Below are 56,531 nucleotides of genomic sequence, written 5' to 3'. Positions count from 1 at the left end.
TGCCGGGTCCGGAACCAGGCCCTGGCGCGGAACGGCCGGTTACGGGTCGTCGTCGACAGCCCGCTGCTGCTGCGCACGCTGCGGATCCTGGGGCTGGAAGGGCCGCTCGGGGTGATGCCCGGCCCGGACCGGATTCCGGCGCAGGCGGTGGAGACCTCGGGCTGACCGGTCGCGGACGGGTCCGGCCCGTCGGCCCGCCCGGTGTGCGGGGGCGGGCCGGTCCGTCCGGGCATTCGGTCCCGCGTCCGCCTGCCTCCGCGCCAGCGGTCAAGCTCTGCGTCAGCGGTCAAGTTCGGAAACAACGTCCATCTCGAACACCGGTGTTCTCCTCCGGCACGGGCATGCCGGCCACCGCGGCCAGCCACACGTCCGCGATCACCGGTGACCAGCGCGCGGCCCGACAGCCCGCTGAGGTAGTTGTTGCCAAGACGTACATCCGCAGGTTGTTGACCCCTGCCCCGTCTCGGCAAGGTTCGCGCTGGCCAGCTCTTGAGCGACCTCAGCACCTCCGAACGCCGCCGCGTGGAGGGCTCGGCGCCCGGCAGCGGGAACGCCTGCTCAAACTCTTTTCGCAGCAGGACTGACCGGCTGCGGCCCCTCGGCGCATGTCCAAGCGGCGTGGCGGTGATCACCAGGAGGGAAATCCAGCATGTGGCCTACGCCCGATGTGCACCGATGCGGTGGAACGCACCGATCCGGTGCGGAGCGCCTCCACGCGGTGCGATGAAGTGGAGTGGGCCCGGGCTGAGGCGGCGCGTTTCTCCTTGACCTGAGCTGAGGTCAAGGAGAAACGCGCCAGGCGGTCGGGCGGCCCCACGCCCGTCGATGCCGTCCACTCTCAAGCGGTGGGCTCCATCGCGCTTTCTCCCCCTGTCGTTTGCTCGAGAACGTGGTGACAAGTGGGAACGTCTGTTACTGGACCGCCATGCCCACACTGGCGGTCAGACCGTCGACGGCCGCCTGTCCCCCGGACGTTACCGGGGCGTGCACGGACACCACCGCCGGCAACGAACCACAGCGCGGGCACGGACATGCAGTTTCCCACCCACGCCGACAAGGAGGGCCGGTCGCCCAGAAAGCACACTCCGCACAGCACCGACAATGCGACCCCGGTCACAGCACTCGGATTCCCTCGGTGTCCTTCGGGAGAGTCGGCAGGTCGAGGGTCTCGCACAGGACGCGGGCCCGCATCGGGTCGCCGCAACGCTGGAGGAGGGGCGCTATCTGCTTCGGCCGGATGGAGTGGACGACACGTACGACTGATCACGTGCACGCTCGCAGGCAGTCGGCCTGCCTGCGAGCGTGCACGTGGACAGCTGGCTGACGGCGCACCGGCCACGACACGGTCAGGCGGGAACGCCGTCAGTCATGTCACCAGCGGGTGATACCCATCACCCGCGCCGCGTCGTGGACGGCCTCCCAGTGGTACAACGACATGCCCGACCGCTTGATCGGAACGTTACGGTCTTCGCTGCGGAACTCGTCCCGCGAGCAGGACAGGATTTGGATGCCGTACCAGACCGGTACGGCACGAACGCCGTGGGCGACATGGGACTTGGCCGCGTTGTAGCTGCCGGCTTTTGCCAGGATGCTCCGGGCCTTGTTGTACCTCGCGGCGGAGACCGTGGACGGGTTCGCCGCCACGCGAGGCGCGGGTGCGGCGGCGGACTTGGGAACGCCGTAACAACGCGGCGTCGGATCCCCGGCGGGGGCGGCGACAGCAGAGGGGGCAGCGGCGGCTGAGGGGACGGCGACGGCTGGGGGGACGGCTACTGCGAGGGCTGCGGCCGCCAATGCAGCGGCCAGCGTGGTGCGGAGAGCAAGTTTCATGGCTGTGAGTCCTCATACTGGGGGATGGTGATACGAGTTCGATGACGGGCCACTGGCTACCCGTTCGCGATCATCAAGTCGTCTGACTTCGCGGAACGGTTTGAACCTGTCGAGCGCACCAGGCGGCGCTGGCCATCGCCTCTGCTCCCGGCTCGCAGGCGCCGAGCAACATCGGGGGCACGACGGCGGCGGCAGCTGCGGCCCGCAGCCTTCGGGGTGTACGCATGGATCTCCTGGTCTTCGATCTCGCATGGAGTCAGCCGGTCACGCTGACGGCCCCATTGCGCACCATGCCCTAGGGGCATGGTCAAGCGGTGTTCGTTCCCCGGCGGTGTCGTCCTGCGAAAGCAGTTCGTGCACGCGTCGCAGGACGTCGAGCTGAGTCTCGTTGTAGAACTCGGCCAGCGCCTGCACGACAACCGACTGAGTGATCGCCCCTTCCCGCCGGGAGGACGCTTCCAGGTCACCCAGGAATGGGTGGTCCTTCTGCTGGTTGCGGGCTTTCGGCGCGAGGCGCACAGCGAGCTGCCGCCGCACGTCATCGGGCGTGTCTGCGGGGAGGGACTCAAACCGTGCACCGACGTCGCTGCGAGGTGCCGAGAGCTGCTCCTTGAGAGCGGACATCGCCGCGGGGGTGACGAAGCTGGAGTACGCCAGCAGGAGGGAGCGCTGCGACTCCGGCAGATCGTCGGCGAGCGCGTTGAAGTCCGCGGGCAATTCACCTTATGCCGAGGAGACGACGACGATGGGACAGCAAGCGTCGCCGAATTGGTGGCGACCGTCAGCAAGAGCGCGAACAGCCACGCGCGAGGAGTGCCAATGAGTCAGAAAAAGGGCGGAAAGTCGGATCCGGCTGCGCATAAGGAGCAGCCTGTAGCAATCCTTTCGGAGGAGCTGTTCGTCGTTCACACGAAGAAGCAACTCGATCCCAAGGCGGCCTCGGCGGTGGCTGCGGGGCTGATTTACGTGATGTTGGAGATCTTGGATGGCGCTTATGACCTCCGGCTGGAGGCGGACGCCGGCGAGGCGGGTGACAAGGAGATCCAGCCTCGCCAGGTGGAAGACGCGATCCGAGCGGACAACGACTTGCGCCGCTTGCTGTCCGTCTGGTGCTCGAGAGGGCACCGGCTGCCCGGGCCGAGCCTCGGCCTGTGAAGCAGCCCGTGGCGAGCACTTCGGACGGTGCCCTTGAGGGCGCCGTCGTCCGAATGATGAGCGCGCTCAGCCCGGATGGATCCGTCACTGTCAGCGCGTCGGCCAAGAGTGTCCTCGCCGACCTGCTCACCCTTCTCATCGAACAACTGATGGACGCCGCCGACGTCATCTGCGCAAGGATCAGCAGCAACGTCATCCACGCTGAAGATGTCCGCGCGGCTGTCCAGGTGATGCTGACCGGCGAACTGCGTCGGCTTGCCGACCGGGAGGTCAGCAACGCGATCGCCAAGTACGGGGCGCCACGCTGATGACCCTCGGGAGGAAGTGGTACCCGTGATGCCGTGTGCGGCTTCCCCGCCCCGGCTGGGCGCGTCAGTTGAGGCCACCGAGATCCGCGCGGCCTGCCGTCGTGCTTGCGGAAGCCTCGTCAGTCCCGGGCGTCCAGACGGTGCCTGGGAGGGGGAGATCGTGGGGAGCACCACGGCCCTGTCCCTGTGCGTCATCGTCCGGCCGGTGGTGGGACGGCCGGTGGATGAGGTTTTGCGGCGGGCCGTCTTGCGGCATCCCCGTACCGCGATGCCGGGAGGCGGATGCGGCCTGGATGCGCAGGTCGCACCGTCGCTGTACCCGACGGTTCTCGCGTACCTGGCACTGCGTCTGCTGGGCCTGCCGCCGGGCCAGCAGATGTGGAACAGGCCACGCAGTAACTCTGCGGAAGCCGGGCGGCGCGCGTGCGCGGTTCCCGACCGCGGGGAGCTGTGGCTGGGGCCCTGCTCGGCCTGCGGCGCTACGGGACGGTGGCTTCTGTCCCGCCTGAGCGGTTCTGCGCGCAGGTCAGGGCGCTCGGACAGATGCCGGACTCCGGGCTCCGTCGGCACCAACAGGTTGTCGAACGCGCGGAGTTCCGGGCCGAGGACGCAGAGGAGCCGTCCTAGCTGTGGACCGACGTCGATCACTTGGTCCGCGCTGTCGACCAGCTGACCGTGGAGAGCCGACAGATACGCGGTGCACTGTCACAGTGCAGCTCTTCCGTTCGACTGCCGCCAACCCTGCCCAGCCGGATCGGGTTCCGTGTGCCGTACGCGAGGAGCCCAGCTCTCGAACCGCGAGCGTCGAGGACGCAACGAGGGCAGGCGTTCGGGCGTCGAGGTCGAAGGTCTGCGGCTTTGCAGGCCACGGGCAATTCCGCCGCCGCACGCTGCCGCCGTTCCTGAGCGAGGACGTTGCGGTCGCCGGCCCCCTTTGGTGTCCGCAACCCCGGTCACGGCCTTCACTGCCGAATCGTCATCAGCGGAGACGGAGCAAGCCCGGCGTCGCTGAGCCGGCAGGACCCGGGGACTCATCCACGACGCAAGGCGGATCGATGATCTACTCGTCGTGACTGGGTGGAGGGGGCTTCGCTGGTGGCCCCGGTAGTGGAGGTGGTGATGTCGGTGGGGCGGGGCTTGCGGGTCGCGGTGCTGGGTGGTGGCGTGGCGGGGCTGACGGCGGCGATGGAGCTGGCGGAGCGCGGCTTCGAAGTGACGGTGGTGGAGCCCGCCGGGTGGGGTGGCAAGGCTCGCAGTGCGTGGGTGGCGGGGACCGGTCGCGGCGGGCGGCTGGATCTGCCCAGTGAGCACGGGTTCCGGTTCTTCCCCGGGTTCTACCGGAGCCTGCCGGACACTCTGCGCCGTATCCCTGTCGACGGAAACACCGCAGGGGTGGCGGGGAATCTGCGGGAGGCGACACAGATGCTCTCCGCACGCTCGGGCCGGGTGGGTGAGCGGGTCACGGATGTGTCCGCGGCAGCGAGTACGCGCACTCCGATGGAGTTCCTGCGTGCGGTCGGGCTGGAGACGGGCGGCAGGGGGTTGACGAGCGAGGAACTGCTGTACTTCGCGAACCGGATGCTCGTCTACATGACGAGCAGTGACGAGCGGCGGCTGGGCCAGTGGGAGTCGACCTCCTGGTGGGAGTTCGCCGCGGCCGACGGTGCCTCCGAGGAGTACGTCAAGGCGTGCGTGGTGGGGGCGACCCGCACGGTGGTCGCGGCACGGGCCGAGGTCTGCAGTGCGCATACGGTCGGTGGGTTCCTGGAGGCTTTCAGTTTCGGGTTCCTCGGCCGGGGTGAGGAACTGCAGCCGGCGGACCGGGTGCTCAACGGGCCCACCAGCACAGCCTGGATCGACCCGTGGATCCGTCATCTGGCGTCCCTGGGGGTGCGGCTGGATCTCGGGTGGGGTGTCGAGCGGCTGGCCGTGAGCGGTCGCCGTGTCACCGGGGTCAGCCTGCGCGGTCCGGCCGGCCGGCGGCGGGAGCTGGAGGCTGACTGGTACGTCTGCGCCTTGCCGGTCCATCGCATCGGCGCGCTGCTGGACCGCGGACTGGCGGAGGCCGACGCCGAGCTGAAGAGCACGACGGGTCTGCACACGGACTGGATGGTCGGCATGCAGTTCTACCTGACGCAGCCGGTGCCGGTCACCCACGGCCATGTCCTGTTCCTGGACTCGCCCTGGGCGCTCACCTCGATCAGCCAGGCCCAGTTCTGGGACGGCGACTTCGCGGCCACCTATGGCGACGGAACGGTGGCCGACTGCCTGTCGGTGGACATCTCCTCCTGGGACACTCCGGGCATCCTGTACGGCAAGCCGGCCCGTGAGTGCAGCCGGGCGCAGATCGCGGCCGAGGTCTGGGCGCAGCTGTGCGACGGGCTCAACGGTGCTGGCCGGATGCGGCTGCACGAGGGGTTGCTGCACTCGTGGGAGCTGGATCCGGCGGTGCGGAATCTGGACGGGCCGGGGCGGGCCGTGAACGATGAACCGCTACTGATCAACACCACGGGTTCGTGGGCGGCGCGCCCGCGGGCGGTGACGGCGGCGGCGAATCTGTTCATGGCCGGGGACTACGTGCGCTCGCCGGTGAACCTGGCGACGATGGAAGGCGCGAACCAGGCCGCCCGCCTCGCCGTGAACGCCCTGCTGGAGACGGCCGGCGACACCGGGGGGCCCGCGGCCGTGCACGCCCTGCACCAGCCCGGGGAACTGCGCAGGCTCAAGGAGGTGGACGCCGAGCTGTTCGCGCAGGGGCGCGCTCACCTCATGGACGGGCCGCCTCCCTGGGCGGTCAGTGGACGCGTCTGATCACGGCGGTGCACAGCGCTTCGAGGTCTTCGAGAGCTGAGGGCACGGTGGTGAGGCGGTGCAGCCGGTCGCGTGCGGCTGTCGCATGCTGGGCGGCGCGGTCGCTGGTCCAGCGCCTGCCTCCCGCCTCCTCGACCAGGCGGGCGAGGTCGGCAGTGTCGCCGCCGGGCTGCGAGTAGAGGCGGGCGAGTTCGTCGCCGGCCGGGGTCCGGGAGGTCAGCGCGGCCACCACGGGCACCGACATCTTGCGGTTCTTCAGGTCGTTGAAGACGGGCTTTCCGGTCACCGCGGGGTCGCCCCAGACACCGAGCAGGTCGTCCACGAGCTGGAAGGCCATGCCGAGGTCGTGTCCGGCCTCCGCCCACTGGGCGCAGACGGACCGGTCGGCGCCTCCGTAGAGGGCACCCAGGCGGCAAGCGCAGGCGAACAGCGAGGCGGTCTTGCCCGAGACCATCTCCAGACACTCCGCCAGGGTCACCTCGCTCCGGCCTTCGAAGACCAGGTCCAGGCTCTCGCCGACCGCCAGTTGGATCAGCACGTCCACCAGTGCGGCCGACGCCTCACGAGCCACCGGGCCATCCATCTCGTCCGGCCCGTCCGTCTGCGACAACACGTCGAACGCGGTCAGCATCATCGCGTCCGCGGACCGGGCCGCGGACGACGGACCGAAAACCTGCCACGCGGCCGCACGGTGGCGCCGCACCGTGTCACCGTCCAGGACGTCGTCGTAGAGAAGTGACAGGTTGTGCACCATCTCCACCGCCGCGGCCGCCGGCACCGCCCGCCGGTCCACACCTCCCACCGCACGCGCACACGCCAGAGTCAGGGCAGCACGAACGTACTTGCCGCCATGCCGTGCGCCCTCCCTCGACCAGCCGAACTGATAGGCAGCCACCTCCGCAGCGGGCCCCTGAAGCGACCCCACCCACCGCCGCAGCTGCCCCTCGCAAGCATCGCCCGCGCTCCGCAGCACCTCATCGACCGCGCCCACCGTCAAACCCCCCTCGTCAGCTCCACACGAAACCATGCGCCTCCCCGTTCGGCCGCCTCGCCCCCTCCGGTACACGTCGTGGCGTTCATGTTCCCGGAGCAGTGCGGGGTGCGGGCGGCGATACCGCCGGGCGGCAGCAAGGTGCCGTCGGAGCGGCGGAGGCCTTCGCCGTCATGGCGCAGACCACCGTATTCGGGGCGGTGGGCCAGTGGGTATCGATGATGCTTGTGGAGCGACCCGAAACTTCTGTTACCCAATGCCCGGAATGTCCACCTAGGCTCGTCCCTGGTACGTGATCAAGTCGATCGCCGGCAAGGACTGAGGAGTGCGGAGCATGACTGAGAACACGCTGCAGGGCAAGGTCGCCGTCATCGGCGGTGGCGAGAAGAACCTGGGCGGCCTGATCAGCAGGACGTTCGCGGAGGCCGGGGCGAAGGTGGTGGTGCACTATCACACCTCCGAGAGCGACGCCGAGCAGACGGTGAAGGCCATCCAGGAGGCCGGAGGACAGGCCGTCTCCGTCCAGGGGGACCTGACGAAGGTCGCCGACGTGCGGCGGCTCTTCGACACGGCGGTGGACACCTACGGCGGCGCCGACATCGCGGTCAACACCACCGGGATGGTGCTGCGCAAGCCGATCCTGGAGACCACCGAGGAAGAGTACGACCGCATGTTCGGCATCAACGCGAAGGCGGCGTACTTCTTCATCCAGGAGGCCGGGCGCCGACTGAACGACCACGGCAGGATCATCAGTCTTGGCACGTCGCTGTTGGCGGCCTTCACCGACGGCTACTCCACCTACGCCGGCGGCAAGGCGCCGCTGGAGCACTTCACCCGGGCGGCGGCCAAGGAGTTCGCGGACCGCGGGATCTCCGTGAACACGGTGGCTCCGGGGCCCATGGACACGCCCTTCTTCTACCCGCAGGAGACTCCCGAGCGGGTGGAGTTCCACAAGTCGCAGGCCATGGGCAACCAGCTCACCCGCATCGAGGACATCGTCCCGATCATCAGGTTCCTGGCCACCGAAGGATGGTGGTTCACCGGTCAGACGATGTTCCCCAACGGCGGCTACACCACCCGCTGACCCTTATGGTCACGCAGAGGGTGCACCGGCGGCGGGCTCCCGGCACGGTCCGGCCCCGCCCTGCGTGCAGCACCAGGTGGTACTGCTGACCGCACAGACGGCATGGCCCGTCCTCCGGCCCGGTTCACGGCGGCCGGTGGGCGGGCCATGCCGGTGGTTCCCGGGGAGGCGTACAGCACGAACACCGATGTCCTCCAGATCCTCGATCGCGATCAGCGCGCACCGATGCGGCTGCCGTTCTGTCTGCGGCGTCCCGGTCCGGCGGGCAGTACGGTGCCGACCGGTGACACCCCCATGCGTGCAAGACGGAAGACGTGATGATCGACCGTTGCTGCGGGCGGGACCCGGGCGAGGGACACCGGGACCCTGCGCCTCCCTCTTCGCCGCGCCGACCGCACCTGGCACAGACCTGGAGCGGTCCTTGACGACTCCGGCCACCATGGCCCCCATGACGGCCAGCGACCCCACCCCCATCATCGAGCCGAGAGGCGTTGAGGTGCGACTGGACCTGAACAAACTCGACCATCTGATCGCCGTCGCCGAGGAAGGCAGCCTCACCCGCGCCGCCGCCCGCCTCCACCTGTCCCAGCAGGCCCTGTCCACCTCCATCCAGGTCCTCGAACGTGAAGTCGGGGTGCCGCTGCTGGAGCGCGGCAGCACCGGTGTCACCGTGCTGCCCGCCGGAGCGGCGCTGCTCGAGGACGCCCGCGTCCTCATCGGTATGACCCGCGCTGCCCTGCATCGCGCCCGCCACATCGGACGCGGCGAGATCCAGACGCTCCGCATCGGCCACACCCCCGCCGTCACCGGCGACGAACTCGTCACCCTGCTCGCACCAGTGACCGACGCCCACCCCGACATCACCCCCGAGATCCACCAGCGCTACCCCTCCGAGCTCACCGACGCCCTCCTCGCCGGCGACCTCGACATCGGCCTGTGCCGCGGCATCACGCCGGCTCACGGTCTGACCCGCACCACCCTTGGCCACCAGCGCCTGCACATCGCCGTCGCCTCCGACCACCCCCTGGCCGCCCGTACCTCCGTGGCACTGTCCGAACTAGCCGGCGAATCCTTCCTGGTCTGGGGCGCACCCGGCCACTCCGGCTACACCGACCTCCTCATCGACCACTGCCGCAACGCCGGCTTCGAACCGAACACCGAGCGCACCACCCGCCAAGGCACACCGCCCGCCACTGCCGTCATCGGCACCCGCCACCTCGCCTTCGTCACCACACCACCGGGTCCCGCAGCAGGCGGCAAAGCGTGCGTCCTCCACCTTGAACCCTCCCTTTACGCGCCACTCCACGCGCTCTACCTCCCCCACGTCACCTGCCCCAGCCGCACCACCTTCCTCACCCACGTGAGCGGGTTCCCCGCGTAGTACCAGGTCCTCGGAACAATTGGGCTGACCACACGCTCACGGAAGATTCAGACCGAGAGGACCACGAAGTCCCGCCAGGCCCCGCACCTGCCAAATCCCGCTGCCGCCAACCGCCCACACTCCTCTGCACCTTCAACCCTCCGCCATCTCGGTGACGCTCCGCGTGGACACGGGCCCTGCGCCCGCGCTCCCGGTCCGGCGGGCACCTCGGCAAGCACCGGAACGGCGGGCAGAGCTTGGTGGAGCCAGCCGCGGGCGACGGCAGTTCCTCTTGCAGGAGTGGAGTTGGTTGTTCCGGACGGGTTGTGGGAGATGGCGAGGCCTCTCATCCCGCCGTCGAAGGTGCGGCCGCAGGGTGGTGGGACGCAGGACACGCCTGATGAGACATTGTTCGCGGCGATTGTGTACGACCGCCGTACGAGCCGTAGGGGACGGCGCAGGGCCGGGCGGTTCTGCTCGGCGGTCAGGCGGGAACGTCGGCCCGGTTCAGGACAGCGGCCATCTCGTTCTCGGGGAGCGCAGGGTTGGCACCCGCGCTGGAGGCCAGTTCAGGGACATGAAGCGCCTCGCGGAGCCGGTGGAGCGGCAGGCGCGGGTCGCCGGCCGCCGCCTGGCGTGTCCAGACCGCGGGGTCATGGCTGAGCCGTTCGATCAGCGTGGGCGTGGCGGCCGGGTCCCGGACAGCCAGCCGTCGGTACTTGCCGTCCGGATGGTCCGCGTAGCGCGCGGCGAGGCCTTCGCGGGGGAAGCGGGGGTGCGTCTCCGCCACCGGGTCCTCGACGCGCCGGCCATGCCGCCTCGCTGATCGATCAGGCCGTACGGGAGACCGCAGCAGCTCTCACTGCCGGAATGGCGCCAAAGGATCTGGAGCGCTGGGTCCGTTTGTCGGCCGATGTCCTGGGCGGGCACTCTCGGCCCGCTGCAACGGGCGGCCGAGAAAGGAACGGTGAACAAGTGTCAGTGCCTAACGCTGTCGGGGATCTTAAGAAGTCCCGTTCTCCAGTGCTCGGTGTCCTCAGGACTCGTAGGGTTCTGGTCATGGTGATGGCGACTGTCCGATGGTGGAGCGACGAAGAGGGGTGGGGGGTGCTCGACTCGCCTGAGACTCCCGGCGGCTGTTTCGGCCACTACTCCGACATCCAGATGACCGGCTTCCGCGCTTTGTCGCTCGGGCAGCAGGTAAACCTCACGTGGGAAGCCCCCGGCTTCAAACAAGACGGTTACGACTACCGAGCGGTGAGCATCGTGCCTCTGTCGGCCTGACCTCCTGCGTCACCTTGAAAATGATCAGCTCGGCCTGCGGGTGGGTGGCGACGCGCCAGGACCGGGGCCGCGGGATGTGCTGCCAGTCGAGGAAGCTCTGGAGGGCTGTCGGACTTCGGGGCCGCTTGGTCGGCGCCGGTGGCAGGCGGAGGTCGATGCATTCGAGGCTGACCGCGATGGCGGTCAGGACGTACTGGACGTGGGCCTTGCCCTCGCTGCGGCGCGACCGCCGCACGGGGAACCGCATCCGCAGCGGACAGCGGGGCCGGGGCAGCCAACGCCACAATGCCGCCGACGATCCCCAAGGGAGCTGTCGACGGCCCGGCCCGCAGGCCGTCGCAGGCCTCCGCCATGAACGTACGGGATGGCTCCGACAGCATGATGCGTGCTCTGCCTCGAAGAACCACACCGCATCTCGGCCGGCCGGCGGGGAGGCCTCGGGACGGGGCGTGAAGAGCTTACGTCCCTGTGCCATGAGCGGGCCGGTGGTCGGGAGCTCCCAGGGCGCGCAGCAGGAAGGGAAGCAGTTCAGCGATCATGGCTTCACCCGCGCGGGCGGGAGCCTCGGGGGCACACGTCTCGGCGGGACGCGGGCGCGGGGTGAGGAAGACCCGGCTGACCATGGCGCCGACCACGAGGTCCGCCAGGACGTGCGGATCGGCCACGGGTGATATTTCGGCACGGTTGACAGCCCGCTCGATCAGTGCATCGGCCCGGTCCCTGACGGGCTGGACGACGGCGTCGTCCAGGACCCGGGCCAGGGCTCGGTTGTGCGCGGACTCGCCGATCAGGACGTGCAGGAGCCTGCCGCCCGGTCCGTCCAGGGTGCGGGCCTTGTCGGTGAGGAGGGCGGTGAGATCGCCGGACAGGGTGCCGGTGTCCTCGCCCGGGCCGAGGTCGTGGGCCCAGCGGACGGCGGTTCCCACGACGAGGTCGTCCTTGGACTTCCAGCGGCGGTAGAGGGTGGCAGTGGAGACTCCGGCGCGTTTGGCGACGGCTGACGTGGTCAGGCCGCCGTAGCCCTTCTCGTACAGGACCTCCAGCGTGGCTTCGAGCAGCGCGCGGTCGAGAGCGGCGTCCCGGGGTCGACCACGGACGGCTCCGGGGGTCCCGGTCGGCCTGGCGGGGGCGCAGGATTCAAGAGGTTCGGTGAGGTCGACGGGTCCGGTGGGATGAAGAGGGGTCGCGTGCCTCGGGCGGCCTGCTCGCCCGGGGCCGCGATCGGCCTGCTGTCCGGACGGCCCCGACGGTTCGGACTGCGCGGACGGCGCGGCGTCGCCGTGACGGGGGTCGCGATCGGCATCGGAGTGGATTGTCACACCGTCATGATATACGAAACGAAAGCTTTTCGTTTCGTATAAGCTGGAATCCATGACCCCCCACAGCGACACCACCACCGCCCACGGAACCGCCCCCCTGGACGCGCCCCGGCTCGTCGACGGGCTGCGTTCCGTCTTCGCGACCGGCCGCACCAAGCCGGTCGCCTGGCGACGCAACCAGCTCGAAGCACTGCGCACCCTCCTCACCGAGAACAGCGACGCACTCCTGGCCGCGCTCCACGCCGACCTCGGCAAGGGCCCCGAGGAGGCGTACCGCACCGAGGTCGGTTTCACCGTGAACGAGATCGACCACACCCTCGCCCACCTCGACGCCTGGCTCGCCCCGCGGCCCGCAGCCCTGCCCGAGCGGCTGCTGCCCGCCGAGGGCAGCGTCGTACGGGAGCCGCTCGGTGTCGTCCTGGTCATCGCGCCCTGGAACTACCCGCTCCAGCTGGCCCTGGCACCGGTGGTCGGCGCGTTGGCCGCAGGCAACTGCGTGGTCGTCAAGCCCAGCGAGCTGGCGCCCGCGACCTCCGCCGAGATCGCACGGCTGCTGCCCCGTCACCTCGACCGCGACGCGGTCGCCGTAGTGGAAGGCGCGGTCCCCGAGACCACCGCCCTCCTGGAGCAGCGCTTCGACCACATCTTCTACACCGGCAACGGCACGGTGGGCCGCATCGTCATGACCGCCGCCGCCAAGCACCTGACCCCGGTCACACTGGAACTCGGCGGCAAGAGCCCGGCACTCGTGGACGAGGGAGTCGACCTCGCGGCGGCCGCCCGGCGGATCGTTTCGGGCAAGTTCCTCAACGCGGGTCAGACCTGCGTCGCCCCCGACTACGTGCTGGCCGTCGGTGACACCGCCCGCGCCCTGGAACCCCACCTCGCCGCAGCCGTCACCGAGTTGTACGGGACGGACCCCGCCGCCCGCACCGAGTACGGACGGATCGTCAACGAACGTCACTTCGACCGGCTCACCGGACTCCTGGACAGCGGACGCACGGTGATCGGCGGCATCCATGACCGTGCGACGCGCTACCTCGCTCCCACCGTGCTCGCCGACGTCCGGGGTGACTCCCCGGTGATGCGGGAGGAGATCTTCGGCCCGGTGCTGCCTGTCGTGCAGGTCCCCGACCTGGACGCGGCGCTGGCGTTCATCAACGGGCGGGACAAGCCGCTCGCGCTGTACGCGTTCACCGACTCGCCGACCACGAAGCAGCGGCTGCTGACCGAGACCTCGTCAGGTGCGCTCACCTTCGGCATCCCGGTCGCGCACCTGACCGCTCCGGAACTCCCCTTCGGCGGCGTGGGCGAGAGCGGAATGGGCCGTTACCACGGCGAGTACTCGATCGACACCTTCAGCCACAGCAAGGCCGTACTGGACAAGCCCCTGCCTGCCACGACCGGCTGACGGGCGGGACGCAGGCCGACACGACCGAGAGCCGCACCTGCGCCGCGCCGGTGCGGCTCAGGCCTGCTCGCCCTGGTCCGGAACCTTTCCGGTCCCGATCGTGCCGTCCAGGCACTGAGGCCGTTTCTCAGCGATCACCTCGCGGCCCAGATCACGGGGACCGCTTCAGTCCCTCCCGGCGTGCCACGCATCACGCTCGGGCCTCGGAGGCGTCCTGTCGTTGCCGTGGTGCGCTGGGGTTGTCGTCATTGCGTGCGGTGGTCGGTACGGGCAAGGCTCGGTGCGGCAGCGCCAGGCTTCGGTACTCCCCGGAGCCATGCCGTACGAAGCCCGGAACGCCCGGCTGAACCCGGCGGCGCTCGTCAGGCCCCAGCGCACCCCGACGGCGTACACCGGCAGAACACTCAGGCCCGGTGCCACGAGGTCCTGAGGGCACCGCTCCAGCCGGCGTCGCCTGATCCGGGCCGCAATGGCCCCTGGGGTGAGGTTCGAGGAAGGGTTGTCCTCGATAAAGGCGTTGACGGCTGACAGAAGGACCTGTCGGCGTGTCTCCGGTGGCCGGTACTCCTGCAGGAACATCTCGGTGAGGAATCCGTTGGCCGGGTCGAGACCGGTGGCGCCGAGCGGGGTGCCAGTGCTTTCGTCCAGGGACGCCGCTTCCTCCGCCGCCGTTTCCCGGTAGTGCGCCAGGATTCTGCTCATGCCGGAGCCGACCGGGAGTACGCGCCGTGGGTGGGGCGGTGGGCGCGTTGGCCCAGCGTGCGGCCCTGGTACCCCCAGGGGGCCAGAGCGGGTCGCGATCCAGGGCGGAGCGGGCGGTTTCCCAGTGGGCCGCAGTCGACGCCGAGACCGGTATTCGTGTCACCCCGGGTCAGGACGCGATGGCGAGCAGACAGGCTTGCGGAATGCTCAGGTCTTGGTGGAGGAGTTCGGCGGGGTGGAGAGTTGGGGGTCGGTGAGGGTGCCGCCGTGCAGAGGTACGGAGGCGTAGACCTCCCATTCGAGAGCGGCAGCCTCGGCCACGGGGCCGCGCCCGGCGAGGGTCTGGTCGAGCAGTGTGAAATCGACCAGGGACATGGGGAGTTGTATGGCCCTCAGGCGGTGGGGGTCGGTACGTCAACAGCCATGGGACGACTTCAGTCAGTGGCCTTGGTGGGGTCCGGAACGCTGTGTCGCGTGAGCGCCCAGAGCGCAAAGGCGAGGCAGCTGATTGCGGCGCCGAGCGCACATACGGCACCCCAGCCGGCCATCGCGTAGAGGGAGGTCGCGGCGATGGCACCGGTGGCGCTGCCGATCGAGTAGAAGACCATGTATCCGCCGATCAACCGACTGCCCGCCTCCGGGCGCAGCGCATAGATCAGGGTCTGGTTGGTGACATGGACCGCCTGCACGGCGAGATCGAGGAGGATCACGCCGACGACCAGGGCCCAGAGCGAGCTGCGGGTGAAGGCCAGGGGCAGCCATGAGGCAGTGAGCAGCGCCAGGGCGGCACCGGTGGTCCGTTGGGAGAGCCCGCGGTCGTTCAGGCGGCCCGCCATGGTCGCTGCCAGGGCACCTACGGCTCCGACCAGGCCCAATGCCCCGATCGCGGTGTGGGAAAGGGAAAGCGGGGGCTCGCTGAGCGGTAGCGCGATGCTGCTCCACAGGGTGCTGAAGGCTGCGAAGATCAGCAGGCCGAGCAGGGCCCTGAGCCGCAGAAGCCGTTCCCGTGCGAACAGGGTGATCGTGGAGCGCAGGAGCTGTCTGTAACGCAGGGATGTCGGCGGGACATCGTTGTGGCGCGGCAGCACTCGGTGCAGGACCAGGGCGAGCAGAGCGGTGAGCGCCGCTGAAGCGAGGTAGACGGAGCGCCAGCCCGCGAGGTCGGCCATGAGGCCGGACGCGGTGCGGGCGAGCAGAATCCCGACGACCACGCCGCTGGTGACCAGGCCGACGACGCGTCCGCGCCGGGCGGGAGGAGCCAGTGACGCCGCGAAGGCCACCAGCGTCTGCGTGACCACCGCGAGAAGTCCCGTCGCGGCCATACCCGCGAGCAGGATCGCGGCGGTGTGGGCGGTGGCGACCGCTGTCAACGCCACCACCAGGAGAAGCAGCTGGGCCACGATGAGCCGTCTGCGGTCGGCCACGTCGCCCAGCGGCACGAGGAAGAAGAGTCCCAGCCCGTATCCGACATGCGTGAGGGTGACGACGCTGCCGACGAGTGCCGGGCTCATGGCGAGGTCGTGGCCCATGGTCACCAGGAGCGGTTGGGCGAAATAGACGTTGGCCACCGCGGTTCCACAGGCGATGGCGAACAGTATGACCACGCCACGGGACAGGACGAGCCTGGAACCACTGCCGTGGGCCGCGGACCGCGGTGTCACAGCCTCACAGTTGCTGAGCATTCAGCACCCCTCCGCACATTTGGTTTCATCTTGCTACCGGTAGCGACCGTAGCTTCCTTTGGTAGCATCTTGCAACCAGCGTGAGAGTGGAGGACGGCATGGTGGCAAGGACGCGCTTCAACGACAGCGACTGTCCCGTCGCGCGGTCAGTGGACGCGATCGGCGACTGGTGGTCTCTCCTGATCGTGCGAGATGCCTTCGACGGGTGCCGTCGCTTCGGGGAGTTCCAGCGCAACCTCGGCGTGGCAAAGAACATCCTCACCGCGCGCCTGCGCGCCCTGGTGGCCGGCGGTGTCCTCGAATCCGTTCCCGCTTCGGACGGCAGTGCCTACAGCGAATACGTACTGACCCCGAAGGGCAAAGCCCTCTTCCCCGTCATCGTGGCATTGCGGCAGTGGGGTGAGCAGAACTTCTTCGCCCCCGGCGAACCGCACTCGCAGATGGTCGACAGCCGACAGGGACACCCCCTTCGCCCCCTGGAAGTCCGGTCGGCGGACGGGCGACTGCTGAACCCCGACGACACCACCGTCCACAAGGTCTCCACCCGGTGATCTGAGCCGGAGGAACGGCGTCGGCTCACCGACCCCTCACATGTCCGTCATTCCGACTCCCGCGGCCGGGTGCACCTGCTGCCCCAGACCCGTCAGCTGCGTGCCCTGCACACCGTCGTGCGTGACCGTGACGCCCGTCGCGAGGACTTCGTCCGGTACGCACGCAGGATCATCCGCCTCCTCCTGGAACACGCCCTGGACCAGCTTCCGTTCGAGGAGCACCAGGTACGCACCCCGGTCGGCGAGAGCTACCCGGGGCTGAGGTTCACACCGAAGCTGTGCGCGGTCCCCGTCATCAGGGCCGGGGAGAGCGGGGAGGCCGAGCTGCGCGAGCTCCACCCCTCCATACGCATCGGCAAGGTGCTCGTCCAGCGCGACAAGCAGACGAAACTGCCGCGGCTGTTCTACCCCCACCTCCCCTCGGACATAGCCGAGCGTCATGTGCTGCTCCTGGAGCCGATGCTCGCCACCGGAAGGTCGGCCAACGCGGCCATCGGGGTGCTGCTGAAAGCGGGCGTGTCCGAGGAGAACATCGTCCTCGTCGACTTCCTCGCTGCGCCCGAAGGCATCCGGACCGTCCACGGAACACACCCCCTCGTCCAGATCGTCACCTCCTCCATCGAGGAACGGCTCAACGAGCACGCGTTCATGATCCCGGGCATCGGGGACTTCGGGGACCGCTACTTCGGCACGCCGGACGCCGGGGCGGTGCGACGAGCACCGTCTGCCATTCGCGGTCAACCGCGGCGGACGGACCGGTGCGCGGTTCCTTTCCGCAGATGCACTCCCCCGCGTCCCTCCGCAGGCACGCGCTCGCCGGTGTGCCTGTTCAGCCGGTGGAGGCGTTCGTCAGGTCGATGACCAGCCGGATGACGACCTCGCCGTCCACGGTGCGGGTTCGCTCACGGATAAGGCGGTTGAGGTGGCGCACTGCGGTTCCGGCGGGAGCACGCGAGTGAGGGGCGGGTCGGCGGTGCGTCGGTCCACAGGGCTTCGGCGGCGGCCAGGAGCTGGGCGTCGGTGGCGGCCGGGGCCAGGGGCCGCCGGTGTTGGCGCGGCGGACGCCCTCGTGTCCGATGAGGGTGATGGAAGGTCACTAACGGGTTGGGCCCCGAGGAATCCGCAGTATCCGCAATGGATGAATGAATACGAGAGTCCGCCAGTGGACCGCCGGTTCGTACACTGCGAGGGTGGAAGACCATACGGCCACCAGGATCGCGGCACGTCCGGCGCCCGCCTTGCGGCGGTACGTCGGCTCGTATGTCGGTTTCGATCTTCGTGGGTTCCCGGCGGGGGTGCACTGCGGTCCGCCGGGACGTGTGCTCACTGCGGTGATCAGTCTGTCCGGCCCCTTGCAGGTGTCGGCGGGCGTCGACGACGGGTCGCCGGTCTCCCGCTTCGGCAGCGTGGCCGGCGGTCTGATGCGCCGGTCCGTCGCGATCCGCCACGACGGACGCCAGAAAGGCGTGAAGGTGTCGCTGACACCGCTCGGAGCCCGGGCCGTCTACGGCGTTCCCGCCGCTGATCTCGCCCACCGGCTGATCCCGCTCGACGAGCTCCTCGGGGCGCTCGGCGTCGAGCTGGTCGACCGGCTCCTCGCGGCGACGACATGGGCCGCGCGGTTCGCCGCGCTGGACGAGTTGCTTCTGCGAGCCGTCGCCCGCAGTGCCGGCGGCGACCGCGTGTCCCAGGTGCGCCCCGAGGTGGCCGAGGCCTGGCGTCGCCTCTTGGCCGCGCGGGGCCGCGTCCAGGTCGGGGCGGTCGCCGCAGAACTGGGCTGGAGCCGCCGGTACCTCACCGAGCGATTTCGCGATGAGGTGGGCCTGTCGCCGAAGACCTTCGCCCGGGTTCTGCGCTTCGAGCACGCTCACGAGCTGGCCACCGCGCACGATCCGCTTCCGTGGGCCGCTGTGGCCACCGTCTCCGGCTACGCCGACCAGGCCCATCTCGTCCGGGACTGGAGCGAGTTCACGGGCCGGTCGCCGACAGCATGGCGTCGAGGCGAAGTCCTGCTCGGGACCGGGTAGTCGCCGACCGGCTGCCCATCGCGCCGGTTTCCGTTCCCTTTCCTTCAAGACCATCCGGTTGCCGTCCTGTGACGATCGTCGGCATGAGACTCGTCAATCACGAACCCCATGCCATCGACCTGCGGACCACCCCCGTGCACCTCGGGCTGGGGTCCAGAGCGAAACCCGTCGAGGGCTTCGCCTGGGACCCTGAGGTGCTCCACGCCTACAGCGCCGCGGTCGCGGCGGACGGCGCCGAGGGCCGGATGGTGACGATCTTCGACGGCGACGGCCCCGGCGACCACTGGGAGCGCCACCCCGCCGGCGACGAACTGGTCGTCTGCCTCAGCGGGTCGGTAACGGTCACCCGCGAGGTGGACGGAGTGCCCGACCGGGTCGCGCTCGGGCCGGGCGAGGCCACCGTCAACCCGGCCGGTACATGGCACGCGGTCGACATGGCGGGGCCGGCGTCCATCCTGACCATCACCGCCGGCCTCGGCACCGACCACCGTCCCCGGTCCGAAGCCCGACCGACCGAGCACGCCGGCACGTCCGGCCCCCGAACAGCGTGACGACCCGTGTCGCGTGCCTCGGCGACAGCCTCACCCGCGCGCAGCTCAGCGTCGACTACCTGGACCTCCTCGAACGACGCCGCCCTCCCGGCGACATACGGCTCGCCCGCTTCGGCGTCAACGGCGACTTCGCGTACAACCTCTCACGGCGCCTCGATGCCGTCCTCGCGGACCCGCCCGACGTGATCACCGTGCTGATCGGGACCAACGACGCCCGAGCGGGCCTCGCGGACTACCCCGTCGAGCGGGCCATGAGGCGCAAACAACTCCCCGAGCGCCCGTCGGCCGACTGGTTCCAGCAGTGCCTGGGAGCCGTCGTCGAACGGCTGCGGACACAGACCGACGCGACGATCGCTCTGCTGTCCCTCCCCGTCCTCGGCCAACAGCTCGACGGAGCCGCGGCGCGGGCGTCACAGGCGTACAGCGGCATGATCGCCGAGGTCGCCACCACCAACAAGGCGGCCTACCTCCCGCTCCACGAACGCCAGACCGAGGAACTACGCCGGGCGGACCCGCCGCCGATCCCCTACCGGGACCCGACGCCGGCGGCGAGCGTCGGCGTCCTCGTCCGGCGCGCCGTGCTGCGCCGCAGCCTCGACACGATCTCGCGGCGCCGAGGTCTCGTGCTCACGACCGATCACATCCACCAGAACAGCCGCGGCGCCGCCCTCGTCGCCGAGGTCATCGACACCTGGCTCACGGCCCGCAGCGCGTAGCCGGTTCCTGCGGCGGCCCCTTTCCTGCGCATTCGGTTCCCATTCTTTCCGGGGCAGGCAACGACGAACGTCCTCGGCTACCACGACGAACCCACCACCCGCCGGCTCAACGAGACCGGCGGGACCTGGAGCCGATACGCCGTTGGGGATCACACACGGTCACCGGCGGGTTGGGTTCCACGGGGAACCGGTGACAGGTGATCACGAGAGTCCGCCAGTGCCAAAGCCCTTGCCCGCCGCGGGCCGGTCTTCCGGCGTGATCTGCCCGAGCGGTGCCGCTGTCCGGCCCTCGGGTGGGTGGTCGGCGTCGTCTCGTCTGCTTCGCTGCCCCGGCCGGGGCGGTCGGGGCAGCGAAGAGCAACGTGCAGGAAGCCCTTTGTCCGCGGTCTCATCGTGGCCGGGTCAAGGAGAAACGTGGCCGTGGTCGGGCAGTAGCAGAGGTGGGCAGGGAGTCAGGTCGGGTTCGCGGTCGGGCCGGCCACCCTGGACGAGGGGGCCCGGTTTGGCCCTTGTGGCCCCGATTCGCCGGTTTCGGCCCGAGGGGAGATTTCTCTGGCCCCTGTCCAGAAGCCGGCGGGCCGAACCTGCCGGGACGTCGCCGGGACCGGCACGGCACCCGTACGTCAGGAGTTCGCCGTGTCGCCGATCGTTCCCTTGTTGCCCTTGTTGCCCTTGTTGCCCTTGCTCCTCGGGCGTTTCTGATGGCTCTTGGACGGTGTCGCGGAGCCAGCGGTGACCGCTGCGACGGTGGGGGTGCCGTTGGGCCTCGACCCCGGTTCGCGACCGGGGGATGTTCACAGCTTTTGGGTTCTGGCACAGATCAAGGTCTGTGCCAGAACCCACGACCCGTGAACAAAGCCAACCATCCACGGATGACGGAGCACCCCTCACCGATACACGGCTGAGCGGTTGCCGTGGGGTGCCTGACACACGGATGAGATCAACCGGAAGCTCCCCGAGTTCAAGATCATGCCCACGCGGAACGGCCCGATGCCGTTCCTCCGTACATGCCCGCCCGGCCTCATGTCCGGCGGGGAACGAACGGGAGTCACACATGCGCAAGTGGATGAGCCGAAGGACGGCCGCCGTCCTGACGACCGGGGCCGTGGCGATCACGACCGTGGTCAACGCCTTGCCGGCACAGGCCATCGTCGGGGGTACCGAGTCCACCCAGCCGTATTCGTTCATGGTCTCGCTTCAGTACGACGCTCCCCGCCCGGACGGACACCGGTGCGGGGCCGTGCTCATCGCTCCGCAGTGGGCGGTGACCGCGGGGCACTGCGCCAACTCCCCCACGGGCGCGAAGGCGGGCGTTCCCCGCGGCTGGAAGGTCCGCGTCGGGTCACTGGACGTCACCAACGGCGGCGAAGTCGCCGAGGTCGACAGGTTCTACCGGCGTCATGCCACCTACGACCCCCCGGGCGAGGACATCGCGCTGCTGCACCTGCGCAACCCGGTGCAGGCCAAGCCCGTGCGGGTGGCCGGGACCACGCCTGCCGTGAAGACGCCCGTCCGCATCCTCGGCTGGGGCCCGTCCTCGGAGGACTGCGAAGACTTCGACGACTCCACGTGCTTTTCCAGCAGGTTGCGCGAGGCCGAGACCGAGGTCGTGCCGGACAGTGAGTGCTGGGACGAGGGCGACGCCACTTCGACCTTGTGCATCGGCCGCCTCACTCCTCCTGTCGGGCCGGGGACGACGGACTCCGGAAGTCCCGCCCTGGTGCGCGCGGGCAGCGAATGGGAACTGTCGGGAGTGGTCACCGGTGCCAGCGCCAAGGGCGCCAACTTCCCCGGTCTGTACGTCGATGTCACGAAGAACTCCGCCTGGATCAACGGCATCGTGAGCGGCACCGACGTACCGCCGTTCGACCCGGTCCCGAACGTGGAGGGCGCGGCCAAGGTGGGCGACTGCCTGGGTTCCGTGGTGCGCACCCCCACCGCGCGTCCCAAGGACCCGGCGCTGGTGCTGACCAACGGGCACTGCGTGCCGAGCGGCCGGCCCGTGCCGGGAAAGGCGCTGGTGGACCGGCCCGCCGATCTGAAGAAGCCGGTCACCATCGCCGACACCACCGGCTACACCCGGACCAGCGCCCGCGCGACCCGGCTGGTGTACGCGACGATGACGGGCACCGACATCGCGCTGTACCGGCTGGACAAGACCTACGCCCAGTTGGCCGCGGAGGGCGCGAAGGTCTTCCGGCTGTCCACCGTCCCGATGCGCAAGGGTGACCGGCTGACCATGGCCCACGGCTTCCACCGTCCGTCGTGCACGGTGGAGGCCGTGGTGCCGCACCTGCGGGAGGACGGCCACCAGCAGGACCGTGCAGTGCGCTACGCCACCGGCGGCACCTGCGTCAGCAGGCCCGGCTACTCCGGCACCGCACTGCTGGCGCCCGACGGGAACACGGTCGTGGGCATCAACAACACCCACAACCGCGACGGCGAGCAGTGCACCGACAACAACCCCTGCGAGGTCGGCCGGGACGGATCCGTGACCGCGGTGAAGGGCCGCGGTTACGGCCAGCAGGTCCATCAGATCGCTGCCTGTCTCACCGGGGGCTCCCGGTTGAAGCTGTCCCGCCCGGGCTGCACGCTGGCCAGTGCCGCATCCCCGTCGTCCACCGCCGCGACCGGCACGGGGCAGCCGTGACCACGGCCTTCGGCCCGGTCGCCGGCGTCCGGGTGGCGCGTCGCTGAAAGCCGGGCCGGCCACATCGTGGTCCACGGCCTCCGGCTGACGTGCAGCGTGAGTATCCCGAGGGCCAGCCGCATCAGCCCTTTGACCTGCGGATTCAGGTTGGCGGAGGCTCAGCGGCATCGGCGGGTCCCGGGCTGACCAGCAGGAGTCGCCTCCCGCATGGCTGCGACGGCATGCAATGGCGGGGACCCCACGTGCCGTAGATCTGCAGCCGTCCGTCACCGGTCTTCTTGGTGCCGGTCCAGCCACACGTCAGCTACTCGCAGCAGTCCTCTCGTCTCCCGAGGGGAAACGCCACGTACGTGGGGCCGAGTAGTTGTGCCGTCTCCACTTGGCCCGGTACGGGTTGGCACGGATCCGGACCGGCGGGCCGGTGGCGGGTGAGGAGGGAGGTCACAGGGCCGGCACGGCCGGGGCAGGCCTGGCGCAGGCGCCGATCCGGTTCGTCTCCCGGTCTCGATGACGGCCGCTCCAGGTCCGTGCCGGGTCTGTCAGGCGTGCGCGGCCGCCTCCAGGGGGCTCAGAGCGGCGGCCCTGCGGGCGGGGACGGCGGCCGCGAGGACGCCGGTCACCAGGGAGAGCAGGCACACCAGGAGCAGTGTTCCCCAGGGCAGGGCCAGGGTGTACTGGTCGATGGCGCCGTTGGCGAGGGAGCCGACCGCCCAGGCGGCGAACAGGCCGCCCGCGAGGCCGAGGAGGGTCCCGAAGCCGGTGACGGTCAGGGCCTCCACGCGGATCATGCGGCGGATGCCGGCGCGGTCCATGCCGAGGGCGCGCAGGGCGCCGATCTCGCGGGTGCGTTCGGCGACCGACATGGCCAGCGTGTTCACGATGCCGAGCGCGCTGATGACGACGCCGATGCCGAGCATGCCGTACATCACGTGCAGCAGGTCGCCCATGGTGCCCGCCGCCTCGCGGACGAGCTGGTCCCGGTCCTGCACCGTGAGCAGGGGGTTGTTGCCCACGGCGGTGCGCAGCCGGGTCTCCGGCACCGCCGCCGGGCTGTCGGTGCGCAGCAGTACGCGCTGGACGGAGCCGGGCAGGAAGCTGTTCGCCGCGACCTCGGCACGGCTGCCGAGCGTGTCGCGGGCGACCGGGTTGTCCTTGTAGACGCCCACGACCCTGTACGCGGTGAACTGCCCCGCGCGGCCCAGCCGGACGTTCAGCAGGCCGCCGGTGGTCACCCCGTGTTCCCGGGCGGTGGAGGTGGAGATGGCGATCCGGCCCGGGGCCAGCTCCTCGGCGGAACCGGAGACGAAGTCGAGCTTCATGGTGTCGCGTACGGCGGCGGGGTCGACGCCGGAGATCCGGCGGACGCCGCTGCCGGTGAACAGGGTCGAGTCGGTGATCGGGTGCGCGGCGCGTACACCGGGGGTGTCGGCCAGCCGTCGTACGGCACCGGGGTCGATGCCCGTCGTGGTGGAGCGGGTGCTGACGACGTAGTCGGCGCCGAGCCCGGCCGCGGCCCGGCGGTCGAGGGCCTGCCCGGTGGAGTGTCCGATGACGGCGAGACCGGTGACGAGGCCGGTGCTGATCAGCAGGGTGGCGGCGGTGGCCGCGGTGCGGCGCGGGTCGCGCAGGGCGTTTTCGCGGGCGAGGCGGCCGGTGACCCCGAGGCGCCCGGTCAGCCGCCCCGTCAGCCGGATCACCGGGGCGGCCAGCAGCGGAGCCAGCATGATCAGGGCGGCGGCGAACAGGCCGCAGCCGGCCATCGCGTCACGCAGGTTCTCCTCCGAGGCGTCCTGGGCGCCGCTGAGGGACACCAGCCAGCCGGCGCCGAGGACGAGGAGGGCGAGGCCCACCGCTCCACGCAGCCGGAACCGCTGTGCCACAGGCGGTTGTTCGGCCGTGCGCATCGCCTCCATGGGCGAGGTCCTGGCGGCCAGGCGGGAGGGCAGCCACGCGGCGAGCACGGTGACGCCGACCCCTGCACCGAGCGCCGCCGCGACCGGGCGCGGGCCGATCACCAGGGGGCCGGTGGGCAGGGCGCTGTCGCCGCCGCCCAGGACGTGGGGCAGCACCGCCGCGATGCCGAGCCCGAGCAGGAAGCCGGCCACCGAGGCCGCCAGACCGACTGCGAGGGCCTCCAGGAGGACGGAGCGCGACACCTGGCGGCGCGAGGCGCCGACCGCCCGGAGCAGCGCGGTCTCGCGGGTGCGCCGTTTCACGAGCATGGTGAAGGTGTTGACGATGAGGAACGAGCCGATGAAGAGCGAGACTCCGGCGAAGACCATCGGCACCTTCTCGTAACCGCGGGTCAGGGTGTCGACGAGGACGGCCTGTTGGGCCGCCTGGGCCTGGCCCGTGGTGGCCTCGGCGCGGTCGGCGGGCAGCATGGCCGTGACCCGGTCGGCGAGTTCGGAGGCGGTGGTGCCGGGCGCGGCGGTCAGGTCGACGCCGGTGTAGTGGCCGGGGGCCGAGAACAGTTGCTGCGCGGTGGTCTTGTCGAAGAGGGCGAGGGTGCCGCCGGCGGTGACGCGGGTGTCGTCGGTGGTGACGATGCCGACCAGCCGCTTGGTCATGACGGGGCCGTCCGTGGCCAGGGTGACCGTGTCGCCGATGCGGAGGCGGCCCGCGGCGGCGGTGCCGCGGTCCACGGCGATCTCGCCGCCGTTGGCGGGGGCGCTGCCCTCGGCCAGCGGGTACCGGCTGTCCTTGCCGTCCCTGCCGGGTATGTACGCGCCGGCCAGGTGGGACCAGGCCCGGTCGGCCCGCAGCGGGCTGCCGTCCGCCGCGTTCAGGACGGCCGAGCCGTCGACCGACGGGCGTGCGGCGGCGACGCCGGGCACCCGGGCCAGTTCCGTGACGAGCGTGTCGTCGAGCACGCCGGCGCGCGGCCTGCCGTCCGTAGCGGGGCCGGGGGCCTTCTCGGTCACGGTGACGTCGATCCCGGCGAAGGTCTTTGACACGGCGGCGCGATGGGCGGCGGCGGTGGAGTCCGCGAAGACGAGGGTGCCGCTGACGAACGCGACGCCCAGGCAGACGGCGAGGACGGTCATGGCCAGCCGGGCCCTGTGGGCCAGAAGGTTGCGCAGGGCTGTTCTCAACATGGGATGTGCGGGCTTTCCGGGAGGTTTTGGGGAGCTCGGGGACGTCCCCGGGCGGTGCGGGACGGGCGGCGGGAGTGCGGCTCAGCCGCCGTGGGAGCGGGAGCCCAGGCTCTTCATCAGGTCGAGGACGCGGTCCGGGGTGGGCCGGGCCAGCTCTTCGACGAGGCGCCCGTCGGAGAGGAACACGACGCGGTCGGCGTAGCCGGCGGCCACGGGGTCGTGGGTGACCATGACCACGGTCTGTCCCAGCTCGCGCACCGAGTGGCGCAGGAAGCCGAGGACCTCGGCGCCGGCGCGTGAGTCGAGGTTCCCGGTGGGCTCGTCGCCGAAGACGATCGCCGGGCGGGAGGCCAGGGCACGGGCGACGGCGACGCGCTGCTGCTGGCCGCCCGACAACTGGGCGGGCCGGTGGCCCAGACGGTCGGAGAGGCCGACCGTGGAGACGACCCGGTCCAGCCACGCCGGGTCCGGGCGGCGTCCGGCGATGTCCATCGGCAGGGTGATGTTCTCCAGCGCGGTCAGCGTCGGCAGCAGGTTGAACGCCTGGAAGACGAACCCGATCCGGTCCCGGCGCAACCGCGTGAGCTCCCGGTCCCCGAGGCCGGCGAGTTCGGTGGTGCCGACGCGCACCGACCCGGACGTGGCGGAGTCGAGTCCGGCGGCGCAGTGCATCAGCGTGGACTTGCCGCAGCCCGACGGACCCATGATCGCGGTGAACTCGCCCTCCCGGAAGGCGATGTCGACCCGGTCCAGGGCGACCACCCGGGTGTCGCCGCTGCCGTAGACCTTCGTCAGGTCGGTGGTGGCGGCCGCGATGCCGGTCGTCGGGTGCGGGGGCAGGAGGTCGGCGGTCATGGGGCTCCTCTTCTCGTACGGAAAGACGCACGTGAAGGGTGTCCGGGAAACGTATCGGGACCTGGTCCGTCGCGTATCGGTGGCCGCTCGGGCGTGCGGCAAGGGCGTAGCGGGCCGGACACGGGAAAGGGCCTCCCCGCGGTCCGCGCGTCGAGAGCGCGGGCAGCAGGAAGGCCCTGAGGGGGTGCCGCCCCTACCGGCGCCCGCTCAGCGCGACGACCCTGCGGGCGAGCGCGCCGACGGCCAGGAGCGTCCCGCCGAGGAACAGCCCGATCGCGCCGAGCACTCCGGCGGGCTGTCCCGTCTCGCCCGCCGCGGTGTTCGCGGTGAGGCCGCCGATGACGAGCAGCAGGGACAGGACGGCGATGAGCGCACCGGTGCCCAGGGCCCCGTAGGACAGGGCGGCGGTGCGGAAGGACGGGTTCATGGTGGCCTCCTCGGGATGGGTCCCGCACCGGGTACGGCATGGGACGTGGTGTCCTTCGAAGGGTGGCGGAGCAACGTATCGGGTCCTGAGCCGCCGTGCATCAGTGCCCGCTCCACCGCGTACCGGCCCCGCGTCCGTTCGTCACGCGGGCAGCCGCAGGGTGGCGACGGCCCCTCCGTCCGGGGCGTTGGCCAGCAGCAGTTCGGCGCCGAGGACCCGGGCCTGGCCGAAGGCGATGGTGAGCCCCAGGCCGTGACCCGAGCCGCGTTCCCGCGCTCCTGTGTGGAAGCGGCGCGGGCCGTGGAGCAGCAGGTCGTCAGGGAAGCCGGGACCGTGGTCACGGACCACGACCGTCGGTCCGTCGACGGTGACCCGGACCGGGCCGCATCCGTGACGGTGGGCGTTGACGACGAGGTTGGCGACGATCCGTTCCAGGCGGCGCGGATCGGTCTCCACCGTCCGCCCGGAGCCGTCGGCGGTCCCTGCGGCCTCCGACAGGTCGCGGACCTCGGTGGCGAGACCGGTGCGGGCCGCCGCCTCGGCGACCACGGCGCCGAGCGGCACCCGGACGCGGACCGGTTCCTCCGCGCCGGCGTCCAGGCGGGAGATCTCCAGGAGGTCCTCGACGAGGTCGCGCAGGTCGCGCACCCTCGCCCGCAGCAGGTCCTCGGTCTCGCCGGGCGGCAGGAGGTCGACGGCGGCGAGCAGTCCTCCGACGGGGGTGCGCAGCTCGTGGGCCACGTCCGCGGTGAACCGGCGCTCGGTGCGCAGCCGCAGCGCGAGGCTGTCGGCCATCCGGTCGACGGTCGCGGCGATGTCCGCGACCTCGTCACGGCCCTTCGTGGGTCCCGTGCGGGCGTCCAGGTCCCCGGTGGAGATCCGCGCCGCGGTCGCGGCGACCCGGCCCAGTCTCCGGGAGAGGAGTCCCGCGCCGTAGACGGCCAGAGGAACGGCGGCCGTGAGCGCGACGAGCGAGGCGACCGCCATGGCCGCGTCGAGGCGCGACAGGTTGGCGCGGTCCGGGTTCAGGTTGATCTGGACGGCGAGGACCGGGCTGCCGGGGCCGCCGGTGCGCTGGGCCCCCCAGACGCTCGGCCCGACGTTGCCCTCGACGTGCCCGTCGTAGAGGCGGTGCCGTCGGTCGTCGGCCGGGGCCCGCAGCGCGGCGGGCAGACCGCCGGGGTCGAGCTCGGCGCCGTCGGTGAGGACGCCGGTGCGGCGGTAGACGTCCATGGCCCCGTACAAGGTGTTCAGCGCCCGCGCCTCCCCCCGGCTGCGGATGTCCTGGGCGGTCCACAGGTGCACCAGGACACCGACCGCCGTCACCACGAGCAGGGCCGTGGCCCCGGCGAGCGCTGCGATCTTCCGCCGCAGCGAGGTGCGGCCCGCCCACGGCCCGCAACGGGGACGCACGATCACCGCTGGAACTTGTACCCGAAGCCCCGGACCGTCTCGATCCGGTCGCGGCCCACCTTCCGGCGCAGCCGCTGCACACACAGGTCCACGACGCGGCTGTCCCCGTCCCAGCCGTACTCCCACACGTCCCGCAGGAGCGTGTGCCGCTCCAGCACGACCCCGGGGTGGGCGGCGAACTCCAGCAGGAGCTTGAGCTCCGTCGGGGTCAGTGCCACCGGCCGGCCGGCGAGGGACACCTCCATTCCGGCGGTGTCGATCCGCAGGTCCCCGAACTCCAGCACGTCCCCCGTGGCCGGCCGGCCCTCGCCCGGCGCCGGACCGCCCGGAGGAGCGGGCGCGTACGTGGCGCGCCGCAGCAGCGAACGCATGCGGGCCACCAGGACGTACGTCTCCACCGGCTTGGCGACGTAGTCGTCCGCCCCGGCCTCCAGCCCGGCGACCACGTCGAGCCCGTCGCCGCGGGCGGACATCATCAGAACCGGCACCAGACTGGTCTCCCGGACCCTGCGGCACAGCCCGATCCCGTCGAGGCCGGGCAGCATCACGTCGAGGATCAGCAGATCGAAGTCCTCCTCGCGGAAGACCTCCAGCCCCGTGAGCCCGTCGGTCGCCGCACGCACCTGGTAGCCGTAGCGCTCCAGGGCGACGGAGAACGACCGGCGCATCAGGTCGTCGTCCTCGACGAGGAGCACGCGGGCGGTCTGCGCGGAGGAGGCGGGCGAGGGCAAGGGGGGCTCCTGTTCGGGCGGTGGTGGACGGGCGGACGGCCCGACGCCCCGCCCCGGCGCGCGGACGACCGTCCCACGACCGAAACGATACGGCAGACAGCGCCCGAATTGCCGCGTTCGCCGACCGGGCCCCGGCCCGGAGGCACACCCGAGTGCCAGCCGATACACAGCGGATACAAACCCCGGCTCCCAGGGGAGGCGGGAGCCCCTCGCTACGGCACGGATCGGGTCCGTGCGGCCAACCCAGCGGTGCGTCTCCCGTGACACCGGCTTCCCAAGGGCCCGGTGAAGCCGACCTGCGGATGTGCCGTGCCGGCAGCGGAGCGGGAGTGACGCGACAGCTGTCGGACACTGCCTCCTCGCCCGGCACCACAACGCCCGGTACTCCTGACCGCCACGTTCGTCCCTTCCGGCTCCTCGCCTCTGTCCAGCACGTCCGCGCCGGGCGGCGCCACGTGCCACGAACTCACCGAACCACGTGGCGCTGCGCCTCGACCAGGACGCGGTCCGGGGCGTGGGTCCCCGCCCCGGTGGTGATGGTGGTCTCCAGTTGCTCGGCGGCTGAGTCGCAGAACGCGATCCGTGCGCGGCGCGGGCCGTGCTGCGGGGCCGTCAGGCGACGGGACGAGGTCCGGGTCCTCGACCGGGCCCGCACCCAGAGCGAGATCGATGCCGAGCGCCACCAGCGGCTCTCCGGCCGCGAACCCGACCTGCTCGGCCACTGGACCTTCGACGGGCCGAGCAGTCCGCCGTGCCCGATCGAGGGCTGCCAGGCAGTGGTCCCGCAGGAGTCGCTGAACCTGTTGGAGGGCCTCACCGTCGAGGTGTTCGTCCGGATCGACCGGACCGGAGCCCCGATGAGCCTGCTCGCCAGGGGGGCCGTCGTCGACGGCGGACAGGCCGGTGTCCCCTACCAGTTGAGTGTGCCGGCCGGCGGGCGGCTGGAGTTCGCGTTCGCCGTAGACCGACGGCAAGGCCGTCGGCTACGCCTCCCACCGGCCGGTGCGGGCCGGCGCCTTCCAGTGGATGGCTGTCGTCCGGGAACGGCACAAGCCCGACGCCACGGCTGCCGGACACCGGGGCACGTCACCGCACTTGGAAACCGACACACCTTTGGTTAGGTTAGCCTCACCTAAGAACGACGGAGAGCGTCTCGGCGGTGCCAACCCTTGGGGGCGGTGTCTCGTCCGGACAGCGTGCGGCCCAGTGCCCGCGACCACCCGCGCGCCAGGCAGTTCGGAGCGCCTTCCGCATCCGATTCCGTCGCCGTTCCCGACCCGAGGCAGAGCCGTGTCCATTGAATTGCCGCCGTCCGCCGCCCCGCGATCGTCCTACCCGGTCGACGTGCTCCCCCCTGCGGTACGGCACCGCCTGCGGGAACTGACGCAGGCTCCCGTGCCGGTTTCCGCCTACGTCTACGACGGGAACGTCGCCGTCGCTCGCGCGCGGGAACTGCGCCGCGCTCTCCCGGACTGGGCCGCCGTCCACTACGCCGTGAAGGCGAACTCCTTCCCCGGGGTCGTCCGCGCGCTGGCCCCGCACGTCGACGGCTTCGAGGTCGCCTCCTGTACGGAGCTCGAACTCGCCGTGTCGGCGAAGCCGGTGGCGCGCGGCGTGCCCGCTCCCGTGGTCGCCGCGGGTCCCGCGAAGTCCGTCCCCGTCCTCACCGCCCTGGTCCGGGCCGAAGTCGAGGCGATCAACGCCGAGAGCCTGCTCGAACTGCACCGGATCAGCCGGATAGCCGTCGCCGAAGGCATCCGCGCCAGGGTGGCGCTCCGCGTCAATCCCGCCACCCTCCCCGTCACCGGGTCGCTCCACATGGGGGGAGTCCCCTCGCAGTTCGGGGTCGCCGAGCCCGACGTGCCGGGTGTGCTCCGCGAGGCCAGGCGGCTGCCCGGCCTGGACCCGGTCGGCTTCCACATCCACGCCGCGTCCAACAACCTCGACGCCGATGCCCATGCGGCGTACCTGCGCTGGTGCGTCGAGTGGAGCCTCAGGACCGCCGTGGACAACGGAATCGACCTGCGCCACATCGACATCGGCGGCGGCATCGGAGTCGCCTTCGAGGGCGAGAAGCCCTTCGACATCGCGCGCTTCGGCGAGCTGGCGGCGGCCGTCGAGGTCCCGACGGGCGTCAGGGTCGTACTGGAGCCCGGCCGCTTCCTGGTCGCCGACTGCGGCTGGTACGCGGCCGAGGTGACGGACGTCAAGGAGTCGTACGGAGAGACGTTCGTGGTGCTGCGCGGCGGCATCAACCACTTCCAGCTGCCGACCTCCTGGGACATCGTCCACAACATGGCGGTGCTGCCCGTGGCGGACTGGCCCGAGGATCTTCCCCGCCCGTGCGCCGAAGAGACACGCGTGACGGTCGTCGGCGAGCTCTGCACCCCGGAGGACACCCTGCTGCGCGACGTCCGGGTGGACCGGGTGCGCGCCGGTGACCTGGTGGTCTTCCCGTACGCAGGGTCCTACGGCTGGGAATTCGCCATGCACGGCTTCCTCGGCCATCCCGTCGCCGAGCGCCATCTGCTCTGAGGCACGCCGGGCCGCACGGGACTCCGGCCCCCGCACCGTCCAGCCGCTCGCCCCTCCTCTTTTCCTTGTTCTCCCCTCCCGTCCCTGGTTCCCCCTGCTCTCCCCTCCCCTCCCTGGAGCCGTACACCATGACCGTGCACCCCGCCGAACGCACCGGCACCGAACCCCTCGACGCCGGTCGCACCGCCGGCCTGGCCGACGCCATTCTGGAACGGCAGCGCGCCCGGGAGTCCTCGGCCCGCACGTATGCCCGGTCGTTCCCCATCGTGCCGGCCCGCGCCCAGGGCATGACCATCGAAGGGGCCGACGGCCGCCGCTATCTCGACTGCCTCTCCGGAGCAGGCACCCTGGCGCTCGGTCACAACCACCCGGTCGTCACGGAGGCCCTCCGGCGGACCCTCGGCAGTGGCGCGCCGCTGCACGTCCTGGACCTGGCCACGCCGGAGAAGGACGCGTTCACCGACGCGCTGTTCGCCACGCTGCCCAGCGGTTTCGCGGACAGGGCCCGCGTCCACTTCTGCGGGCCCGCCGGAACCGACGCGGTGGAAGCCGCGTTCAAACTGATGCAGACCGCCACGGGGCGGCGCGGCCTGGCCGCGTTCACGGGTGCGTACCACGGGATGACCGCGGGGGCCCTGGCCGCTTCCGGCGGTGTCACCACCAAGCAGCCGGTCCCGGGGATCGCCGCGGACGTGACCCGGCTCCCCTACCCGTACTCCTACCGCTGCCCGTTCGGTGTCGGCGGGGAACGCGGCGCCCGGCTGTCCTCGGTCTACACCGAACGCCTGCTGGACGACCCGAACGGCGGGGTCGTCCCGCCCGCCGCGATGATCCTCGAAGCCGTGCAGGGCGAGGGCGGCGCCGTACCGGCTCCCGACGCCTGGCTGCGCGACATGCGCCGCATCACTTCGGAACGCGACATTCCGCTGATCGTCGACGAGGTGCAGACCGGTGTCGGGCGCACGGGCGCCTTCTGGGCCGTGGAGCACAGCGGGATCGTGCCGGACGCGATGGTGATGTCCAAGGCGATCGGCGGCGGCCTGCCCCTGGCGGTACTCGTCTACCACGAGGACTACGACGGCTGGCTGCCCGGCGCGCACACCGGCACCTTCCGCGGCAACACCCTTGCCATGGCGTCCGGTACGGCGACCCTGCGCCACGTCGTCGAGGAGGGCCTGACCGACCGGGCCGCCGTGGTCGGCGCCCGGATGACGGAGCGGCTGAACGCCCTGCGCGGGGCGCTCCCCGCGATCGGTGACGTGCGCGGCCGGGGTCTGATGATCGGCGTCGAGCTGGTCGACCCCGAGGCCGAGCCGGACTCCTGCGGTGCGCGCCCCGCCGCCCCGCAGGTGGCCGTGCAGGTCCGGGCCGCCTGCCTGGAGCGCGGTCTGATCGTGGAACTGGGCGGCCGCTACGACTCGACAGTCCGGCTGCTGCCCCCGCTGGTCATCACCGACGAGGAGGCCGAAGCGGTACTGGACCGCCTCGCCGACGCCATCGCCGCGGTGACGGCCCCTCAGGGCCGGGGCGTGCGGGCATGACAGAGGAGAGTCACGGCCGGGCGACGGCCGACAGGGGGCTCGGCACGGCCCGCGAGCCGCACGACGAGCGGGGAGGGCCCGGGCGGCCGGACCTCGGACGGAGGCATCCGGGACAGCCGGAGCCCGTATCCGCACGCGGCGTCCCGCGCCCCGGGGCGGCTTTCCGGGGCGGCCTCGACGCCGTTCCGCGCACCGCACTGTCCGGTGCCCCAGGAGGGCCCGCCGTCCTGGAGCCGCTGGTGCACACCGTGCTGGAGGCCCTGGCCAAGGGTGCGGCGCGGCGCGGCGGGCCCGTGCCCGCCGGTGCCCCCGGTGAGCTGGCCGCGCGGTTCGCCCGGGAGTTCGCCGAGGCGGAGGGCGACGGTGCGCTGCGGCAACTGACCGAACTCCTGGCGTACGGCAGCGCCGACCCCGCCGACCCGTCCTGCGCCGCGCACCTGCACTGCCCGCCGCTGGCCGTCGCCGTCGCCGCCGACCTCGCGGTGTCCGCCGTCAACCCCTCCCAGGACTCGTGGGACCAGGCGCCGGCCGCGACCGCGGTGGAGACCCTGCTGCTCCAGGAGCTGGCCCAACTCGTCGGGTACGAACCGGCGGAGGCCGCCGGAGTGCTCACCTCGGGCGGCACCGAGTCCAACCTGATGGGCCTGATGCTGGCCCGCGACCGGGTGCTGGGCGGTGCGCTCCGGCGGCAGATCGAGCTGAGCGGCGTACCCGGCGCCGGGCCGCGCCCGCGGATCTTCGCCTCCGCCGCCGCGCACTTCTCCGTGCAGCGCTCGGCCGCCCTGCTCGGGCTCGGGGAGGACGCGGTCGTCTGCGTGCCGGTCGACCGCGAACTGCGCATGAGGCCCGACGCCTTGGCGTCGGCGCTCCGCGACTGCGTCGCGCGCGGTGAGCTGCCGGTGGCCGTCGTCGCCACCGCCGGAACCACGGACACCGGGGCGGTCGATCCGCTGCGCACCTGCGCGGCGCTGGCCGTCGAGTTCGGCGCCTGGCTGCACGTGGACGCCGCGTACGGCGGCGGCGCGCTGCTCTCGGACGAACTGGCACCGCTGGTGCGCGGCATCGCCCTCGCCGACTCCGTGTCCCTGGACTGGCACAAGCTGGGCTGGCAGCCGGTCGCCGCGGGCATCTTCCTCGTCCGGCGGGCGGAGACCTACGCCTCGCTCGCCCGCCGGGCCGTCTACCTCAACCCCCAGGACGACGAGGAGGCGGGCTACCCCAGCCTCCTCGGCCTCTCGCTGCGCACCACCCGCCGCGCCGACGCCTTCAAGATCGCCGTCACCCTGCGCACCCTGGGCCGCGAAGGCCTGGGCCGGCTCGTGGACGCCTGCCACGCGCTGGCAGTGGGCGGCGCGGAGCAGGTGCGGGCCCGTCCCCGGCTGGAGCTGCACTCCGTACCGGTACTGTCCGCCCTCCTCTTCCGCTACCTGCCCGAGGGCGCCGACCCCGCGCACACCGACCGCGTGAACGCGGCACTGCGCCGCCGGCTGCTGCGAGAGGGCCGGGCGGTCGTGGGCCGTACCGAGCTCCCGGGCCGGGGCCCGGGCCGGGTCCGGCTGAAGCTGACGCTGCTCAACCCGCACACCACTCCGGCCGAGGTCGAACGCCTGCTGGACGCGGTCGTCGCGGCCGGGCTCGCGGAGGAGGAGGACCGGTGAACCGGACCGACGACCACCACGTCCGTACGGCGGCCGCCTCGGGCGCGCAGGGCCCCCTCGGCCCCGACCCGCTCGACGATCCCGACGCCCTGCGCGCCGCTGACGCCGCGGCGACGGAGACCCTACTGCGTGCCTACGTACGGGAGACCGGCACCGAGGTGCCGGCCGCCGGGCGGACCCTGCTGCTCGGCCTGCCCGCCAGCCGCCTCACCCTGCGGGTGCCCGTGCGCTACCGGTCGGCCACCGGCTGGCACCGCTTCGGGCCCCCCGCCGTGGTCACCGGCGACGACAGCGAACCACTGCCGGCCGACGCCTCGCTGGTGGCGGCGGCGCTGATCCGGCAGACCACGCTGGGGCGCGGCGTGCTCCCGCACCACGGGGGCGACGCCGTGGCCCGGGTGCTGAACTCCGCCCGCCGCACCGCCGCGCACCTCGTCCACCGGCGCGCCGAGGGCGGCGGGCGGGGGCCGACCCCGTTCCTCGACAGCGAACAGGCGCTGCTCCTGGGCCATCCCTTCCACCCCGCGCCCAAGAGCCGGGAGGAGGCGTCGGACACCGAGCTGGAGGCGTACTCGCCCGAACTGCGCGGCTCCTTCCCCCTGCACTGGTTCGCCGCCCACCCGGACGTCGTCGTGGGCGGCGGCGCGGACGGCCGTCCGCCGGCGGAACTGCTGCGTCCGCTCGCCGCCGGACTCGAGGTGCCCGACGGCATGGTCGCCGTGCCCGCGCACCCGTGGCAGGCCAGGGAGGTGCTGTCCCGGCCGGAGGTCGCCTCCCTGCTCGACGCCGGTCTGCTGCGTCCGCTCGGTGCGGCGGGCCCCGACTGGTACCCCACGTCCTCCGTGCGCACCGTGCACCGGCCGGACGCCGAGGTGATGCTGAAGCTGTCCCTGGGCATGCGGATCACCAACTCCCGGCGCAACAACCTGCGCGGCGAGATGCGTCTGGGCGTACGGGCCGCGCAGTTGCTGGCGGCGGGCCCCGGCCAGTGGCTGCGGGCCGAGCACCCGGAGTTCGGCATCCTGCGCGAGTTCGCCTGGATCTCGGTCGGCGCCGAAGGGCCGGAGACGGGCCTGGAGACCGCGATCCGGGACAACCCCTTCCGGGGCGGCGGCGACGGCGCCCCCGAAGGACTGTGCGTGGCGGGGCTGCTGGCCGAGCGCACCGGCCCCGGCGACGGCACCCCGCCGCGTCACCGCGCCCTGCTGGGCGAGGCCGTCGAGCGCGCCGCGCGCGCCCTCGGCGTCCCCGTGCCCGAGGCGTCCGAGCGGTGGCTCACCCGCTACCTCGACGTCCTGGTCGTCCCCCTGGTCCGCCTCCACGCGAAGTACGGCATCGCGCTGGAGCCGCACCACCAGAACACCCTGGTGGCCCTCGACGCCCACGGGCTGCCCCGCGCCGGCTGGTACCGCGACAGCCAGGGCTACTACCTGGCCGCCTCCCGCGCCGACGCCGTCGAACGGCTTCTGCCCGGCGCCACCGGCGGCGTCGAGCTCGTCTTCGACGACGCCTTCGTCGACGAACGGGTGGCCTACTACCTCGGCATCAACAACCTGCTCGGCCTCGTCGGCGCGTTCGGCGCACTCGGCCTGGCCGACGAGCGCGCCCTCCTCACCACCGTGCGCACCGCCCTGGAGCGGCTGCGCGCCGCCGAGCCCGGCGCCGGGGGCCTGCTCGACCTCCTGCTCGACGCACCCGTACTGCGCTGCAAGGGCAACTACCTGACCTGCGTGGACGGACTCGACGAACTCGTCGGCGACGTCCACACCCAGTCCGTCTACATCGATCTCCCCAACCCCCTCACGGAGGCCCAGCGGTGACCGCTCCCCCGTCTTCCGACGACCGGAACCTGCCCTACGACCTGGTCGGCGTCGGCATCGGCCCGTTCAACCTGTCCCTGGCCGCGCTGGCGGACTCGGTACCCGGCTTCCGCACCCTCTTCCTGGACGCCAGGCCCGCCTTCTCCTGGCACCCGGGCCTGCTGATGGAGGGCACGACGCTCCAGGTGCCGTTCCTCGCGGACCTGGTCACCATGGCCGACCCGACGAGCCCCTGGTCGTACCTGAACTACCTCCGCGCCCACGAGCGGATGTTCAAGTTCTTCTTCTCCGAGCGCTTCCACATCCCGCGCCGGGAGTACGACCACTACTGCCGCTGGGTCGCCGAGCGGCTGCCCTCCTGCCGCTTCGACGCCCGGGTCACCTCCCTGGAATGGGACGAGGGCGCGGACGCGTTCGCCGTCGTGCACCGCTCAGCCGCCGGCGCCGAGACCCGCGTCCTGGCCCGCCAGGTCGTACTCGGCGTGGGCACCGCCCCCGTCGTCCCCGAACCGCTGCGCCCGCTGCTGGCCGACGACCGCACCGGCCGGGTGCTGCACAGCGCCGACTACCGCACCCACCGCGCCCGCCTCGCCGCCGCAGAGGACGTCACGGTCATCGGCTCCGGCCAGTCCGGTGCCGAAGTCGCCCTGGACCTGCTCCGCCACCAGGACGGCGAAGGGCGGGGCGGCCCGCACGTGCGCTGGTTCGCCCGCACCACCGCCTTCGCCCCGATGGAGTACTCCAAGATCGGCCTGGAGCACTTCACCCCGGACTACATCCGCTACTTCCGCGCGCTGCCCGAGGTCACGCGCGAACGGCTGGTGCGCGAGCAGTGGCAGCTCTACAAGGGCGTCAGCGAGGAGACGCTGGGGGAGATCTACGACGAGCTGTACGAGCGCACCATCGGCGGCGGCGAACCCCGCGCCACCCTCCAGCCCGGCGTGGAACTCGTCGCGGCCCGGGCCGACGGCGACGGCTACCTGCTCACCTGCCGCACCCAGCAGCAGGACACGCTCTTCGAGGTGCGCACCTGCGCCGTTGTCTCGGCCACCGGTTACACCGCGTCCCGCCCGCAGTTCCTGGAGCCGATGGGCGACCTCGTCGACTGGGACGACAGGGGCCGCTACCGGATCGACGGCGAGTACCGGGTCGCGCTCGACCCGCGCGTGCGCGGCACGCTCTACGTCCAGAACGCCGAGATGCACACGCACGGCGTCGGCGCTCCCGATCTGACCCTCGGCGCCTGGCGTGCCGCCACCATCCTCAACACCGCCGCCGGACGCGAGATCCTGCCCCTGGCGCCCCGCCAGGCGTTCACCACCTTCGGCGCACCGCGGCCGCCCGTGCCCGCCGGGCCTGTGGAGGTCCCGGACGAGGCGGCCGCCGAGACCCCGGCCGGCACGCCGCGATGACGGTCGCGGGGAAGTCCGCGCCGCCCCCGGGCGGCAGGACGCGCCACGCCAGGACGGTGCTCATCTCCGTCATCGGCCTCCACCTGGTGGCCGAGACGGCACTGACGCCCTTCCTGCCCCAGCTCTTCGCGCGGCTGTACGGCATCGAGGACCCCGGGGCGACCGGACTGTACATCTGGATCTGCCGCGTCGCCGGGCTGGCCGCGCTGCCGCTGTGGGGGCTGGCGGCCCGCCGCTGGCCGCTGCACCGACTGGTGCTCGCCGGGCTCTGCGGGACGGCCGTCCTCGACCTGCTCCTGGGCATGGCGCCCAGCTATGCCGCGTACACGACCCTGTCGACGCTCATCGTGACGACCAACAGCGCGCTGCTGCTGGCCTATCCGGCGTTCATCGCCGAGTACGGCGACGCGTCGCAGGACGGGGAGCGGGCCCGGCTGACCGGCGTCTGCACGCTGGTGGTCGTCTTCCACCTGTCCGTCGTGGTCTCGACGACGGTGGGCGCCGGAGTGCTCGCGCTGCCGGAACCCCGCATCGGCATCTCGGCGTTCGCGGTCCTGGACGCGCTGCTGGCCGTGTTCACGTACCGGATTCTCGGCAGCCGCCGCGACGGGGAGCCCACCGCACCGGCCGCGGCGGCCGCGACGTCCGTCGCCGGCGGGCACGGGCCGCCTGCGCCCGCCGGCGCCGGCCCTTCCGCCCCGGCCGTTCCCGTACCGGCCGCCTCCACCGGGCGAGGGGCGTCGAGTCGCCTGACCCGGTTCACGGTGCTCGCGTACGCGGCGCTGATCGGCGTCGCCTTCGACTTCTCCGTCAACGTCGCCCGGCCGTTCTTCACCGAGTTCTCCGAGGGCCTCGGCAGCGGTCCGGCGGGGTCGGCCGTGCTGTTCTTCCTGCCGAGCGTGTCCGCGCTGGCCGTGCTGCCGCTGGTACGCCGCTGCCACGACCGGTTCGGCGACCGGTTGCTGCCGCTCGCCCTGGCCGCGGCGGCGGCCGGGACGGCCTGGTCGTGGCTGGCCGGTTCCCTGCCGGGACTGGTCGGCGGCAGGCTGCTGTTCGGTGTCGGACTCGGCCTCGGCCACGTGGCGGTCGAGCTGCGGATGTTCCGCGCGACCGGCACCGAGGGGCCCGCGTTCACCGCGGTGGAAACGGTCCGCTCGGCCGGTCTGCTCGCCGCGCCGCTGGCGGCCACCGCCGCCGTCTCCCACGACCTGGCACTGCCGCTCGCCGTGGCGGCCGCGGTGCAGCTCTGCGCCGCCGCCCTGTCGGTACGGCGCTTCGGGAACGCGGCCCCGGAACCGGGGGCGGGGCAACCGGAGCGTACGCCTTCAGGGGCGCCGGCCCCGGGCGCGCCCGCCCCGACGGCGCCCGGCTCGCGTGTGCCCGGCCCGGACGGACACGCTGCGGGCCCGCCCGCCCCGGCGGGGTCCGGCCCGGGGCCGCTCCCTCCCGGGACGCCCGGCTCACGTGCGTCCGCTCCGGGCGGGCGCGACCCGGCCGCGCCCGCCGCCCCCGTGACCGTGCACGACACGGCCCCGGCGCCGCGGGACGAGGCGAAGGCGGCCTCCACGTCCGTGCTGCTGCGGCGGCGCCCCGCTCCCCTCGCCGCCCCGGCCCCGCCCCCGTACTCCGAGGAGAACCACCGATGAACCGCACCACTCGCGACGCCTGGGCCCAGGCGGGCCGGCGGCTGCTCGTCAAGGCCGTGGAGGAGTTCGCCTACGAGGAACTGCTCGTCCCGGCGGCGGACCCGGCGGCCGGCGTCCCCGACGCGTACCGGCTCGACCTCGCCGACGGGGTCCACTGGACGTTCCGGGCGACGCGCGGCACCTTCGGCACCTGGCGGCTGCTGCCCGACACCCTCCAGCGGCACCCGGCACCCGCCGACGGCAGCACCGCAGGCCCCGAGCAGCTGCTGCTCGACGCCCGGCCGGTACTCGGCTGGGACGGCCCCACCACCGCCGAGGTGCTGCGCGAACTCACCGCCACCCGGCGGGCCGAGACCGAGGTCCTCTCCCGCGCCCTGCCCGCCGCCGCACTCGCCGACCTGGACCACCTCGACCTGGAGGCCCACCAGGACGGGCACCCGTGCATGCTGCTCAACAAGGGGCGTCTCGGCTTCTCCGCCTCGGACGCCGCCGCGTACGCCCCCGAGGCCGCCGGTTCCGTGCACCTGCTCTGGGCCGGCGTCCACAGCAGCCTCGCGTCCTACTCCGGGGTGCCCGGCCTCGACGAGGACACCCTGCTGGCCGAGGAGCTCGACGAGGACACCCGCGAGCAGTTCGGGGCCGCGCTCCAGGAGACGTGCGCCGGAACCGGCTTCGAGCCCGCCGACTTCCGGTGGCTGCCGGTGCACCCCTTCCACTGGGACGAAGCCGTGGCGACCCTCTTCGCCCCGTATCTCGCCGACGGCCGGATCGTGCTGCTCGGCGAGGGCCCGGACCGCTACCGGCCGCTCCAGTCCATCCGCACCCTGGCGAACCTCGACCACCCGCACCGCCGCAACGTCAAGGTGCCGCTGCTCATCCGCAACACCCTCGTCTGGCGCGGCCTGTCGACGGGGCCCACCGAAGCCGCCCCCGACGTCAGCGCCTGGCTGCACGCCGTCCGCGACGCCGACCCCTACCTCCGCGACGAGTTGCGCTTCCACCCGCTCGGCGAGGTGGCGGGCGTGGCCGTGCACCACCCGCTGTACGAGGCGGTCGAGGACGCCCCGTACCGCTACCACGAACTCCTCGGCGCGGTGTGGCGCGAGCCGGTCGCGGCGCTGCTGGGCGAGGGCGAACAGGCCCGCACCATGGCCGCCCTGCTCAAGACCGGATCGGACGGCCGCGCCCTGGTGAGCGAACTCGTCGACAGGTCCGGGCTCTCCCCGCACGCCTGGCTGGAGCGCTTCTTCGGCGCCCTGCTGCCCGGCCTGCTGCACAGTCTCTACCGGTACGGCGTGGCCTACTGCCCGCACGGCGAGAACACGGTCGTCCTCTACGACGCCGCCGACACCCCGATCGGCATCGCGGTCAAGGACTTCGCCGAGGACGTCAACCTGCTGCCCGGCAGCCACCCGGAGTACGCCGGGCTCTCCGCGCGCGCCGACGCGCTGCTGCTGCGCTGGCCGGCGGGCGAGCTGGCCCACTCGCTGCTCAGCGCGGTCTTCGCCGGGCACTTCCGGTTCTTCGCCCCGCTGGCCGCCGAACACCTGGACGTGCCCGAGGAGGAGTTCTGGGCGATGGTCCGCGCAGAGATCGGGCGCTACCACGCCCGCTTCCCCGAACTGGCCGACCGGTACGACGACTTCGGCCTGCTGGCCGCCGAGTTCGACCGGGTGGCGCTCAACCGTGAGCAGCTCCTCGGCGGCGGCTTCCACGACCGCGCCGAGAAGGACGAGGGTTTCGATCTGGTCCACGGCACCCTCCGCAACCCCCTTGCCACCCCGACCGCCGCCTCCGGTGCGCCCCGGGCCCCTCAGGAACACCAGGAGCAGATATGACCGACTCGCCGTACGAAGAACTCCGCGTCGCAGCGGACGAGGGACGCGTCGAGGAAGTCGTCGTCAGCGTCCCCGACCTCCAGGGCAGGCTCCAGGGCAGCAGGCTGTCCGTGCCGTACTTCCTGGAGGAGGCCGCCGGGAACGGCTTCGGCGCCTGCGTCTACCTCCTCGCGTCCGACGTCGAGATGGGCACCGGACCCGGTTACGCGATCGACGCCTGGCAGAGCGGTTTCGGCGACTTCGTCCTGCGGCCCGACCCGGCGACGCTGCGCACCCTCCCCTGGGACCCGGGCACCGCGCTCGTCCTCGCCGACGCCGTCTGGCCGGGCGGGACGCCGGTCGAGGTGGCCCCGCGCCACGTCCTGCGCACCCAGCTCGACCGGCTCGCCGAGCGCGGCCTGACCGCCTTCGCGGGCACCGAGCTGGAGTTCCTGGTCTTCCACGAGACGTACCGCCAGGCCTGGGACCGCCGCTACCAGGGCTTGGAGACCGCGACCGCGTACAACGTCGACTACTCCCTCCAGGGCCTGGCCGGGATCGAACCCGTGGTCCGCCGCATCCGCCGGGAGATGGGGCGCGCCGGGCTCCGCATGGAGACCGCGAGGGGCGAGTGCCACGCCGGCCAGTACGAGATCGTCTTCCGCTACGACGAGGCGATGACGACCTGCGACAACCACGTCGTCTTCAAGAACGGCGCGAAGCAGATCGCCGCCCAGGAGGGCGTCGCGCTGACCTTTATGCCCAAGTACGACGAGGGCGAGGGCAACTCCTGCCACATCCACCTCTCGCTGCGCGGCACCGACGGTTCCGCCGTTCTCGCCGACCCGGCGGCGCAGGACGGCATGTCCGAGCTGATGCGCCACTTCGTCGCGGGCCAGCTCGCCTGCCTGGCCGACTTCGCGCTGCTGATGGCGCCGAACATCAACTCCTACAAGCGCCTCCAGCCGGGCGCCTTCGCCCCCACCGGAGTCTCCTGGGGCCGGGACAACCGCACCTGCCCGGTGCGCGTCGTGGGCTCCGGCCACTCCCTGCGGATCGAGCACCGGGTGCCGGGCGGCGACGCCAACCCGTATCTCGCCGTGGCCGCCGCGGTGGCCGCCGGCCTGTACGGCATCGAGCACCGCCTCGAACTCCCGGCGCCGCACACCGCCAACGCGCTGGCCGACCCGTCGGTGCGGAGGCTGCCCCGCACGCTCACCGAGGCGCTGCACCGGTGGGAGAACAGCGAGCTCGCCGCCAAGATCTTCGGCGAGGCCGTCGTCGGTCACTACGCGCAGGCCGCCCGCACCGAACTCGCCGCCTTCGAGACGGCGGTCACCGACTGGGAGCGGGTCCGGGGCTTCGAACGCCTGTAGGGGACGCCCGCGCCGCCGGGCGCCCCCTGCCGGAGTGGTCCGGCCGCCGCACCGGACCACTCCGGCAGGGGTGCGGCGGCCGGGCATCCGGGGGCCCGGCCGGTGGGCAGTCCGAGCGGGCGCGGCCGGACGGCCGCTACGTCTCCCGGCGCGACGGGTCGCCCTCCTGCGCGGTGTCGCCAGCGGGCTCCGCGGAACGTGGGGGCGCGGGTTCTCCCGCGGCGAGGTGGTCCAGTACCTCGGCGAGTTCCCCGCAGGCGTCCTGCACCGATCGCCGGGTGGCGCGCTGCTCGGAGACCATGGCCGACAGCATGAGCGCGGTCAGTGCGGCCGCACCGTTGAACGCCTGGAGTTTGACCATGACCTCGACAGCGGACAGGCCGACGAAAGCACCCTGCTGGGTATTGGCCTCGTACGTCGTGAGCACGGACGCGAACAGGGCACACAGCATGCTCCCCGCCAACTGGAAGCGCAGCGCCACCCAGATCAGCAGGGGGAAGACCAGGAAGAGCACGCTCATCTCCCCCAGTACGGCCAGCGGCACGACGACCAGGGCCACCGCGCTCAGGCACAGCATCTCCTTCCAGCGCCCGAGCCCGGCCGACTTCGTCGCCCCCACCGGCGCCAGCAGGAGCGGAGCGACGAGCAGGACACCCATCGCATCGCCCACCCACCACGCCAGCCACACCGGCCAGAACTCCCCCGTTCCCAGCGCACCGGTTGCCACCTGCGGCACGACACCCGCGGTCGCACTGATGAGCGTGGCGCCGAGCCCCCCGAGGAACGCCAGGGCGAGCCCGTCGCGCACGCGGGGGACGCCGATCCGGAATCCGGCTCTGCGCAGCATGAGGCAGGCGCAGACCGGAGCGAGGGTGTTGCCCGCCACGGTGACGAGCGAGAGCGGCTGAGGCACGGTGAGGGAGGCGATGACGAGGAAGGACCCGACGGCGATTCCGGGCCACACCCACAGGCCGCACACGAGCAGCGCGGCGAGGGCGATACCGGTGGGCGGCCAGATGGGGGTGACCGTCGCCCCTTCGACGGTGAGCCCGCCGAGCAGCCCCAGGCGTCCGGCCCCGAAGTACAGCAGGGCGACGGCCGATGTCGTGAGAACCGTCTTCACGGACAGGCGAAATCGACGAGTCACGCACACAGTAGCCATCAGACACCGCGCCGGCCGTTCCGGCCAGGCGGGCCGGCGGGCGGGTCCGCAGGCCCCGGGGCCGGGTCCGCGGGGCTCGGCGGGCCCCCGGCCTCGCGCGGCCCCCGGGCGATGGACGGGGGCTGCCTCTGTCCGGCGTCGGCCTCGTGGCTGATGATCAGAACCGCGGCATCGTCCTCGTGCCCCACCCTGTCCGCCAACCGCATCACACCGTCCGCGAGGACACGGGCGCCGAGGCCGGCTCCTGCGTTGATCTCGGCGAGCCCCCGCACCCGTCGCAGACCCTCGTCGAGACTGAGCGACGGCCCCTCCACCACTCCGTCCGTCAGCAGCACCACCACGCTCCCCGCGGTGAGCCGATGACAGGTCACCGGATACTCGGCTCCTTCGAGCACGCCCAGCGGGGGCCCGCACTCGCCCTCCTCGGCACCGGACCGGCCGTCGGCCGTGGCCCAGATGTGCGGGATGTGGCCCGCCCGGGCGCATTCCAGCACGCCGGTCGCCGGGTCGAGCCGCAGAAAGGTGCAGGTGGCGAACAGGTCCGCGCCCAGCGAGACCAGGAGATCATTGGTACGGGCGAGCAGCTCCCCGGGATCGTTCGTCACGTGGGCCAGGGCCCGCAGTCCCACCCGGACCTGGCCCATGAAGGCGGCGGCCTCGATGTTGTGCCCCTGGACGTCGCCGATGGACAGGCCGATGCGCCCGTCGGGCATGGTGAAGGCGTCGTACCAGTCGCCCCCGACGTAAAGCCCCTGGTGGGCGGGCACGTAGCCCACCGCGAGGCGGAAGCCGGGAGCCTCCGGCAGTTCCTGGGGAAGCATGCCGCGCTGCAGGGCGACCGCCAGCTCGACCCGTGACCGCTGCACTTTCGCCAGTTCCCGGGCCTGTGCGGTCAGGGCGCCGAGCCTGGTGAGAAGGGCGTCGCCTTCGTCGGCGTCGTGTGCGCGAAACATGCGATCGTCCCGGTTTCGTGAGGGGACCTCACGTCGGTCCAGTGGGCCCACGGTCAGGCGCGCCGGCGGCGTGGCCCTCTGACACAGTCTGCCGGTGGGCGGCCCCGCCCGCACCCCGTCGCCCCCCGGGCGGCAGCGGACCGCCGTCTGCCGGCGGGCGGCGCCCCCGTCGGGGGCGTCACTTCCGTTCACAGGGCGGCGCGGGCAGTGGTGGCCGGAACGTCGATCGGACGACGAACGGACGGTGATCCCGGCAGCTCGGTGCGGGGCGCACGAAAGGAAACCCGGCGCCTCCCGTGAACCGCATGGGTCAGGTGCCGCTCCCGCCCGCACGCTGCCGCCCCGAAAGGCCGCCCGACGTCTCTGGAGACGGACAAGCAGCTCGACCTCGCGATCTCCCTGCCCGTTTCCCGCCTCCGCACCCCGCCGGACACGTCCTCGCGGAGCCGCGGTGAGCCTCGCGCTGACGGGCCGGTGCCTGTGCCGCCCCGAGCACGTCTACGCCGGCGGGACGGGGGCCGACCACGAGGTCATGCACGGGGGACGGCCGTGCTGTCGCCCGGGCGGTGGACGCTGAGGTCGCCGTAGGCCGACAGGACGCCGGCCAGGTCACCGGCTTTGTGCCGCAGGGCGGTGTCCAGGAAGGCGAGAGTGGTCGCGGCGACGACGCGCGGGCTCCCGGTGCGGCCCAGGGAGCCGACTACCGAGGGCACGGGCGGGAGGTACAGGGGGCCGTCCATGAAGGTGAGGTGCGCGGCGCCCGGGACGGTGAGCCGGTAGCTCGTCGCGGTGTTCCGCTCGAGGACCTCGGTGAGGCGGGGTACGTAGTGCGGGTCGGTCGCCGGGGTGACGGCCTGGGTGAGCGCGAGCGTCGGCTGGCGGAGGGCGGGCGAGGCGGGGCCGTGGGGGTAGCCGTCGAGGTCGATGACCGCGTCGAACCGGCCGTCCTGCCGGGCTGCCTGCAGGGCGGCGGCGCCTCCCATGGAGTGGCCGGTCACCGCGGCCCGGCTGGTGTCCAGGCGTCCGGTCAGCGGGCCGGCGATCTCACCTCGGTGCAGACGGTCCAGCTGGGTGAGGACGAAGCTGAGGTCAGCGGCCCGGACCGCCGTCCAGCCGGCCGCCAGCCTGCTGTCCTTGTCCCGGTCGCCGGTGGAGGCGGTCTTGGTGTGGATCGCCCGGCCGCCGGTGAGGACGACGGCGGCGGAGTCGTACGGGTGGTCGAGGGCGGCGACCACGTAGCCGTGACTGGCAAGTTCCTCCGCCCAGGCGGTGTTCTGGGTGCGCACCCCGCCCGACCCCGGGGAGAACAGTACGACCGGGAATCGTCCGCCCCTGCCGGCCACCGCGGCGTCGAAGACCGCACGGGTGCGGGCCCGCGGGGCGCCGTCAACCAGGAAGCCGGGCAGGCCGGCCTGGCGGGCGAGGGCGTCAGAGACGATGCGCGCCTCGTGCTCCGTGCGTCCCAGGTACTGAGCCCGCTGCGCGCCTGCGGGGCTCTTCTGCGCGGGATACCAGAGCTGGACCACGACCCCGCGCCGGTCCCCGGGGTCGGCGGTGAAGGTCTCGGGGCGGTGGGCGTCGGTCCACTGCACCACACGGGTGCCGACCGCGTAACGGCCTGACGGTTCGGGAAACACGGGTACGGGAAAGGACCAGGCCGCCACCGGGCCCGTGGCCATCAGGCCGACACAGGCAGCCGACCCCGGCAACGCCAGCCACCACCGGACCCGCCGCGCCGGCCGGCTGCCACGGCGTCGCAGGAGGGGAGAGAGGGCGAACGGCAGCGCGAGGGCACCGCCTGCCAGTACCGGCAGTAGCTGCCAGCGGATCCCCGTCGCACTCAGCACGGTCGCGGACAGCACCAGCACCGCCCCCGCCGCGATCGTGACGCGCGGGCGGGCAGCGGGGGGAAGCCAGCGCGCCACCACCAGCGCGACGGCGCTCAGCAGGGCAAGCAATTCCAGAGGGGACATGTACAGCCCCGTGACGATGTCGGTCATGCGGCCATCCTCAGCGTGGGGCGCGCGCCGCCACATCGGCCCCGGGTCGCCATCGCGTGCGACCGGAGTCGCAATCGCCAGCATGTCCCCCGTGCGACCGGAGTCGCAATCGAGCACGCCGTTTCAGCAGCCGCTTTGCGACTACGGGGGTAGCGGGACTCCTCCTGCGGTCGCATCTCGGCTCGGTGCCGTCAGACGGTGGACTCATGTTTCCGCTGAATCCGCGGCCTACCGTGACAGGGCCGCGAGACACGCCGGGCGGCCCGGGACCTCGCTCCCCTTGTCCGGCTCGGATCCGGCTGTACGCGGTGGCGGCCCCGGCCGGGGCCGCCATGATGCTCGATCGACGGGGACATGCGATGACTCAGGCGGCTGCGGAAGCCGACAATGCCCTCCCTGTGCGCCACCGGGACCGCATTCGGCGGACGAAGACAGTCGTACGGCTGACGAGGTGCGCCGACCTGGCCTCCGTGCGAACGGGGCGGCTGGCGAGTGCCGCCCGGCGCTGGGGCCTTCGGCTGCCGCCAGTGGTGGGGGCCCTGCTGTTGCCGGCGCTGCTGCTGCTCAACGTCGTGACCACGCGCGCGCCGAGTGAGCTCCCGATGGCCGTGGCCCTCACCGCCGCCCTTGCGCTGCCCCTGGTGTGGCGGCGCCGGGCTCCGCGCACGGTGTTCGGCGTCGTGGCAGCCGCGGCCTTCGTCCAGTGGCTGACGGACGTCCAACTGCCCGCGGACATGGCCTTGCTGGTGGCGCTCTACACCGTGGCCGCGTACTCGGGCCGGCGCAGCACGCTTGTCGCCGGTGCCGTCGTGGAGGGCGGGGCCCTGCTGGCCTGTCTGCGCTGGGCGGCCGAAGGCGCGTTCCTGACCCTCTTTGTCGCCGTGACGGCGTTGGTCGTCGCCTCCGCCGTCCTGGGGGTGAATGCGCGAACCACGCGCGCCTACCTCGCGGCCGTGGAGGACCGGGCCGCACGTCTGGAGCTGCAACAGGACCAGCAGGCGCGACTGGCCGTCACCGAGGAGAGGACGCGTATAGCCCGGGAGGTGCACGACATCGTCAGCCACAACCTGTCCGTCATGGTCGCGCTCACCGACGCCGCCGTCTACGCGCAGCACCGGTCGCCCGACAAGGCCACCGCCGTGATGCTTCAGATCTCCGAGACGGGCCGGCAGGCCCTGACCGACATGCGGCGCTCGTTGGGCATCCTGCGGACCGACGAACCGGACGCGGAACGCCACCCGTTGCCCGGCATCGCACAACTGGCAGCTCTCGCCGACCAGATGTGCGCCGCCGGACTGCCGACCCGCGTCGAGGTCCAGGGCGGCCACACCCACATGCCCAGCACCGCGCAACTGACCGTCTACCGCCTGGTACAGGAAGCCTTGACCAACACCCTCAAGCACACACCCACCGGCACACGCGCGCACGTCCGGATACGGTGCTCGCCCGAGACCGTCACCGTGGACGTCACGGACAGCGGCCCCCGCTCGCCGCTTCCCGGCGCCGGACCATCCGGCCACGGCATCCCCGGCATGCGCGAGCGCGCGGCCGCCTACGGGGGAGAACTGCAGACCGGACCGCTTCCGGGCGGCGGCTGGAGAACCCGCACCCGCCTCTTCCTCGGCAGCAGCGGAGCGGTGTCCGCATGACGATCCGCATCCTGATCGCCGACGACGAAGCACTGCTCCGTATGGCCTTCGGCACGGTCCTGGAGGCCCAGCCCGACATGGCACCGGTCGGCGAAGCCCCGGACGGCGCGGAGGCCGTACGCCTCGCCCGGGAGCTGCGCCCCGATGTCGTCCTCATGGACGTCCGGATGCCCGGGACCGACGGGATCGAGGCCACCCGGCAGGTGATCCGAGTCTCCCCGCGGAGCAGAGTGCTGATCCTCACCACCTTCGACCTGGACGAATACGCTTTCGCCGGACTCAACGCCGGAGCCTCGGGCTTCCTGCTGAAGAACACCAGGCCCGAGGAGCTGCTCACCGCGATACGCAGCGTGGCCGCGGGCGACGCAGTGGTCTCCCCGCAGATCACCCGCCGCCTGCTGGAGAACCTCCGCCCGCACATCCCTGACGGCAACAGCCTCGCCCGCGACGAGCGGCTGAGCCGCCTCAGCGCTCGTGAGCGGGAGGTGCTCATCCGGGTGGGCCGCGGCCTGTCCAACACCGAGATCGCGGCCGCCCTGCACCTCGCGGAGGCGACCGTGAAGTCCCACCTCGGGCGAATCCTGCAGAAGCTCGAACTCCGGGACCGGATACAGGCCGTGATCTTCGCCTACGAAAGCCGCCTCATCGGCCCTTCATGACGCTGCCGCCCGGACGACAACCGCCGCAGCGAGCGGCGCGTTGGCGGCCTCCTGTTGCTCGCCCACGACGAACTGGGCATTGACACCGCCGCGGCGGCGACGTCACGGAAGCGGCAGGCGGTCCAACGAACACAGCCGCATCACGTGGTTCGGCCGAGCCGACTCCGACGCCCTGAGGAAGGCACTTGACGCCATCCTCGCCCGCTGCAAGTGGCCAGGCGGGAAAGGAGACCAGGCCCCCTGCCTCCTCCTGAAGGGGAATCTCGCAGCCCTTCGCCTGCCTCACCCGTACGGCCAAGCGCGGCCGTGATGTTCAGGCGGCGTCCAAATGCCGGGAGGATCGTGCGTGGCGTGCTGCCTTCGCCTGCCTGCCTCCCTGTATCACCCGCAAGTGACTGCGTCGCGCATGACGCGCTGGTTCGGTCTCCAGCAGGACCCGGTCCTCGATGCGGGTCATCACGAACAGCATCAGGCCCAGTGAGGGGAGCAGCAGAACTGCGACCACGATCACGACATTGCCTCCCAGCGAACAGATTCTCCGCGCGTTCCCGCCCTGGTGCCGGATACCGGCCCGGGATGTGAAGGCCCTGCGTAAGAGCGGCGAAGCGGCTGAGCACTCCGGTGCCCCCGCGTGCAGGGTGACTGGGGCGGGGCGCGGCACCTGCTCAACCGCCCTTGCTCTGCCCGGGCTCGCCCGTCGGCCTGTCGGCCTGTTGGAATCGCGTCAACAGGACCTCTGCCGCGACCGCGGACAGAGTGCCGTGACCGTGCCGCACCCAGGCCAGAGAAGCGATCGCGCACCCGCACACGCGAACACCCCCCGAACCCCCTGTGCCGGAAGGACGCCCACCCGTCCGCACCTCGACCCCGAGGCGGCCCTGCTTCCTGTCCAGTCCGCCGAGCCGGTCGCCCAGGTTCGCACCGCGATCCGCGATGTGCCGCCCCGGCGTTCCCGAACCCGTCGAGTTGGCGGGCTCGCGTCTTCACCTGCCGGAACGGTGCTGCACCCTGCGGAAAACCGCGGGGTCGGAACTGCGGAGAACACCACCGAGGTGGACGGCAACCCTCATACCGGCACTGAGCAGCGCTTTCTAACTTCGAGGAAGAAGAAGGGGGCACCCGCCCCCACCGCCCCCGCCAGCTTGGAGTCCCTGATGAACCTCACCGCCATGGCGCTCGCCCAGCAGCCCGCGGACGGCGTCGCCGGCTGGGCCGCCGGCCTCGTCGACACCATGGGCGGCCCGGGAGCCGGTCTCGCCATCGCCCTGGAGAACCTCTTCCCGCCGTTGCCCAGTGAGGTCGTCCTGCCGCTGACCGGCTTCGCCGCCGGTCAGGGGGTGCTGAGCCTGGCCTCGGCGCTCTTCTGGACAACGCTGGGTTCGGTGGTCGGGGCGGTGGCGCTCTACTGGATCGGAGTGCTCCTCGGCCGGGAGCGGATGCACGCGATCTGGGGGAAGCTGCCCCTGGTGAAGGCCTCCGACCTGGTCCGCACCGAGGAGTGGTTCTCCAAGCACGGGACGAAGGCCGTCTTCCTCGGCAGGATGGTGCCGATCTTCCGCAGCCTGATCTCGGTGCCCGCCGGTGTCGAGCGGATGCCGATGCCCCTCTTCATCATGCTCACCACGCTCGGCAGCCTCATCTGGAACGGCATCCTGGTGCTGGCCGGCTACTGGCTGGGCGACCAGTGGGACGTCGTGGAGACCTACGTCGGTTTCCTGTCGAAAGCCGTCCTGGTCATGGTCGTCGTCGCCGTCGTCGCCTACGTGGCGGTCCGTGTCCGCAGCCGCGGCCGGGCCCAGCACCGGCGCGCCTCGTGACCCTCGGCTTCCGTCCCACCGGTACGGCACTGCTGCCCGCACACCCCGGACGATCTTGCCCGGGCTGTGCGGGCGCACTAATCTCGGGCCCCGTGCAGGGGGATCCAGCAGGTACCACGTCCAACCGACCGCCGAGGAATTCCGGCGGGCACGGCACCGGTGAGGACGAGACCGTCACTCGTACGACCATCCCGTCCTGGCCGCGCCGCGGGCTGGGGGCCCTCCTCGGCTGCGCGACCGCCCTGGTCGGCGCCCTCTACTTCCTCGTCGTCGGCGCGGCCCTCGGACCGTTCCTGCTCTGCCCGCGGACCCGCTCCGGCGCCCTGGAGATCCTGGTGGCCGGCGCCCGGCGCCTGGTCGGCCTCGAACGGGTCCGCCGCTCCGCCTTCTTCGGCGATCTCTTCCCCGAGCACTACCCCGAGCACTACAAGGTCTCGGACCAGAAGATCCTGCGCTACCTCGCGATCCGCAGCTGCACGGGACTGCTGTGCGGAGTGGTCATCGGACTGCTCGTCTTCGGCGGCGTCCTGGCCGGCGTCCTGACCACCGGCGTCGTACGGGGCACCCTCGGCTGGGACGAACTGCTCACCCAGATCCTCCTCGGCGGCGTGCTGCTCTTCCTCGACGTCCAGGGGCTCTCCTCGCTGGCCGCGCTCGACGCCCGTATCGCCCGTGAGTGCTTCGGCCCCTCGGAGCGGGAGCTGCTCCGGCGGCGTATCGACGAACTCGCCACCAGCCGGGCCGCGGTCGTCGAGGCCGTCGACGCCGAACGCCGGCGCATCGAGCGCGATCTGCACGACGGGGTCCAGCAGCGTCTGGTCGCGCTCGCCATGCTGATCGGCCGGGCACGCCGGGGCCGTGACCCCGAACAGGCCGACGCGCTGCTGCTCCAGGCACACGAGGAGTCCCAGGGCGTGCTGACCGAACTGCGCGAGGCGGCCTGGCGGGTGTACCCGTCGGCGCTCGACAGTCTCGGTCTCGAAGAGGCGATCGGCGGCGTCGCGGAACGGTGCAGCATTCCGCTGCGGACCCGTTTCGACGTCGACGCCCCGCTGCCCCGGCCGGTGGAGACCGCCGCCTACTTCGTGGTGTCGGAGTCCGTGACGAACGCGGCCAAGCACTCCTCGGCCTCGGCGATCTCGGTGGCGGTGGCGCTCGACGGGGTGCGGCTCACCGTGCGGGTCGAGGACGACGGCACGGGCGGCGCGAACGAGACCGGCAGCGGGCTGACGGGACTGCGCAGCCGGGTGGCCGCGCTCGACGGCGTGCTGCACGTCCACAGCCCCCTCGGGGGACCGACCACCGTCACCGCGGAGCTTCCATGCGCGTAATCCTGGCCGAGGACTCGACCCTGCTGCGAGAGGGCCTGGTCAGGCTGCTCGTCGAGGAGGGCCACGAGGTGCTGGCGGCGCTGGGTGACGCGGTGACGCTGCTCAAGGAGGTCGAGGAGCAGCGGCCGGACATCGTCGTCGTCGACATCCGGATGCCTCCGACGCACACGGACGAGGGGCTGCGGGCGGCCGTCGAGGTCCGGGAGCGCTGGCCCGAGGTCAGCGTGCTCGTACTCTCGCAGCACATCGAGCGGAACTACGCGGCCAAGCTCCTGGCGTCCAGCGCGGAGCGGGTCGGCTACCTCCTGAAGGACCGGGTGGCGCAGGTCGAGGAGTTCCTCGACGCGCTGGAGCGGATCCACGCCGGCGGGGCGGCGATCGACCCGGAGGTCGTACGGCAGCTGGTCATCCGCACCACGCACGGGGACCCGCTGGCGCGGCTGACACCCCGGGAGCGCACGGTCCTGGAGGCGCTCGCACAGGGGCACACGAACACGGCCATCGCGCAGAAGCTGCACATCTCGCTGAGTTCGGTGGAGAAGAACCTCAACGCCGTCTTCGACAAGCTGGAGCTGTCCCGCACCACCGGGTACAACCGACGGATCCTGGCGGTGCTCCGCTACCTGGAGTCATAGCTCCGGGAAGCGGGCGGGACAGGCCGTCCCCGCCGATGCGGTGGGGACGGCCCGCAGCACGCCTGCGCGAAGGCGTACGGGTCCAAGGGCGTCATCCGGCGACTGCTGGGCCTGGAGGCGCCCCTCCCGCCCCGCCTCCGGGGCGAGTTCGAGGAGGACGTCGAAGGCCACGCGGTCCTCCGGCGCGAACCCGGTGGACTCGAAGGCGGTGACCACTTCCGGCGGTCCGCCGCGAGCTGGGGCGGTTCTCCTCCTGGACGACCTCGACCGCGGTTTGTTCGCGCCGCTCGCCCCTACTTCTTGCAGAACGACGCGTCCAGCACCGCCAGCGCGTGTTCCGGGCCCTGCGGCGTCGGAGCCGCGTTCGCCGTGAGGGCGATGGCAGTCGCGCGGCCGTCGTCCGTGACGCCGATGCGGGTGGCGTGGCCCGGGATGTCGCCGCCGTGGCCCCACATCACGCCGCCGCAGCTCAGCGCCGTGCTCATCACCCCGAGCCCGTAGCGAACCTGCTTGCCGTTCCACTGGTCGGGCACCGCGACGGTCGTACGCATCTGCTTGATCTGCGCGGGCTTCAGCAGCTTGCCGTCGAACAGGGCCTTGAAGAACCGGTTCAGGTCACTGGGCGAGGAGACGATCTGTCCGGCGGCCCAGCTCCACGACGGGTCCAGTTCGGTGACGTCGACCAGCGGCGCTCCCGGCTTCGAAGAGTGGTACGCCTTCGGGTGCTTGCCGCGGATGCGCTGCTCCCCGACGTTCGGGAAGTACGTGTGCCGCAGCCCCGCGCGGTCGATGACGCGGCGCGTGATCTCCTCAGCCAGCGGACGCCCGGTGACCTTCTCGACCAGCAGCCCCGCGAGCACGTAGTTGGTGTTGCTGTACGACCACTTCTCCCCCGGCGCGAACAGGGCCTCGTGCTCCAGCGCGCCGTCCAGGAGCGCGCGCGGCTGGTAGTAGGTGTGGAGGTCCTTGCCGAGCAGGTCGTCGAGCATGTGCTCCGTGTAGTTCGGCACGCCACTGGTGTGGTTGAGGATCTGCCGGACCGTGATCTTGCGGCCGTCGATGCCCTTGCCGCGCACCAGCTTCGGCAGGTACTTCTCGATGGGGGCGTCGAGGTCGACCTTCCCCTCGCCGACGATTTGCAGCACGACGGCCGCGACGAAGGTCTTGGTGTTGCTGCCGGCTCGCACCTGGCCGTCGACGGGGGCGGGCGCACCGGTTCTCACGTCGCCCGTGCCGTATGCGTAGTTGCGGGTCTTCCCGTCCCGGTCGACGGTGGCGGCGAGAGCCGCCGGGTACTTGTCCTTCTGGACGAGGCCGGACAGCCCCTGGCGCAGCGCGGCGTCCCGTGTGTCGGACGCGGCGGCGGTGGCCGCCGGGGTCGCGGTGGACGCCGCGGATGCGGGCAGGACGCTTCCGGCGGCGAGCGCGGCGGCGAGCACGGCCACCGCCGCGATGCCGCGACGGCGCGCGGCCGGGGTCAGGACCCGCGCGGGCGTCTCGGGCTGCCGGGGAGAACGGTCGGCGGAACGATCGGACATGGAGAACCTTCCTGGGACACGGACGTCGGACGCGGTGCGCGGCCGGACCCCTCAAGGCTCTCCGTTCAAGATCCACAAGCCCATACGGGCAGCAGGTACATCGTCCCGGGGGAAATCCCCACCGTCGGCGGCAGTCGTTGCGCCCTGCGACCGCATGGGCGAGTTCGCTCCCATCGCAGGCGCGCTGATCCGTCTCCGGACGGACCTCAGAGCCGGTGGTCCGGAGAACGCCGGAGGTGGCTCGGGACCGCCGCCCCCACCGGCCCCGCCGCAGCCGTGAAGCCGCGGCGGGCCTCCGTCGCCCCGGGCAAAGCCGGCCGGGCCTGTACGCCTCGCTCCGGCCCGAGTCCGCAGACGGGTTCCGGACCCTACGGCCGCACTTGCCCTGCCCGGTCCGCGCACCGAAACCCGCAGCCCCGGCCCAGGAAGACCACCCGGCACGGAGAACCGCCGCCGACCGCTGCCGGACCGGAGTGCATCCCGCGTCCTTCGTCCTCTGGCTCCGCGGACCCGCTCAAGGCCCTTCGGGCGGAGGCGGTCTAGTAGGGACGCGCCATTCCGGAGGGTCTAGTAGGGACGCGCCATTCCGGAGAAGGCCGGGGCGAGCTTCTCCTGGGCGGAGCGGGGGAAGGCGACCGTGCGCGGGTCGCCGTCGGACACGTACCAGCTCTTCTGCGCGGCGAGCCGGTCCAGCCAGCGTGCGGAACCCAGTTCGGCGTCCTCGTCCTTGGGGCCGGCCGAACGGATCCGTGGGATCGCGGTGGGCTTGAAGTCCTTGGCGAACGGCGAGACCGCGGGGTTGGAGCCGACGAGGTAGACCCCGTCGTAGCGGTAGCCGGGGCCCCGCGCGGCCACCGAGGCCGGCTGGGGCATCGCCCCGAAGGGCAGGGCCAGCGAGGTGACGGCGGTCCCCGGGGCGGCCTTCTCGATCGCCTGCTGACCGGCGGCGATGGCGCGGGCGGCGCCCGCCTGGTCCAGGGAGCGGAGGTTCTGGTGCTGATCGGTGTGGTTGCCGACCTCGTACCCGTGCTTTGTCAGCCAGGTCAGCGCCTTGCCGGGGCCGGTGGCCCCGAAGGCGTCCGCGTTGACGAAGAACGTGGCCACCGGCTTGAAGGCGGGGTACTTGCGCGCCGTCTCCGCCAGGATCGCGGCGGCCGTGCCGGGGACGGGCTCACCGTTGTCGCCGAGGCGGAGCTGGCTGTTGGTCGAGTCGTCGAAGGTGAGGACCACCGGGTGCGTTCCGGCCGGCGTGGCGATGCGGCCCTTCTGGAAGTCCCGGGCGGTGACCGGCACGTACTTCTCGCGGGCGAGGCGTTCGAGCTCGGCCCGGAAGTCGGCCGGAGTGCGGTCGTAGACGCTCGCGGGCTTCTCGGTGAGCTGGTGGTACATCAGGACCGGCACTTGGCCGAGCTCGTTGACGCCCAGTTCCGCCGGGTTCACCGCCGCGGCGGAACTCGCTGCCGCGGGAGAGGCGGCTGCCGGTCGGCCCACGGCGGCCGGTGGCGCTCCCGAGGAGCAGCCGGTGGTGAGCAGGGCGGCGCCGGTGAGGACGCAGAGCGGGAGCAGGGCATGACGCATGGTGGGAAACCTCCAAGACGGACGTGTCGCGTCATCCCTACCGGCCTGGGGATTTCCCGTACCGCACGGCCCCCGGATGGCGCAGCCGCCGCGCGGCGACGGCATACGCCCGACCGGGTGGGATCGACGCGAATCGGTAGTGGTGGCGCAGCCGCGCGGCAATCAGTGAAAGGACATCCCCCAGCCACCCAGCGCTGAAGGACACGAAGGGCACCAAGATGGCTATGCGCGGCATATCGGACCCCGAGCCCACCCCCCGTCGGCGACGCCGTACGGGCAAACGCACTCTGTTGGCGACGGCCGGCCTGCTCGCCGTGACCGGGGCCGGCGTCGGAGCATGGACGCTTCTGAGCCCCGGCCCCGGCGTGCAGGGTCTGGCCGACGGAGACGTGCTGGACAAGCGCCGGGCCGCGCAGGTGAACGCTTACCTGGACACCGCCGACGGCGC

49 protein-coding genes and 2 pseudogenes (2 of these 51 running past the window's edge) are annotated in these 56,531 nt (G+C 72.0%); 30 read left to right on the top strand and 21 right to left on the bottom strand.

What is annotated here, in order from left to right; translation table 11 throughout:
• Positions 1-165, top strand: the 3' end of a protein-coding gene (locus ACZ56L_RS04845; RefSeq protein WP_471061544.1) for an STAS domain-containing protein. Its footprint begins 207 nt before the window's first position; only the last 165 of its 372 coding nucleotides appear in the window; its start codon lies off the left edge, out of view; it ends in the stop codon at positions 163-165.
• Positions 166-1,371: 1,206 nt separating this feature from the next.
• Here ACZ56L_RS04845 and ACZ56L_RS04840 read toward each other — a convergent pair.
• Together ACZ56L_RS04840 and ACZ56L_RS04835 are read right to left on the bottom strand one after the other, a co-directional pair.
• On the bottom strand, positions 1,372-1,830 hold the full coding sequence (locus ACZ56L_RS04840; RefSeq protein ID WP_471061541.1) for a hypothetical protein: 459 nt from the start codon (positions 1,828-1,830) through the stop codon (positions 1,372-1,374).
• Between the two features lie 264 nt (positions 1,831-2,094).
• Positions 2,095-2,547, bottom strand: a complete 453-nt coding sequence (locus ACZ56L_RS04835) for a hypothetical protein (RefSeq protein ID WP_471061538.1) — start codon at positions 2,545-2,547, stop codon at positions 2,095-2,097.
• 102 nt (positions 2,548-2,649) lie between these two features.
• Here ACZ56L_RS04835 and ACZ56L_RS04830 point away from each other — a divergent pair, with 102 nt between their 5' ends.
• From ACZ56L_RS04830 to ACZ56L_RS04815, 4 genes are all read left to right on the top strand, one after another.
• Entirely contained in the window at positions 2,650-2,985 is a 336-nt protein-coding gene (locus ACZ56L_RS04830; RefSeq protein WP_471061535.1) for a hypothetical protein, read from the top strand.
• Complete coding sequence (locus tag ACZ56L_RS04825) at positions 2,982-3,293, top strand: histone-like protein (protein WP_471061532.1); 312 nt, start codon at positions 2,982-2,984, stop codon at positions 3,291-3,293. The genes ACZ56L_RS04830 and ACZ56L_RS04825 overlap by 4 nt, the downstream gene beginning before the upstream one ends.
• A 28-nt stretch (positions 3,294-3,321) precedes the next feature.
• Positions 3,322-3,966, top strand: coding sequence for a hypothetical protein (locus ACZ56L_RS04820; protein WP_471061716.1), 645 nt, complete (start codon positions 3,322-3,324; stop codon positions 3,964-3,966).
• Positions 3,967-4,388: 422 nt separating this feature from the next.
• Positions 4,389-6,104 (top strand): hydroxysqualene dehydroxylase, encoded by a 1,716-nt coding sequence (locus ACZ56L_RS04815; protein WP_468684911.1) that lies wholly within the window; start codon positions 4,389-4,391, stop codon positions 6,102-6,104.
• Here the strand turns inward: ACZ56L_RS04815 and ACZ56L_RS04810 are convergent.
• A complete protein-coding gene (locus tag ACZ56L_RS04810) occupies positions 6,088-7,131 on the bottom strand; it encodes a polyprenyl synthetase family protein (protein ID WP_471061527.1) in 1,044 nt (347 codons plus the stop codon). The two genes, ACZ56L_RS04815 and ACZ56L_RS04810, sit on opposite strands and share 17 nt — an antisense overlap.
• Before the next feature lie 298 nt (positions 7,132-7,429).
• On the opposite strand from ACZ56L_RS04810, the gene ACZ56L_RS04805 reads away from it, so the two are divergent.
• The 3 genes and pseudogenes from ACZ56L_RS04805 to ACZ56L_RS04795 all read left to right on the top strand — a co-directional run.
• Complete coding sequence (locus tag ACZ56L_RS04805) at positions 7,430-8,179, top strand: SDR family oxidoreductase (protein WP_468684906.1); 750 nt, start codon at positions 7,430-7,432, stop codon at positions 8,177-8,179.
• Between the two features lie 496 nt (positions 8,180-8,675).
• On the top strand, positions 8,676-9,560 hold the full coding sequence (locus ACZ56L_RS04800; RefSeq protein ID WP_471061713.1) for a LysR family transcriptional regulator: 885 nt from the start codon (positions 8,676-8,678) through the stop codon (positions 9,558-9,560).
• 312 nt (positions 9,561-9,872) lie between these two features.
• Positions 9,873-9,968 (top strand): annotated as a pseudogene (locus ACZ56L_RS04795) (IS5/IS1182 family transposase); the annotation flags it as partial.
• 55 nt (positions 9,969-10,023) lie between these two features.
• Here ACZ56L_RS04795 and ACZ56L_RS04790 read toward each other — a convergent pair.
• Positions 10,024-10,329 carry a hypothetical protein gene (locus ACZ56L_RS04790; protein ID WP_471061722.1) on the bottom strand — a complete coding sequence of 102 codons (306 nt, stop codon included), beginning with the start codon at positions 10,327-10,329 and terminating at the stop codon, positions 10,024-10,026.
• Positions 10,330-10,598: 269 nt separating this feature from the next.
• On the opposite strand from ACZ56L_RS04790, the gene ACZ56L_RS04785 reads away from it, so the two are divergent.
• Entirely contained in the window at positions 10,599-10,823 is a 225-nt protein-coding gene (locus ACZ56L_RS04785; RefSeq protein ID WP_401759676.1) for a cold-shock protein, read from the top strand.
• Between the two features lie 458 nt (positions 10,824-11,281).
• Here ACZ56L_RS04785 and ACZ56L_RS04780 read toward each other — a convergent pair whose 3' ends face one another.
• On the bottom strand, positions 11,282-12,142 hold the full coding sequence (locus ACZ56L_RS04780; protein WP_471061523.1) for a TetR/AcrR family transcriptional regulator: 861 nt from the start codon (positions 12,140-12,142) through the stop codon (positions 11,282-11,284).
• 52 nt (positions 12,143-12,194) lie between these two features.
• On the opposite strand from ACZ56L_RS04780, the gene ACZ56L_RS04775 reads away from it, so the two are divergent.
• Complete coding sequence (locus ACZ56L_RS04775) at positions 12,195-13,553, top strand: aldehyde dehydrogenase family protein (protein WP_345218967.1); 1,359 nt, start codon at positions 12,195-12,197, stop codon at positions 13,551-13,553.
• 165 nt (positions 13,554-13,718) lie between these two features.
• Here ACZ56L_RS04775 and ACZ56L_RS04770 read toward each other — a convergent pair whose 3' ends face one another.
• From ACZ56L_RS04770 to ACZ56L_RS04760, 3 genes are all read right to left on the bottom strand, one after another.
• On the bottom strand, positions 13,719-14,255 hold the full coding sequence (locus tag ACZ56L_RS04770; RefSeq protein WP_471061520.1) for a hypothetical protein: 537 nt from the start codon (positions 14,253-14,255) through the stop codon (positions 13,719-13,721).
• Between the two features lie 207 nt (positions 14,256-14,462).
• On the bottom strand, positions 14,463-14,630 hold the full coding sequence (locus tag ACZ56L_RS04765) for a hypothetical protein (RefSeq protein WP_471061517.1): 168 nt from the start codon (positions 14,628-14,630) through the stop codon (positions 14,463-14,465).
• Between the two features lie 59 nt (positions 14,631-14,689).
• Positions 14,690-15,937 carry an MFS transporter gene (locus ACZ56L_RS04760; RefSeq protein ID WP_471061514.1) on the bottom strand — a complete coding sequence of 416 codons (1,248 nt, stop codon included), beginning with the start codon at positions 15,935-15,937 and terminating at the stop codon, positions 14,690-14,692.
• 98 nt (positions 15,938-16,035) lie between these two features.
• On the opposite strand from ACZ56L_RS04760, the gene ACZ56L_RS04755 reads away from it, so the two are divergent.
• The 6 genes and pseudogenes from ACZ56L_RS04755 (at position 16,036) to ACZ56L_RS04730 (ending at position 22,432) form a co-directional block, all read left to right on the top strand.
• Positions 16,036-16,488 carry a winged helix-turn-helix transcriptional regulator gene (locus ACZ56L_RS04755; protein WP_345218963.1) on the top strand — a complete coding sequence of 151 codons (453 nt, stop codon included), beginning with the start codon at positions 16,036-16,038 and terminating at the stop codon, positions 16,486-16,488.
• 69 nt (positions 16,489-16,557) lie between these two features.
• A pseudogene (upp, locus tag ACZ56L_RS04750) lies at positions 16,558-17,196 on the top strand (uracil phosphoribosyltransferase); the annotation flags it as partial.
• Positions 17,197-17,678: 482 nt separating this feature from the next.
• Entirely contained in the window at positions 17,679-18,515 is an 837-nt protein-coding gene (locus ACZ56L_RS04745) for a helix-turn-helix domain-containing protein (protein ID WP_471061509.1), read from the top strand.
• Positions 18,516-18,598: 83 nt separating this feature from the next.
• Positions 18,599-19,066, top strand: a complete 468-nt coding sequence (locus ACZ56L_RS04740) for a cupin domain-containing protein (protein ID WP_471061506.1) — start codon at positions 18,599-18,601, stop codon at positions 19,064-19,066.
• Positions 19,063-19,782, top strand: coding sequence for an SGNH/GDSL hydrolase family protein (locus ACZ56L_RS04735; protein ID WP_471061503.1), 720 nt, complete (start codon positions 19,063-19,065; stop codon positions 19,780-19,782). The genes ACZ56L_RS04740 and ACZ56L_RS04735 overlap by 4 nt, the downstream gene beginning before the upstream one ends.
• Before the next feature lie 1,054 nt (positions 19,783-20,836).
• A complete protein-coding gene (locus ACZ56L_RS04730; RefSeq protein WP_471061500.1) occupies positions 20,837-22,432 on the top strand; it encodes a trypsin-like serine protease in 1,596 nt (531 codons plus the stop codon).
• 539 nt (positions 22,433-22,971) lie between these two features.
• Here the strand turns inward: ACZ56L_RS04730 and ACZ56L_RS04725 are convergent.
• The 6 genes from ACZ56L_RS04725 to ACZ56L_RS04700 form a co-directional block, all read right to left on the bottom strand.
• Positions 22,972-25,530, bottom strand: coding sequence for an ABC transporter permease (locus ACZ56L_RS04725; RefSeq protein WP_471061497.1), 2,559 nt, complete (start codon positions 25,528-25,530; stop codon positions 22,972-22,974).
• Positions 25,531-25,611: 81 nt separating this feature from the next.
• Positions 25,612-26,385: an ABC transporter ATP-binding protein gene (locus tag ACZ56L_RS04720; RefSeq protein WP_468684879.1), complete on the bottom strand. Its 774-nt coding sequence runs from the start codon at positions 26,383-26,385 to the stop codon at positions 25,612-25,614.
• A 193-nt stretch (positions 26,386-26,578) separates the two neighbouring features.
• Positions 26,579-26,812, bottom strand: coding sequence for a hypothetical protein (locus tag ACZ56L_RS04715; RefSeq protein ID WP_468684877.1), 234 nt, complete (start codon positions 26,810-26,812; stop codon positions 26,579-26,581).
• A gap of 141 nt (positions 26,813-26,953) precedes the next feature.
• Entirely contained in the window at positions 26,954-28,231 is a 1,278-nt protein-coding gene (locus ACZ56L_RS04710) for a sensor histidine kinase (RefSeq protein WP_471061492.1), read from the bottom strand.
• Positions 28,228-28,893: a two-component system response regulator CseB gene (gene cseB, locus ACZ56L_RS04705; RefSeq protein ID WP_471061710.1), complete on the bottom strand. Its 666-nt coding sequence runs from the start codon at positions 28,891-28,893 to the stop codon at positions 28,228-28,230. The genes ACZ56L_RS04710 and cseB overlap by 4 nt, the downstream gene beginning before the upstream one ends.
• 529 nt (positions 28,894-29,422) lie before the next feature.
• Entirely contained in the window at positions 29,423-29,773 is a 351-nt protein-coding gene (locus ACZ56L_RS04700) for a hypothetical protein (protein WP_471061489.1), read from the bottom strand.
• Between the two features lie 527 nt (positions 29,774-30,300).
• Between ACZ56L_RS04700 and ACZ56L_RS04695 the strand changes: the two genes are divergently transcribed.
• From ACZ56L_RS04695 to ACZ56L_RS04660, 8 genes are all read left to right on the top strand, one after another.
• A complete protein-coding gene (locus ACZ56L_RS04695) occupies positions 30,301-31,491 on the top strand; it encodes a type III PLP-dependent enzyme domain-containing protein (protein ID WP_471061486.1) in 1,191 nt (396 codons plus the stop codon).
• A gap of 128 nt (positions 31,492-31,619) precedes the next feature.
• Positions 31,620-33,032 (top strand): diaminobutyrate--2-oxoglutarate transaminase family protein, encoded by a 1,413-nt coding sequence (locus tag ACZ56L_RS04690; protein ID WP_471061483.1) that lies wholly within the window; start codon positions 31,620-31,622, stop codon positions 33,030-33,032.
• Entirely contained in the window at positions 33,029-34,690 is a 1,662-nt protein-coding gene (locus ACZ56L_RS04685) for a pyridoxal phosphate-dependent decarboxylase family protein (protein ID WP_471061480.1), read from the top strand. The genes ACZ56L_RS04690 and ACZ56L_RS04685 overlap by 4 nt, the downstream gene beginning before the upstream one ends.
• Positions 34,687-36,510, top strand: a complete 1,824-nt coding sequence (locus ACZ56L_RS04680; RefSeq protein ID WP_471061477.1) for an IucA/IucC family protein — start codon at positions 34,687-34,689, stop codon at positions 36,508-36,510. The genes ACZ56L_RS04685 and ACZ56L_RS04680 overlap by 4 nt, the downstream gene beginning before the upstream one ends.
• Positions 36,507-37,922: a lysine N(6)-hydroxylase/L-ornithine N(5)-oxygenase family protein gene (locus tag ACZ56L_RS04675; protein WP_471061474.1), complete on the top strand. Its 1,416-nt coding sequence runs from the start codon at positions 36,507-36,509 to the stop codon at positions 37,920-37,922. The genes ACZ56L_RS04680 and ACZ56L_RS04675 overlap by 4 nt, the downstream gene beginning before the upstream one ends.
• Positions 37,919-39,568 carry a hypothetical protein gene (locus ACZ56L_RS04670; protein ID WP_471061471.1) on the top strand — a complete coding sequence of 550 codons (1,650 nt, stop codon included), beginning with the start codon at positions 37,919-37,921 and terminating at the stop codon, positions 39,566-39,568. The genes ACZ56L_RS04675 and ACZ56L_RS04670 overlap by 4 nt, the downstream gene beginning before the upstream one ends.
• Entirely contained in the window at positions 39,565-41,406 is a 1,842-nt protein-coding gene (locus ACZ56L_RS04665; protein ID WP_468684861.1) for an IucA/IucC family protein, read from the top strand. The genes ACZ56L_RS04670 and ACZ56L_RS04665 overlap by 4 nt, the downstream gene beginning before the upstream one ends.
• The gene (locus tag ACZ56L_RS04660; RefSeq protein WP_471061467.1) at positions 41,403-42,761 is read left to right on the top strand and encodes a glutamine synthetase family protein; all 1,359 of its coding nucleotides are present in this window, start codon (positions 41,403-41,405) and stop codon (positions 42,759-42,761) included. Before ACZ56L_RS04665 ends, ACZ56L_RS04660 begins: the two co-directional genes overlap by 4 nt.
• A gap of 136 nt (positions 42,762-42,897) precedes the next feature.
• Here the strand turns inward: ACZ56L_RS04660 and ACZ56L_RS04655 are convergent, their stop codons facing one another.
• From ACZ56L_RS04655 to ACZ56L_RS04645, 3 genes are all read right to left on the bottom strand, one after another.
• The gene (locus ACZ56L_RS04655; protein ID WP_471061464.1) at positions 42,898-43,923 is read right to left on the bottom strand and encodes an MASE1 domain-containing protein; all 1,026 of its coding nucleotides are present in this window, start codon (positions 43,921-43,923) and stop codon (positions 42,898-42,900) included.
• Complete coding sequence (locus tag ACZ56L_RS04650) at positions 43,923-44,876, bottom strand: PP2C family protein-serine/threonine phosphatase (RefSeq protein WP_471061461.1); 954 nt, start codon at positions 44,874-44,876, stop codon at positions 43,923-43,925. Before ACZ56L_RS04650 ends, ACZ56L_RS04655 begins: the two co-directional genes overlap by 1 nt.
• Positions 44,877-45,406: 530 nt before the next feature.
• Positions 45,407-46,876, bottom strand: a complete 1,470-nt coding sequence (locus tag ACZ56L_RS04645) for an alpha/beta hydrolase family protein (RefSeq protein ID WP_471061458.1) — start codon at positions 46,874-46,876, stop codon at positions 45,407-45,409.
• A gap of 332 nt (positions 46,877-47,208) precedes the next feature.
• Here ACZ56L_RS04645 and ACZ56L_RS04640 point away from each other — a divergent pair, with 332 nt between their 5' ends.
• Positions 47,209-48,525 carry a sensor histidine kinase gene (locus tag ACZ56L_RS04640; RefSeq protein ID WP_471061455.1) on the top strand — a complete coding sequence of 439 codons (1,317 nt, stop codon included), beginning with the start codon at positions 47,209-47,211 and terminating at the stop codon, positions 48,523-48,525.
• Positions 48,522-49,184, top strand: a complete 663-nt coding sequence (locus tag ACZ56L_RS04635) for a response regulator (protein ID WP_468684848.1) — start codon at positions 48,522-48,524, stop codon at positions 49,182-49,184. Before ACZ56L_RS04640 ends, ACZ56L_RS04635 begins: the two co-directional genes overlap by 4 nt.
• A 313-nt stretch (positions 49,185-49,497) precedes the next feature.
• Here the strand turns inward: ACZ56L_RS04635 and ACZ56L_RS04630 are convergent, their stop codons facing one another.
• On the bottom strand, positions 49,498-49,695 hold the full coding sequence (locus ACZ56L_RS04630) for a hypothetical protein (protein ID WP_345218931.1): 198 nt from the start codon (positions 49,693-49,695) through the stop codon (positions 49,498-49,500).
• Between the two features lie 643 nt (positions 49,696-50,338).
• Between ACZ56L_RS04630 and ACZ56L_RS04625 the strand changes: the two genes are divergently transcribed.
• From ACZ56L_RS04625 to ACZ56L_RS04615, 3 genes are all read left to right on the top strand, one after another.
• Positions 50,339-51,001, top strand: coding sequence for a DedA family protein (locus tag ACZ56L_RS04625; protein ID WP_345218929.1), 663 nt, complete (start codon positions 50,339-50,341; stop codon positions 50,999-51,001).
• 92 nt (positions 51,002-51,093) lie between these two features.
• Entirely contained in the window at positions 51,094-52,332 is a 1,239-nt protein-coding gene (locus tag ACZ56L_RS04620) for a sensor histidine kinase (protein ID WP_471061450.1), read from the top strand.
• On the top strand, positions 52,323-52,967 hold the full coding sequence (locus ACZ56L_RS04615) for a response regulator transcription factor (RefSeq protein WP_471061447.1): 645 nt from the start codon (positions 52,323-52,325) through the stop codon (positions 52,965-52,967). The genes ACZ56L_RS04620 and ACZ56L_RS04615 overlap by 10 nt, the downstream gene beginning before the upstream one ends.
• Here ACZ56L_RS04615 and ACZ56L_RS04610 read toward each other — a convergent pair.
• The 3 genes from ACZ56L_RS04610 to ACZ56L_RS04600 form a co-directional block, all read right to left on the bottom strand.
• Complete coding sequence (locus ACZ56L_RS04610; protein WP_471061444.1) at positions 52,962-53,183, bottom strand: hypothetical protein; 222 nt, start codon at positions 53,181-53,183, stop codon at positions 52,962-52,964. The genes ACZ56L_RS04615 and ACZ56L_RS04610 overlap by 6 nt on opposite strands.
• Positions 53,184-53,260: 77 nt before the next feature.
• Positions 53,261-54,505, bottom strand: a complete 1,245-nt coding sequence (locus ACZ56L_RS04605; RefSeq protein ID WP_471061441.1) for a serine hydrolase domain-containing protein — start codon at positions 54,503-54,505, stop codon at positions 53,261-53,263.
• Positions 54,506-55,072: 567 nt separating this feature from the next.
• Positions 55,073-56,083, bottom strand: a complete 1,011-nt coding sequence (locus tag ACZ56L_RS04600) for a polysaccharide deacetylase family protein (RefSeq protein WP_401759596.1) — start codon at positions 56,081-56,083, stop codon at positions 55,073-55,075.
• 224 nt (positions 56,084-56,307) lie between these two features.
• Here ACZ56L_RS04600 and ACZ56L_RS04595 point away from each other — a divergent pair, with 224 nt between their 5' ends.
• Positions 56,308-56,531 carry the 5' end (the start) of a putative glycoside hydrolase gene (locus ACZ56L_RS04595; RefSeq protein ID WP_471061437.1) on the top strand. The gene runs 1,390 nt beyond the window's last position, so only the first 224 of its 1,614 coding nucleotides appear in the window; the start codon lies at positions 56,308-56,310; its stop codon lies off the right edge, out of view.

It is taken from the genome of Streptomyces sp. NPDC039736 (genome assembly GCF_055596485.1).
This window is presented reverse-complemented; position numbering and strand designations above follow the sequence as displayed.

Excerpts from the sequence above, each read along its gene's own strand:
- cseB (WP_471061710.1), bottom strand. The coding sequence starts at position 28,893 with ATGCGCCGGTCGTTCTCCGTCGCCCTGGAGCGCTACGGCTACCAGGTG.
- ACZ56L_RS04770 (WP_471061520.1), bottom strand. The coding sequence starts at position 14,255 with ATGAGCAGAATCCTGGCGCACTACCGGGAAACGGCGGCGGAGGAAGCG.
- ACZ56L_RS04635 (WP_468684848.1), top strand. The coding sequence starts at position 48,522 with ATGACGATCCGCATCCTGATCGCCGACGACGAAGCACTGCTCCGTATG.
- ACZ56L_RS04660 (WP_471061467.1), top strand. The coding sequence starts at position 41,403 with ATGACCGACTCGCCGTACGAAGAACTCCGCGTCGCAGCGGACGAGGGA.
- ACZ56L_RS04670 (WP_471061471.1), top strand. The coding sequence starts at position 37,919 with ATGACGGTCGCGGGGAAGTCCGCGCCGCCCCCGGGCGGCAGGACGCGC.
- ACZ56L_RS04760 (WP_471061514.1), bottom strand. The coding sequence starts at position 15,937 with ATGCTCAGCAACTGTGAGGCTGTGACACCGCGGTCCGCGGCCCACGGC.
- ACZ56L_RS04655 (WP_471061464.1), bottom strand. The coding sequence starts at position 43,923 with ATGGCTACTGTGTGCGTGACTCGTCGATTTCGCCTGTCCGTGAAGACG.
- ACZ56L_RS04755 (WP_345218963.1), top strand. The coding sequence starts at position 16,036 with ATGGTGGCAAGGACGCGCTTCAACGACAGCGACTGTCCCGTCGCGCGG.
- ACZ56L_RS04665 (WP_468684861.1), top strand. The coding sequence starts at position 39,565 with ATGAACCGCACCACTCGCGACGCCTGGGCCCAGGCGGGCCGGCGGCTG.
- ACZ56L_RS04810 (WP_471061527.1), bottom strand. The coding sequence starts at position 7,131 with ATGGTTTCGTGTGGAGCTGACGAGGGGGGTTTGACGGTGGGCGCGGTC.
- ACZ56L_RS04740 (WP_471061506.1), top strand. The coding sequence starts at position 18,599 with ATGAGACTCGTCAATCACGAACCCCATGCCATCGACCTGCGGACCACC.
- ACZ56L_RS04830 (WP_471061535.1), top strand. The coding sequence starts at position 2,650 with ATGAGTCAGAAAAAGGGCGGAAAGTCGGATCCGGCTGCGCATAAGGAG.
- ACZ56L_RS04840 (WP_471061541.1), bottom strand. The coding sequence starts at position 1,830 with ATGAAACTTGCTCTCCGCACCACGCTGGCCGCTGCATTGGCGGCCGCA.
- ACZ56L_RS04625 (WP_345218929.1), top strand. The coding sequence starts at position 50,339 with ATGAACCTCACCGCCATGGCGCTCGCCCAGCAGCCCGCGGACGGCGTC.
- ACZ56L_RS04645 (WP_471061458.1), bottom strand. The coding sequence starts at position 46,876 with ATGACCGACATCGTCACGGGGCTGTACATGTCCCCTCTGGAATTGCTT.
- ACZ56L_RS04650 (WP_471061461.1), bottom strand. The coding sequence starts at position 44,876 with ATGTTTCGCGCACACGACGCCGACGAAGGCGACGCCCTTCTCACCAGG.
- ACZ56L_RS04775 (WP_345218967.1), top strand. The coding sequence starts at position 12,195 with ATGACCCCCCACAGCGACACCACCACCGCCCACGGAACCGCCCCCCTG.
- ACZ56L_RS04715 (WP_468684877.1), bottom strand. The coding sequence starts at position 26,812 with ATGAACCCGTCCTTCCGCACCGCCGCCCTGTCCTACGGGGCCCTGGGC.
- ACZ56L_RS04805 (WP_468684906.1), top strand. The coding sequence starts at position 7,430 with ATGACTGAGAACACGCTGCAGGGCAAGGTCGCCGTCATCGGCGGTGGC.
- ACZ56L_RS04600 (WP_401759596.1), bottom strand. The coding sequence starts at position 56,083 with ATGCGTCATGCCCTGCTCCCGCTCTGCGTCCTCACCGGCGCCGCCCTG.
- ACZ56L_RS04730 (WP_471061500.1), top strand. The coding sequence starts at position 20,837 with ATGCGCAAGTGGATGAGCCGAAGGACGGCCGCCGTCCTGACGACCGGG.
- ACZ56L_RS04765 (WP_471061517.1), bottom strand. The coding sequence starts at position 14,630 with ATGTCCCTGGTCGATTTCACACTGCTCGACCAGACCCTCGCCGGGCGC.
- ACZ56L_RS04820 (WP_471061716.1), top strand. The coding sequence starts at position 3,322 with ATGCCGTGTGCGGCTTCCCCGCCCCGGCTGGGCGCGTCAGTTGAGGCC.
- ACZ56L_RS04720 (WP_468684879.1), bottom strand. The coding sequence starts at position 26,385 with ATGACCGCCGACCTCCTGCCCCCGCACCCGACGACCGGCATCGCGGCC.
- ACZ56L_RS04605 (WP_471061441.1), bottom strand. The coding sequence starts at position 54,505 with ATGTCCGATCGTTCCGCCGACCGTTCTCCCCGGCAGCCCGAGACGCCC.
- ACZ56L_RS04690 (WP_471061483.1), top strand. The coding sequence starts at position 31,620 with ATGACCGTGCACCCCGCCGAACGCACCGGCACCGAACCCCTCGACGCC.
- ACZ56L_RS04685 (WP_471061480.1), top strand. The coding sequence starts at position 33,029 with ATGACAGAGGAGAGTCACGGCCGGGCGACGGCCGACAGGGGGCTCGGC.
- ACZ56L_RS04640 (WP_471061455.1), top strand. The coding sequence starts at position 47,209 with ATGATGCTCGATCGACGGGGACATGCGATGACTCAGGCGGCTGCGGAA.
- ACZ56L_RS04615 (WP_471061447.1), top strand. The coding sequence starts at position 52,323 with ATGCGCGTAATCCTGGCCGAGGACTCGACCCTGCTGCGAGAGGGCCTG.
- ACZ56L_RS04725 (WP_471061497.1), bottom strand. The coding sequence starts at position 25,530 with ATGTTGAGAACAGCCCTGCGCAACCTTCTGGCCCACAGGGCCCGGCTG.
- ACZ56L_RS04785 (WP_401759676.1), top strand. The coding sequence starts at position 10,599 with ATGGTGATGGCGACTGTCCGATGGTGGAGCGACGAAGAGGGGTGGGGG.